This is a genomic window from Bacillus proteolyticus, from assembly GCF_001884065.1.
GTDB classification, from domain to species: Bacteria; Bacillota; Bacilli; order Bacillales; family Bacillaceae_G; genus Bacillus_A; species Bacillus_A proteolyticus.
In genome coordinates this window covers 57,672-108,443 of sequence record NZ_MACH01000053.1, presented here as the reverse complement: position 1 = coordinate 108,443, position 50,772 = coordinate 57,672, and the positions used below count along the sequence as shown (strand labels likewise).

The following is a 50,772-nucleotide window of genomic DNA, read 5'->3' as shown; positions in this document are numbered from 1 at the left end:
CATTCTTGCCAACTCCATAAAAAAAACCGCCAATTGGCGGTTTTTTTAATTTACCTTCTGCTCATTTTCCATTTCCCATAGCTTTTCAAAAAACGGCTGTCCTTTTACAAGGCGCTCGCATAATTGTTCGTGCTTCTCAGACCATCCAGTTTTCGCTTCATCATAAAGTTTAGCCCAAATATCTTCAAATTCCATATGTTGAACCATTCCATATGCTGATGGATCCCACTCTGTGAACCAATAGCGAATTTCAGCTGGATTTTTCGTTGTATGTAATTGATCTAACGCCATAAATAATAATTGTTTTAGCTGTCTTTCTTTACGAGTCAAGCCATTCATAATGAAAGGCGATGGTGATAAAATATGATGCTCTTTTTCAATTTCTTCTACCTGGAACTCATACTTTTCTGCTTGCACATTTTCTACCATCTCATATACCATCTGCTCTTGACGAGGTATAAGCCTACTTTTTCTAATTGGCACATTATAGCCGATTGAATCAATCGCGATAATTCCTTTTCCATCTGTAACTACAAAACAATATTCTTGTTGCAAACGTTCGTGATTTTTACGAATATAAGCCTTATGATGTACGTCTTCCAATAACTTTTGCGGAAGCTCTAACAATTCGTTCTCGATGTAATGATATAATGTGGAATCTACTTTTAATAATGGCACTTGATCTAATAGCTCAATCGTATCATCTTTCCGCCACTCGTAAAAATGACAAACGTTATACCCATTCTCTTCACCTTCAAACCAATTTACCCATACATCATGTAGATATAACATTCTCTACCCCTCACTTCACTACTGTTTGTACCAATCATTATGTTCATTTTTGCTTAACTTTATTCCACTTGAGGAAATATATTCTAATTATTATTTTTTCTTCTATAATATATAAAAAAACAAGAGATAGCTCTCCTGTTTTTTTACGAAACATGAAATGTATTTGCTTTATTCAATATTTCTTTCGCATCTATAGATAATAAAGAAAGTGTATCTTCTCCTTCAAAAGCTACGCAATCTTTTACAATATGGAATCCAAGTGCATAGCCAAGCATTTTTGGATACGGGTGCAGTCCATTTAATAAAACATCATGCTCCCTCGTACCTCTCTTTACATCTATTCGTTCTTGTATTGAATTTCTCCAATAATAAATAGCATCTTCTTTTGAAATGTAAGTAGTCCACGGTGCGCATCTTTTTTCTGTATACCTTTCATATACAGCTTGCTCAGCTAATCCTTCCATAATCATCGTATCAAGTAATGTATACTCTGTTTCTTTCGTCTCAATTTGATGCAATCTACATATATGGTGATATTCATGCGTTAATAAAGCTTTTAGTTCCTCTACTGAATTACGTCCACATACGAATAAGAAAATAACGTGACGCATAGATAAACCAGCCTTCCCGTTATACTCTTCTTGTACCGTTCGATTATATGAATCTGATAATAAAATAAAGATAGGAACATCTGGACCTTTTAGCCAACTTTTTAATTTTTCATACTCCATGCTAAGTTCTTTCCAAATTTCTTTTTTCTCTAATTCTTTAATTTCCTGCTCACCCCGCATTACCGGGCGATACATACCTCTAGAGATTAAAAAGCGATACAACCTCTCTTTTGGCAATGGAATATACTTTGTAAATTTCTCACAAAGTTTTTCTGGGCGTCCATAATACAGGTGTAACCATTTTGCCGTATCAACAACCCCCATCTTCATCCCTCCTTTTTTTATGTATATGCGAAAAAAGGAAAGAGCGTAAAAATAAATAAGGTGTTTTTTCGTAGTTTGTTACGAAAAAACACCTTATTTTATCTATTATTTATACGATTTAAATACTAATACTGCGTTATGACCACCGAATCCTAATGAATTACTCAATACCGCGTTTACTTCTTGATGTCTCGCTTTATTTGGTACGTAATCTAAATCACAATCTGGATCTGGCGTTTCATAGTTAATTGTCGGAGGAATCACTCCGTCTGTAATTGTTTTAATAGAGAAGATCGCCTCAACAGCACCCGCTGCTCCTAATAAGTGACCTGTCATTGATTTCGTTGAGCTAATCGCTACTTTATATGCATGCTCGCCGAAAGTTTCTTTAATTGCCATCGTTTCATACTTTTCATTCGCATCTGTACTTGTACCATGCGCATTAATGTAATCAATATCTTCTGGCTCTAGACCTGCATCAGCTAAAGCTTGACGCATTGCACGCACTCCGCCTTCACCGCCAGGAGCAGGCATTGTAATATGGAACGCATCACCCGTTGCACCATAACCAGCAATTTCCGCATAAATATGGGCACCACGTGCTAACGCGTGCTCTAATTCTTCAAGAATAAGAATTCCTGATCCTTCACCCATTACAAAACCGCTACGGTTTTTATCGAACGGACGGCAAGCCGTCGCTGGATCTTCATTAAATGTTAATGCTTTCGCTGAACTAAATCCAGCAAATGCCATACTTGTTAACGGTGCTTCTGCTCCGCCCGTTATCATCGCGTCAGCATCACCACGCTGAATTGCTTTAAATGCATCTCCAATTGAGTTTGCACCAGATGCACAAGCCGTTACAGAACAAGTGTTAATTCCTTTTGCTCCTGTAGCGATTGATACTTGACCTGCTGCCATATCTGGAATCATCATTGGTACGAAGAATGGACTCACACGGCGTGGACCTTTTTCAGTAAAAATCTTAAATTGTTCTTCGTATGTTTCCATACCGCCAATACCAGAACCAATCCATACACCAATTCGAGGTCCGTTTTCTTCTGTAATTTCAAGGTTCGCATCTGCAACTGCCATTTTCGCTGCTGCTACTGCATATTGTGTAAAGCGATCCATACGGCGCGCTTCTTTTTTATCAATATATTTCTCGACTTCAAAGTCGTTAATTTCTGCTGCTACTTTTGCTGGAAACATTTCTGGATCAATTCTTGTAAGTCGTCCGATTCCAGATACACCCTTTTTAATGTTTTCCCACGCTGTTTCAACATCTGTTCCGATCGGTGTAACAGCTCCTAATCCTGTAATTACGACCCTCTTTTTTTCCATACAAAATACACTCCTTTTTTTCTCTCAGTCCTTATTTACCCCAACGAAGAGCGACTGCTCCCCATGTTAATCCGCCGCCAAAACCAACAAGTATAATTAAATCACCGTCTTGAATACGTCCATTTTGCAATTCCTCTACCATCGCAATTGGAATTGAAGATGCTGATGTATTACCGAACTTTTCAATTGTCATACTCATTTTTTCTTTCGGTAAATTTAATCTCTCTCTTGCGGATTCCATAATACGAATATTCGCTTGATGTGGTACTAAGAAGTCCACATCCTCTTTCGTAAGTCCTGCTTTTTCTAACACACGAAGACAAGAATCACCAAGTTGACGAACGGCAAATTTAAAGACTTCTCTGCCATTCATCATAACATACTCGTCTTGATAAAGATGCTTACCACCACTTCCGTCCGCTCCTAATTCGAATGAAAGTACACCTTTTCCTTCCGAAACAGCTCCCATTACGATAGCACCTGCTCCGTCCCCAAATAGTACTGCTGTATTTCGGTCGTTCCAATCTACAATTTTGGATAGTTTGTCACTACCAACTACTAATACATTTTTATAAGTCCCCGTTTGAATAAATTGCTGCGCTGTAATCATTCCGTACATAAAGCCAGCACACGCTGCACTTAAATCCATTGCAGCTGCATGTTTTGCGCCAATTGCTTCCTGGATTACACAAGCTACTGCTGGGAATGCGCGATCCGGCGTTACTGTTGCGACTAAAATAAGATCGATATCCTCTCCGCTAATTCCTGCATCTTCAAGTGCTTTTTTAGAAGACTCTACCGCCATATATGAAGTATCTATTGTATCATCGGCAATGCGTCTTTCTGCAATTCCCGTTCTCGTACGAATCCATTCATCAGATGTATCTACGATTTTCTCTAAATCGTGATTTGTGACTACTTTTTCTGGCACATATCTTCCGATCCCTAAAATGCCCACGTTCACATCGCAGCCCTCCGTTTTATATCAATTATTATGACTTGGTACTAATTTTAAAACATAAATGTACTTTTGTCTAGAATATATTTCAGCTAAAAAATAAAGACGGCGTATTACCAACTTTATTTTTCATTAAAAGAAACAGAAAAATCCATACCATTTTGAAATACAAATTACTCCATCATCTTATCCTTACTTCACTCAAAACAAAAAGGCCCTTACCGCTTCTACTCACGGCTTGAGCCTCCTCCCCTCCAAAAGACGGGTTAATTCTTTATCAGCTTCCCTTCAAAACTAAGACCTTCTCCTCATCACCGCTCTGGCCTTACCTCGCTCGAAACAAAAAAGGCCCTTACCGCTTCTACATACGGCTTGAGCCTCTTTCCCTCTCAAAAAAGAAGGTTTTTTTATTCTTTATCAGCTTTCCCAAGCTCATATGCTTCGCCCATTACTTTCATCAATAGCTCTAACACCGGCTGTGCTTTCTCCATATCAAGTGCAATTCCATTATCATCTAAAATTGCCTTAGCTTCTGGTAAATGCTTCATTGCGATTTGTAAAAATTGCATGCTTTTTTCGTTCATATATGCTCTTCCTCTCCAATAAAACTTTAAATTTATAGTCCATACAATAGTGTAACACGTACACTACCCTTCGTATAACTCTTTATATTTTTTCATATGTGCCAATTGTTTATTTAAACCAAATTCTAACGGCGTATTTCTTTTAAGAGAAACAACCTCTACCGCTTCATTTCTTATATGCTCATCTTTTTTATTTACCTTACCATCTGCATGTAAAAGGCTCATACCTTTTTCCCATAATGCTTCTTTTCCACTAAGTAAATTATATATACCGAGGTGCTTTACATTCATTCCATTTTCCCATAAGTATTCACATACATCTTCAACGTAAAGTAAATCACTTCCTTTTTCTTCACTTATACAACGGCACTCTTTTTCATCAAGTTCTGATAAAATGAGCTGATGATACATCATAAACGACGGTTGCCATGGCCCATATAATGTAGGAACTCGATATGCACTATATTGTAATTCTCCTTTTTTCACCCCTTCTTCCACTTTCGAAAACAGACGTTTGTTTTCGGATTCTTCAGTGCTTCCTATTTCAATAGAAGAAATTAGATTTAACTTTACTTTATTTTTTTCACACATTCTTACGATTCGTTTTAAATATTGTAATATGACTCTTTCATTCCGAAAGCCACTTTGCTGATTCGGCTCATACAAACAAAAATAAACTGTATCGAAACTCTCTTCCTCTACCGATCGCCATCCGTCTTCATCCCTTATAGAATAGTACGTAAATAACGCATTTCGCCCAATCAACAATAATTTCTCTTCATTAATTTTTGTCATACTATCAAATTCATCAAAATCAAGACCATATACTTCTACTTCTTCTGCAATCATTTTATTCACAAGGTGATAACCTACAAACGTAAGTGCACCTATAATCAGCACGCGTTCCATACCACCAACCCTTTCCCCTTGAAACAAATAGCTCCTCATTTATGTATATGGGAGCTTCACAATTCTTCTTCATATTTTTTAAAGAAATCAGTCGTTTGCCTAACCATTTTATATTTCACATCTTGGAGATGGAATAAGACAGAAGTATCGCATTGATTTAATTGCCTCATTTTCTCGTATTTACGTAACAATTGTTTTCTTCCTCTTTTTTCTTGTGTTGATACGAAAATTTTAACAGGTACACAAGACGGAAGAAGCGCAAATGATTTCTTATTTATTTTTGATTCTAATTCTTCTTCTTTGGAATCATACGCCAAACTTAATTCCTTCACTAATCTTTTGTAAAAAAACTTATGCTCTTTCTCAAACTCCACATATTCTGGTAAATCTAAACACGGATTTAACATAACGACAGAACGTATACATTCAGGGTATTTGTTCATCATTTCAAGTGCTACAAGCGCACCCATACCATCTGCCATAATGTGCATTTTCGTATTTAATGTCTCTTTTCTTAGTACGACATCATACAAACGTTTTGCAAGACGAACAGCTCGATCGTTTCCCCAATGTCTTCCGTATAAGTTAGACGAAAAGACTGTATAGCCTTTTTCAATAAGGCCCTGTAAAAAATAAGCTCTTCCTGCATGCTGTGTCCATAAACTTGTACCATTCTCAATAAAATAGTTATAATCTCCTAGGAGCATAACAGAAAATCCATTTGGCTTTTCCGGTAAATAAATTACACATGGTTCTTTTTCTAAGTAAAAAAAACGTTCCGTAATACTCATTTTTCCCCCGCCTTATTTTCTAAACGTATAAAAGTACTCTTTTATAATGTATGAACAGAATACAAATTTGCGTTGAAAAATCTACAAATATTTTTCTATATTCTTTTTTCAATTGTGTTACAATAAGGACAGATTGAACGAATAGAGGTGTAAAATATGCGTTTCATTTGGGCATTAATTTGGTCGTTCGCACTTGTACATATGATGAGCTATGTAATCGGCTCTATGACTGGCGGTACATACGATTTTAACCAAGCGTCTATTTTCTCAGTTGTTCTTGCAGTATTAGTATTAGCGATTGCAGCTGCGATTCCAAACGAGCCAGTAGAACAACACTAAAAAGAGTCCGGATTTTATCCGAACTCTTTTTTTACTTTATATGAACAACCAATTGGTTATTTTCTACATCAACCACTACGTGACTATTATCAGTAATCGTTCCTGCAATTAATTCTCTCGCTAATTTCGTCTCAACTTGACGCTGCACATATCGTTTTAACGGACGAGCCCCGTACATTGGATCGAATCCAGCTTCTACAACGAATTCTTTTGCTGCATTTGTTAATTCTACTGTAATGTGACGGTCAGCTAAACGACCTTGTAATTCTTTTACAATTTTATCAACAATACCTTTGATTTCATTCGTTGTAAGAGGTTTGAATAAAATAATTTCATCGACACGGTTTAAAAATTCTGGTCGGAAATGTCCTCTTAATTGCCCCATTACAAGTTCTCTTGACTCTTCTTTAATAGAGCCATCTTCTTCTAATCCTTCTAATAAGTGAGCAGATCCAATATTTGAAGTCATAATAATAACCGTGTTTTTAAAGTCTACTGTACGGCCTTGTGAATCTGTAATGCGTCCATCATCTAACATTTGTAATAAAATATTAAACACTTCTGGATGTGCTTTTTCAATTTCGTCTAACAAAATAACAGAATATGGTTTACGTCTTACTGCTTCTGTTAATTGACCACCCTCTTCGTATCCAACATATCCAGGAGGCGCACCAATCAAACGTGACACGGCGTGTTTCTCCATATACTCAGACATATCGATACGAATCATTTGCTCTTCACTGTCAAATAACGTTTGTGCTAACGTTTTTGCAAGCTCAGTTTTACCAACACCTGTAGGTCCTAAGAAAATAAATGAACCAATTGGACGATTCGGATCTTTAATACCAGCGCGCGCACGAAGAACTGCGTCTGATACAAGGCTTACCGCTTCTTCTTGACCAATCACACGCTCTGATAAAATTTGCTCTAAGCGTAATAACTTCTCGCGTTCGCCTTCAACGAGTTTTGCTACAGGAATACCAGTCCAGCGTGAAACAATGTCTGCAATTTCTTCTTCACTTACTTCCTCACGTAATAAACGATTTTCTTGCTTATTATGCGCGCCCATTTCTTCCGCTTCTTTTAATTCTTTTTCAATCGCAGGAATTTTCCCGTGACGAAGTTCAGCTGCTTTATTTAAGTCGTAATTCCCTTCCGCTTCTTCTAATTCACGACGCAGACGCTCTAAATGTTCACGTAAGTCACGAACTTTATGAATGTCTTCTTTTTCTTTTTCCCATTTCGCTCTCATACTACTTGCAACTTCTTTTAAATCCGATAATTCACGTTGCAGTACTTTTAGACGTTCTTGACTACCTAAGTCCTTTTCTTTCCCAAGAGCAGCTTCTTCAATTTCTAATTGCATCATGCGGCGCGTTACTTCATCTAATTCTGTTGGCATAGAATCAATTTCTGTTCGGATTGTTGCACAAGCTTCATCAACTAGATCGATTGCTTTATCAGGTAAAAAGCGATCCGAAATATATCGATCTGATAAAACAGATGCTGCTACAATCGCGCGGTCATGAATATTTACACCATGATAAATTTCAAAACGCTCTTTTAAACCACGTAAAATTGAAATTGTATCTTCAACAGTTGGCTCTTCTGCTAATACTTGTTGAAAACGTCTTTCTAACGCTGGATCTTTCTCGATATATTTACGATATTCATCGAGCGTCGTCGCCCCGATACAATGTAGTTCACCACGAGCTAGCATCGGTTTTAACATATTCCCTGCATCCATCGCTCCTTCTGTTTTACCAGCGCCGACGATTGTATGAAGTTCATCAATGAATAATAAAATACGCCCTTCACTCTTTTTAATTTCATTTAATACAGCTTGCAAACGCTCTTCAAACTCACCGCGGAATTTTGCTCCGGCCACAAGTGCACTCATATCTAGAGCGAAGATTGTTCTATCTTTTAACCCTTCTGGTACATCTTTTTTCACAATACGCTGCGCTAATCCTTCAACGATTGCTGTTTTACCAACACCTGGTTCACCAATTAAAACTGGGTTATTTTTCGTTTTACGTGAAAGAATACGGATCACGCGGCGAATTTCACTATCTCGGCCGATAACAGGATCAATTTTCCCCGCTCTCACTTCCGCCACTAAATCACGGCCATATTTTTCTAATGCTTCATAAGTTGCTTCTGGATTTTGACTAGTCACTCTTTGATTCCCCCGAACTGTCATTAAAGACTGTAATAAGTTATCTTTCGTAATATGAAATCTCGTAAATAATTGATTTATATCGCCTTTTTCTTCAGAAAAAGCAAGTAATACATGTTCGATTGAAATGTAGTCATCCTGCAATTTCTCTGCTTCTTTCCCTGCTCTTACAAGCAGTTGTTGCAAAGCACCGGTTACATATAATTTCCCAGCCTCTGCTCCGCTTCCAGTTACAGAAGGCTTTTTCTTAATTAAACTTTCAGCGCCTTGCTTTAACGCTTCTATATCGACATTCATTTTTTGAAAAATACGTACTGCTAATCCGTCTTGCTGCTCTAATAACGTAAGCAATAGATGAACAGTATCTACTTCTTGATGATGATGAGATACCGCTAAAGACTGAGCACTCGTAATCGCTTCCTGTGTTTTCGTTGTCATTTGATTTAAGTCCATCTTTACCGCCCTCCAAATGTTTGACTTTCTTTGACCTTTGATTTGATTATACGCCAACTGACTTTTTTATACAATAATTTTGCTTATGTATTTCAAACTTATTATTGGAAAATGCAAAAAGTAACATTCATTTTCCTAATCAAAAAAGCCGCAATAACGATTGCGGCTTCTGTTACGGTTTTCTTTTATATGTCCACTGACGGTTATGATTTGTGTTCTCTGGAAACCGATCCCCGGCAGTTAATTTCACCATTTGTGGATCTTTCACCATACTTCCCGTTTCACCAATTTCTACATAAATTCCATCATTTGGCGCTTTTTGCCCTGAACGAAACCTGCGATTTTGTCCCATTTCCATTCTCCTTCCATGACGTCTTGCCTCATTAGTATATCCATTTTAAAAGAAAGCTTTTCTGTCATGTTTAGGAAACAAGTACTACCGTTTACTCATGCACATATATATAATTACACAAGATTAAGCAGGAATTATTGGCATATTTGTTGAAAAAAAGAAACCAACCTACTTTAGGCCAGTTTCAAAGGAGAGTCAAACATATACGAGAAGATTACATGTTCATTATAAGTCGCATCGGTCAAACAATGTAACCCTTTTCACAAATTGTACATAATGAAAGAAACATTGTTTGAACTTTCTAAAAAGTTGTTGACTTTCCCTAATTTCCAATGAGAAATAGTAGACACCACAGCGCTTCACGACGTAAGATGGATATATAGTGAAACTTTCATTTACAGTAGTTTCACCCAGTCTAACCTCTTATTTCTGCATATTAAAAACGGAAATACAGATAGAAACAAAAAAATTATTATAAGAGGTGAAATTATGAATAAACAACATTTAATCGCACTAGACCTAGACGGAACTTTATTAACAGACAACAAAATAATTTCTCCAAGAACTAAAAACACAATTGCAAAAGCAAAAGAACAAGGACATATTGTTGTTATTTCAACAGGGCGTCCATTCCGCGCTAGTTACGATTATTATAAAGAACTTAGCCTTAACACACCAATCGTAAACTTTAATGGCGCTTACGTGCATCACCCACTTGATTCAAGTTGGGGAACACATCACTCTCCTCTTGAACTTTCAACGGCGCAAGAAATCGTCCGAGCTTGCTTTGATTTCGGCGTAAAAAATGTATATGCCGAAGTCATGGATGATGTGTATGTCCGTGAAATTGATGAAGATAAAAAACATATTTTTGAATTCGGTTCTCCAAAGATTTTCACAGGAGATTTATTAAATATTTTAAACGACCATCCAACTTGCTTATTAATCGACGCACATGACGAGCATTCCGCTGCAATTCGTCAGCATTTAACAGATATGCACGCTGAAGTCATCGATCATAGAAAATGGGGTGCGCCTTGGCCAATTATTGAAATTGTAAAAAGCGGATTAAATAAAGCTGTCGGATTACAAAAAATTTCAGGTCATTACAATATTCCTAAAGAGCGAATTATCGCTTTTGGTGATGAAGATAACGACTTTGAAATGATCGAATTTGCTGGTCATGGCATCGCAATGGGGAATGCAATTCCTGAATTAAAATCACTCGCAAATCATACGACATTAACGAATGAAGAAGATGGGATCGCTCTATATTTAGAAGAGGTTCTTGGGTTGTAATCTAAAAATTCCCTGCTTATAGTTTCTCGCCAAACGCTCATACTATAATTAGACGCAAAAGTCAGCGCGTCAATTGTTTTCAGCTAAATAAAGGGGGTTTTTCGAATGGGTAAAAAGAACAAATCAAAACGTTTTATCCAGCAAGGAGCCGATTCTATTATGAAGCATGATGCAAGATTCCCGTACAGAGGTACATTAGCTGAGGCAGAAAAAGCAAGAAGTAACTCTTCATTTGGAGGGGTTTAAATGGGGAACTTACTATTCCAACAAGCTAGAGATGCTGTTGCAAGTGCCGTTTCTTGTTCAAGTGGCGCTGAACAACAGGAACTCGTTTATAGAGCAAAAAACTCTTTGCACTCTGCTTATGCAAACTCTTCAACTGCTGAAAAAGTTCAGCTACGTGAAATGCAGGAGCAATTGCAAAACATTACGAATTCGCATTAAAAAAGGAGGACCAGCTTTGGTCCTCTTTAATCTTTTCTAAACAATCCAAACACACCGACCGTTTGCAGTATATTTGTAAATGCACCTGGGTCTACTTGTTTAATAACCCTCTCTAATTCGTACAACTCATAACGAGTAATAACAATCATTAACATTTCTTTATTTTCATTTGTATAAGCACCTGTTGCCGGTATAGTTGTAATCCCTCTCACCAAGCGCGAGTGAATCGCCTTTCTTACATCTGCCCCATTCTTCGTAACAATTAACGCTGTAATCTTCACATGACGAGTATGAATCGCATCGATAATTCTCGTTGACACATATAAAGTCACCAACGTATATAACGCTTTCTCCCACCCATATACATAACCCGCAGCAATAATGATAATTGCATTAAAAAAGAAAAAATATGTGCCAACAGGTTTATCTTTTATCTTAGATAAAATCATAGCGATAATATCTAAACCACCTGTAGAAGCACCCCATTTTAACGCAATTCCTACTCCAATTGCAGAAATAATCCCACCAAAAATCGCATTCAATATAATATCATTCGAAACCGCTCGAACTGGGATGATTTCCAAAAACAATGTCATAAATACAACGCATAAAAAACTAAAAAACGTAAACGCCTTCCCAACCTTTTTCCACGCTAAAATAACGACAGGAATATTAAACAAACTAAACAATACTCCTGTAGATATATGAATAGATAAAAAGTCACCTAATATTTGTGATAATAATTGAGACAATCCAGCAAAACCACTCGCGTACACTTTCGCTGGTGTTAAAAATAAATTCATCCCAATCGCATTTAATAAACCCGCAATGATTACAACGACTAACTTCTTAATAAGTTCAGTATAATTCAGCTTCAAATCCATTTTCTAATCCACCTTTAGTATTCATGAATGCACCGCTATACATAGTCTTTACGAAAAAGGAAATGATAAACGTACAACGTTTAGAAATGGAGTTGATACATATGCCACATACGAGCGATAACGACAAAAAAGCACGCGATAATAATGCAAAGCGCACTCAAAAAAATGAACAAGAACAAAAAAATATTCAGCAAGGAAAACGTGCATATTCTAAGAAAACCGATCACCTTTGATTACATCGTACATCAACATTAATGTTGATGTACTTTTTTTACATTTCACAGGAAAAAAACATTAAAAATTCACTTCATGTTCACTTCTATATTCTACAATAGCGATAACATATTCGGATGAGGTGTTAGCATGAAAGGAAAAAGTATATTCATTATCACGGCACTAATAAGTATAATAATGCTATCTGCTTGCGGACAAAAAAATGACTCGGCCACAATCGCCACAACAACAAACTCAACCATTACAAAGAGCGATTTCGAAAAGCAATTAAAAGATCGCTACGGAAAAGACATGCTATATGAAATGGTAGCACAAGATGTTATCACTAAAAAATATAAAGTATCTGATGATGCGGTAGATAAAGAAGTAGAAAAAGCAAAAAATCAATATGGAGACCAATTTAAAGCAGCACTAGAAAATAATCGTTTAAAAGATGAAAAAGATTTCCAAGATCAAATTAGATTCAAACTCGCATTGAATGAGGCGATTAAACAAAGCGTTACAGAAAAAGATGTAAAAGACCGCTATAAACCAGAAATTAAAGCTAGTCACATTTTAGTAAGCGACGAAAATGAAGCAAAAGAAATAAAGAAAAAATTAGATACCGGCGCTTCATTTGAAGAGTTAGCAAAACAAGAATCTCAAGATTCATTATCAAAAGATAATGGCGGAGACCTCGGATACTTCGGATCAGGCAAAATGACACCTGAATTCGAAAAAGCTGCCTATAAGTTAAAACCCGGCCAAATTAGCAATCCCGTTAAATCACCAAACGGCTATCACATTATTAAACTAACTGATAAAAAAGATTTACAACCTTACGATGAAGTGAAAGACTCTATACGTAAAGACTTAGAGGAAGAGCGTATTGCTGATCCTTCCTTCGGTCAAAAATTATTACAAGATGAGTTAAAAAAGGCGGATATTAAAATAAACGATAGTGATTTGAAAGATACATTTTCTCATCTTTTTGGGAAAGAGAACTAAAATAAAGCACAATCTTATTAAAAAAATAAGATTGTGCTTTTTAATCTTCCATCAATTTTTCCAATTTTTTCTTCAAGCTTTTATAATGCCAATTGATATGGTCTAACTCTATCTCTACTTCAATTAACGCATCTATTAAGTCTTCTTTAGACTGCTGAGAGTGTATCATATTTTCAAGCATTTTTTGAAAGCTTTCACTACTCTCATATATATCATATAGATCTACCGCTGCTATTTCACTTTCTTTTTCAGGAGATAATACGGAAAGACGTTTTATTAATTGTTCTAGTACATTCTCTTGCACTATCATGCCTCCCTTTTCAGCCGATACTTATGCAGATTTCTCCAACATTTCAAAACTAACCACGGATACCACAACACCTCTTCTGCCTCAATTTCCCCATCATCAATTAAATGGATAATCTGCTTCGCATCTTCATACTTATCAACAAGTGATAAATCATTTAATTTCTTACCAAAATCCACTTGTAGATTGTTATGAATAAAAGAATAAAAATCATTGTTACTAAAGCCACATATATCAAATCCTAATATTTCATCGTTTTCAACATCCGCAGGTAATGCACTTTCGAGAAAATCATATATCGAAGCTTCAAAATCATTTTCGTCTCGCTCATTCATTAAGAAATCCGTCCGATACTCTTCTGAAAGATACAAACTAATAATCTCCAGATTTTCTATCCCCTTTAAATAATTTCGCTTAAAAAATCGTGCATCCTTTAAAGATTTAAAAGTATTCGGCCATGCAAACTTTTTTTCTCGTATTAATGTATCTAAAAAAGATTGTCCACTTTCATGTTCCTCTTTACCAATCTTCAATCTTGCATTTATCATCTGAGCAATAGGGTCATTTCCATTTGAATTACACCAAGGGAAAAACCAATAATCCGGAAAGGTAGGCCGAATCCCATTACATATCGTTAAAATCGTTTGTGATAGTCCCCCAATAATACAATCTTCATAGATAAGTTCCCTATCATAGGAAATTATGAGGTATCCAGCGTTATAATATTTCATTTACACACCTCTTTTCTTTTCCATTAAAAATAAATTCAAATTCTCTTTCATATAGATATAACTATCTATCCTTTCTATATTCTTTAAAATATCCCTCTTCCAACGATTCTCTTACTCCCCCTCTCAATTTTTGCTAAACGCAAAAAGAACTATCTCTTCCCTAATAATTTTAGAGAAAAGATAGTTCTTTTTTATTCACTTTATTTCTTAAAGTAAGTCCAACCTTCTTCTTGGTAAACTTTTTCTTCTTTCATCAACTTACCAAGTGCACGCTTAAATGCAGCTTTACTCATGTTGAAACGTTCTTTAATGTCTTCTGGGTGGCTCTTATCCCAAAACGGCATTGCTCCGCCTCGTTCTTCCATATATTCATAAACTACTGCAGCATCATCTTCCATTCCTTCTTCTTTACGAGGAAGCAGTGAAATGTTGATTGTACCGTCATCTTTCACATCAATAATACGACCTGTTACACGCTCACCAATTCGCACTTGCTCTTTTCTTTCAGTATGGTGTAAGAAAGCACGGAAATGTTCATCAGTTAGTATGAATGAACCAACTTGAAGCGAGCGATACACACGTCCATTTACGTTTTTATTACGCATAGATGGCGTTGCATCTACGATAATTTCTTGCATATCACTGTCTCTTGCCGGAAGAGCAATTAAACGATCACGATTCGTTAATTTTAATGTGCAATATAATTCGTCGCCTTCTTGAGGCCATACTGGCATATAAATCGGAAACTCATCAAGTGGAATTAGTATATCTTTTGATACACCAATATCAACAAACACACCTAAACTAGGAATAACTTCTACAACCTTTACCCAATTCCAATCATGTGTTGTAATAATTGGCTCCTTCATTGTTGCTGAAATACGATTTTGGTGATCAAGGTATAAGAATACATCAATTGTATCGCCTTCTGCAATTTCTCCAGCTAATTCGTTTTTATGCAGGAAGATTTCTTCCTCTTCGTTTCCAACCATATATCCGATTTCCGTTTCGCGTAAAACAGTTACCTGTTCAATCGATCCTAATTGCAAATACATATTTTTTAATTCCCTTCTATATATATAAAGTTATCTTTTTTATCATTCCAAACAAAAGTTAATTATAACACGATTTTTCCTTTATTTGTCCAACTGCCCAAAATTCACTATAATTAAATAAAGACTTTATCTATAGGACTATATTACCCTACGGATGATCCGTCAAAACACTTAATTTGCAACACTCTATCTAATCGATGTATTTTCCGCTATACTTTAATATGTATATTACATAGCCTATTTAGGTGCATGAAAAGATAGAAATTTATTTGGAGGTGCTAACTATGGCAAAAGAGAGTTCTTTTGACATCGTTTCGAAAGTAGAATTACCTGAAGTAACAAACGCAATTAACATCGCATTAAAGGAAATCCAAAACCGATATGACTTTAAAGGTAGTAAAAGTGATATTAAATTAGAAAAAGAAGTACTTGTTTTAACTTCTGATGACGAGTTCAAATTAGACCAAGTAAAAGACGTTCTAATTGCTAAACTTGTAAAACGTAACGTTCCAATCAAAAACTTGGACTACGGAAAAGTTGAAGCTGCATCTGGTAACACTGTTCGCCAACGTGCAACTCTGCAACAAGGTATCGATAAAGATAACGCGAAAAAAATCAACAACATCATTAAAGAAATGAAATTAAAAGTGAAAACACAAGTTCAAGATGACCAAGTACGCGTAACAGCGAAAAGCCGTGATGACTTACAAGCAGTAATCGCAGCCGTTCGCAGCGTTGACTTACCAATCGACGTACAGTTCATTAACTACCGCTAAAAAGAAACCTCCTCTATTCAGAGGAGGTTTTATACTTATTACGAGCAACAATATATTGCTTTATCAAATGATTTTTCTGGAATATACACTTTATCATTTTCAATTTTGTATTTAATATTATTTCTCTTAAGAACCGCTGTATCAACAGAATGAACACTATCGCCCCACTGAACAAATTCCCCATCGTCACCGTTGGCCCCAAAATACAAACTTACGAATACGATAAGAAGACAAGAACATAGAGCGAACAACTTCTTTCTCCCCAAATATCTCACCTCATCTTAAACTGCAAACGGACTACTAAAAAGAAGAGTTACTCATTTCCGTTTCTTTTTAACCGCAATTAAAAAAGCAATAAATAATACATTCACACCAACTATTAAGGAGATAAATAACCAATTCACACCTGTTTCTTCGCTAACTTTATATACATTGGATTCTTCTCGCTTTAAAACGAGATAAAAATTCCCGTTTTCTTCTCTTATAATTTCGTCTTCTAACAATCCTCTTAGCTCTTGTTTTTCACCAATTGTACTTACAGGCAAGGAAACTTTTTGTGTTTCTTTCGTATTATTAATCGCTACTAGTGTTACTTCGTCTTTATACTTTCGTTTTAATATACTCATTCCATCTTTATCATATAGAAGTTCAAACGTACCACGTCGTAAAGATGGTCTCGTTTGTCTAAGTTCACCTAACTTCGTTATGTGCTGCATAAACTTTTCATCCGATTTAAAATCCATTAATCGTCTATTATCTGGAGCACCCCCTCCATCTAATGCGATTTCAGTTCCGTAATAAAAATTCGGTATACCTGGTGATGTTAATAAATATGTAAGAGCTAGTTTCAAACGAGATGGTGGATAATTCATATTCTCTTTTGCAATCCGGGCAAATCTTTTTGTATCTTGATTATCTAAAAATGTAACGGATTCCCCGTCTTTTTTACTCACATCATATAAAGCTTTCACCGATACATCAGCTTTGGAAAACGATTCTACTATTTTTTCGTTGTATTCACTATCTTCTTTTGTCATAATATGAAAATCTTTCTTTATCGCTTGCATATCTTTTTGCACGTCATCCCAGAAAGAACGCGACTTTTTTTCACTATGTATTACATAACTTCCATCTAAATCAACTTCTTTGATCCACCATTTCATCGAGTCGATGACTTGTTGTTCGTTTTCTCCAATCGGAAATTGAAATACAACTTTCATTCCTTTTTGGTGAGCCTCATTTACAAGTTCTTTCACATCATTTTCTGTTCCGAAATGTTCATTTACTTTTTGAAAGTTTTGAACACCTAATCCATCATACTTTTCACTTTCAAAAAGCGGCGAAAGCATAATAGTAGTAAAACCCATTTCTTTTATGTAATCCAGTCTTTTTATAATCCCTCGTATATCTCCACCCTGATACCCCTCTAAATTTCCAACGTCTAACTGTTTGTCATTTTTCGGTTCTCCATTATTGAAGCGATCAATCATAATGGAATATATGACTTCATCTCGCCACTCTCTTTTTTCGTCTGCAAAAGTATGTATTGGTACAAACAAAACGACGGCTAAACAAAAACAAATGAATAGTTCCTTAGTCCATATTTTTTTCACACGCATCCCCCAAACTTCTAATTGTAAGAATATTATACCAATTATTAGAACAAATCGCATACGTTGATTTTATCCCTCCAAAATACCTAATGTTAGATTTTCTAACATCAACCAAAAGTTTTCTGAATTTTTAGTTGATTTTTCTTTTTATTTCGAATATGATATGAAACATAACAAGTCGATGTTATCTTTTCTAACATCATAGGAGGAGAGAGAATGAATACGGGAGATACAGTTTTTATTTTTGTAACGACAGTAATGGTCATGTTGATGACACCAGGATTAGCACTTTTTTACGGGGGCATGGTTCGCAGTAAAAACGTACTCAGTACGACAATGCACAGTTATAGCGCAATGGCTATCGTTTCGATTCAATGGATTGTTATCGGTTATTCTTTATCATTCGGACCAGATTGGCACGGGCTTATTGGCAATCTCGATTGGTTCGGTCTAAATGGAGTTACCTACGCACCAAATCCAGACTACTCATCTACTATTCCTCACAATTTATTTATGATGTTCCAACTTATGTTCGCTATTTTAACTCCCGCTTTAATTTCAGGTGCATTCGCCGAAAGAATGCGATTTTCCGCCTTTCTTATTTTTATCCTTCTTTGGACAACAATCGTTTACAATCCTGTCGCTCATTGGGTGTGGGGCGTTGGCGGGTGGCTAAGAGAACTTGGTGCGTTAGACTCCGCTGGTGGTAATGTCGTTCATATCACATCTGGTGTTGCCGGTCTTGTATTAGCTATTTTCCTAGGAAAACGAAAAAACATAAGCGGTACCTCTCCTCATCATTTACCATTTACAATGCTAGGCGCAGGCTTACTCTGGTTCGGCTGGTTCGGTTTTAACGTCGGTAGTGCATTATCTTTAAATGACGTAGCTTTAACTGCATTTATTAATACAAATATAGCCGCTGCTGCTTCAGCTCTAACTTGGATGCTTTCTGAATGGTTCTTCCAATCAAAACCGACTGCGATGGGAGCTGCTTGCGGGGTTGTTTCTGGTTTAGTCGCAATTACGCCAGCTTGCGGATTTGTTACACCTTTCTCCGCTCTTCTTATCGGAGCAATTGGCGGCATATTATGCTTCAGCGCCGTCTTCTTCTTAAAAACAAAATTCGGATACGACGATACACTCGATGCATTTGGATGCCACGGCATCGGAGGAACTTGGGGCGGTATTGCAACCGGACTTTTCGCAACAACTTCTATAAATAGCGATGGCGCTAACGGATTATTTTACGGAAACGCAGCTCTCCTTTTCAAACAACTTGTAGCAATCGGAGCAACATATGCATTCACGATCATAATGACGTACGCCATTATTAAGGCTATTAACTTCTTCCTTCCTGTTCGCGTCGATGAGCACGAAGAACAAATGGGGCTTGATATTTCGATGCACGGGGAGAAAGCTTACGAGTATACTGAGCGGGTAAATTAAAAAAGAGATGCAATCTATTCATAGTAGATTGCATCTCTTTTTATCGTACTTGTTGATAGTATACCCCGGTCAGTATCAATGTAAATATATCAGCGATTCTTCGGGTATATCGACGTTTCGACACATTGTATCGATTTACTAACAAATTCCGACATAATTTAAACGTACAATACCCCGTGTAAAGCTTATTTTACACATAAAAAGACGACCGAAACCCGGTCGTCTTTTCCTATTTATTTCGGAGTATTCCCTACATATTGCGTAATATCAACATTTAAAGCTTGCGCTAAGCGCATTCCATACTCTTGATCTGCACGGAAGAAATTACAAACAGCTAATAATTTCGTGCGCTCATTTACGTCCTTTAAGTCATTTGTTAAGTTCGCAATTAAGTTGTCTTGTTCTTCTTTAGAGAATGAACGGTAACGCTCACCTGCTTGTTTGAAATCATTTGGTTTCTCAATTTTTTCACGAGATACATAGCCTTCTACTTTCATAGTTGAATCGCGGTAAGCTTTGTCTTCAACTGGATTTTCAGTATGACGGCTCGGTTCGTAGTTGATTGTAGATGGGTTTTGATTCACTTGCATCGCACCATCACGTTGTTGGTTATGAACAGCTGCATATGGGCAGTTTACAGGAATTTGTAAGTAGTTTGCACCAAGGCGATAACGCTGTGTATCTGGGTAAGAGAATAAACGACCTTGTAATAATTTATCTTCAGATGGTTCAATACCATTTACAGTTGCACTTGGAGAGAATGCCACTTGCTCTACTTCTGCGAAGAAGTTTTTCGGATTTCGATTTAACGTCATCGTCCCTACTTCAATTAATGGGAAGCGATCTTCTGGCCATACTTTCGTTGGGTCTAATGGATCGAAATCTAAAGAATCCGTTTCTTCTAGTTGCATCACTTGTACGTGTAAATCCCATTTTGGGTGGTTTCCTTTTTCGATCGCATCGAACAAGTCACGAGTTGCATGGTTGAAGTCTTTCCCTTGTACTTCTTGCACTTCTTTTGCACTTAAGTTACGTACACCTCGCTGTGGTTTCCAGTGATATTTAATGTAAACGATTTTACCTTCTGCATTAATCCATTTAAATGAATGGACGCCGAAACCTTCCATTTCACGGTAGTTTGCTGGTGTACCATAATCAGAAAACACCCATGTCATCATATGTGTTGATTCTGGAGTTAACGTCATGAAATCCCAGTAACGATCTGGAGTTTGAATATTTGTATCAGGTGCTGGTTTTAAAGAATGCACCATGTCTGGGAATTTAATTGCATCACGAATGAAGAAAACCGGCAAATGATTACCTACGATATCGTAGTTTCCTTCTTCTGTATAAAATTTAACAGCGAACCCTCGTGGATCACGCGCTGTTTCCGGAGAACCTTGACCATGAATAACCGTTGAGAAACGAACGAATACAGGTGTTTCAGTTCCTTCATTTTGTAAAAACGCTGCTTTCGTATATTGCTTCATGCTGTTTTTAGTTACGAATACACCATGAGCACCTGCACCACGTGCATGCACAACGCGCTCTGGAATACGTTCACGATCAAAGTGAGCCAGTTTTTCTACTAAATGATAGTCTTCTAACAATACCGGTCCACGGCGACCAGCTGTACGAGAATTTTGGTTATCTCCAACCGGAGCACCTTGGTTTGTTGTTAAGCGATTATTTGGATTCGTCATGGGGGATCATCCTCTTTCTTTCATAGTAATTATTATTTATTTAAAATTATTATAAATTAATTATTATTTAAAACTAAATCCTTGTCAACTATTTCCTTCATTTTTTTGGAAACAATTTCAGCTAAGCAATCAATAAATACAGATTGTGAATTAGGCATATTTGGTCTAAAATATGCGGCATTTAATTCATCAGTTACAACTTTACATTCATAATCGTTGTCATATAAAACTTCTAAATGCTCTGCCACAAAGCCAACTGGACAATATACGAAAGACTCATAACCATGTTCTTCATATAAATCTCTCGTTAAATCTTGCACATCTGGCCCAATCCATGGATCTGGTGTATTTCCAGCGCTTTGCCAACCCGTTTTATAATGCTTTATACCGGCTTCTGCCGCAATTAAATCCGCTGTCTGCTGTAATTGCTCTACGTAAGAATCACCTGCTGCAATAATTTTTTCTGGCAAACTATGCGCCGAAAAAATTACGACTGCTTTCTCTTTATCTGCAATAGTAGTAAACGTTTCTTGTATTTGATTTGCCCAATACGAAATAAACTTCGGTTCATCGTACCATTGCTCAATCGGTTCAATAACAGGCCCACCTATTTCTTTTGATAGGCGAATTGCACGGTCATTATACGCTTAATGCTAAATGTAGAATAGTGCGGTGCTAATACGATGCTAATCGCCTGCTCAATTCCATCTTTCTTCATCTCTTCTACTGCATCTTCAATAAACGGAGTAATATGTTTTAAACCTAAGTAACAAACAAATTCATACTCTGTATACATTTTATTCAATGAATCTGTTAATTTATGCGCTTGCTCTTTCGTAATTTTTGCAAGCGGCGAAATTCCACCAATCGCTTTATAGCGCCCTACTAAATCTTGAAGCGCTTCTTCAGACGGCTTACGCCCATGACGGATATGAGTATAATACGCCTCTACATCATCTAATGACTCCGGTGTTCCATACGCCATTACAAGCAAACCTATTTTCTTCTTCGTCATCTATATAACACCTCAATTTTGTCCCACGTTAACGGGCAGTAAGACTCCCACCTCAAAATTCGGCGAGTGCAAAAAATTTAGCCGGAAGATCAACTGCCCGTAAACGCCCGATTGGTGAGGGCTGATAATCAGTGGGGGATACCCCCACTGATTAAAGTTTCACCTTATAAATGAGAATCTTTTTCAAGAACATTTGTTTCCAATTATAACAAGTAATAATAAGTACGTCAAAATAATTATTCTAAATAAGTATTATTTCTAATATGATTTTGAATTTTATATGACAATTCATTTAATATTATTTGTCATATTTTTGTATCCTTCTTAATTACTGTGGAACTTCACAACACCTTAAAAAAATCTCAATATTCTGGTTATAATCCCTCAAAATTTGTACTTTACTATTTATCTTAGAAAAGAAAACAGAATTCCGTCGAATTCTAATTAAAGAAGCATATAAGGAGGATTTAAAATGACACAACCTTTTATAAAAAAAGCAGTATTGATTTCTACACTTTCCATGAGTACGATCCTATCCACGACACTTCCATTTAACGTTTTAGCTGCACCCACCCCAGCAATACAAATGCAACAAGAAAAACTCACTGACGAGGTTATGAAACTTTCGTTCGAGGAAAATCTAAATGATAGTTCCGCGTCCAATCACATCATTTCGTATAAAAATGGTAATCCTTTATTTACAGATGGACGCATAAATAAGGCTCTCAAGTTTAAAGCAATATCACAAAAAACCGCTTCTTATATCGACTTAGGAGACACTTCGCAATTAAAATTTGGAGAAAGTACAGATTTCACAGTAGCCTTTTGGGTAAAATCTTCCGGGGTAAATGCTGATCCGGCTATCATTTCAAATAAAGATTGGAATAGCGGCGGAAACTTAGGCTGGTTTATTGGGTTAAAGGACAAGGCCCTCCTTTGGAATTTCAAAACTTCTGGTAGCTCTCGCATAGATGCCTCTATTCCAAATATCGCTGATAACGTTTGGCATCACATTACGATTTCTCATGACCGCGATGGATATGCAACTATTTATAAAGACGGAAAGCTAGAACAACAAATTGATATTAGTAAAACGAAAGGTACAATCGATACAAATTACACAACAAAAATTGGAGTTGATGGCAAAGGAACCTTATTTGGAAACAACTTTGACGCAACACTAGATGAAGTATCTATTCTAAGAAAAGCAGTAACAGCTGCAGATGTTCAAAAGATGTATCAATCCGCTCCACCAATTGCTGTTACTGACATCTCCATTGATCAACCAACCCTTCATTTAAATATTGATGGTTACACCTATTTACAATCCAATATCCAGCCTTCCGATGCAACAAATAAAAAAGTTACTTGGACAAGTAGTGATAAAAGCATCGCAGACATTGAAGCGACAGACGAAAGAGTCAAAGTAATTGGAAAAGGCATTGGGAAAACGACAATTCAAGCCATTTCTGAAGATGGAAAAAAAGCCGCTACTGCAGAACTAACTGTTGGAAATCCTTTAGATATAACGCGTGATGGTTTACTTAAACAAGACGATTTAAACTTTATAAAACAATACACCGGATCAGATATAAATAGTCCAAACTGGGATGAAATTAAGCATGCGGATTTAAATGAAGATGGAAAAATTGACGAACAGGACATGCTTCCTCTTCAAGAGCGGTTAAAACAATCTACAAACTACCCATACAAACATGTCTTTATTATCGGGTTAGATGGAGCCGGTATCGCTGTTAAAGATGCTACTGCTCCTAATATTAAAAATTTTATCGCTAACGGTGCCAGCACTTATAACGCGCAAGCTCTTTCACCAACGATTAGCGCTCAAAACTGGGGTGGCATCATACATGGTGTAACACCTGATAAAACCAAACTTGATAATACAGTCGCAGGGTCAGTAGCATTCCCTGAAAACTCACCTTATCCATCCTTTATGAAAGTACTAAAACAAGAACGACCATACGCAAAAATAGCCTCATTCGCTGGATGGAGTCCTATTAATAAAGGGATTATCGAACAATCTGTAGGCGCTCACTTAGAGTCTGTCCCGGATGACCAATTAGCACCAAAAATCTCAAATTACATTAAAACCGAGGGAAAAGATACTGCGATCACATTCATTCATTTTGACGATATTGATGGTGCTGGGCATTCTAAAGGCTACGGTAGCCCCGCATATATGCAACAAATTGAAAAAACAGATAAAAATGTAGGGGTTGTATTAGATGCAATTCGTGACGCTGGTTTATTAGAAGATAGCCTCATTATTATGACAACGGACCACGGAGGAAAAGGATATGGACATGGCGGAGAATCTCCTGAAGAAAAGACAATTTTTTGGGCGGCAAACGGCCCTGGAATTCTAGCAAAATCCTCTATTACAACTTCTATGACGAATATGGATACAGCGGCAGTTGTAGCACAAGCACTGCGCTCGAATAAACCTATGACTTGGGACGCAAAAACACCCGAGAAATTACTTGAAACGTTCCCTACTAACCTTACACTTAATCAATCCGAACACTCTTTAAAAGAAAGAGAAACCTTTGAACTTGTTGCGAAGATTACCCCAAACGTTACAAATAAAAAGTTAATTTGGAAAAGCGATAATCCAAATGTAGCAACAATACAAGCAACGGATGAAAAAGCAAGTATCCATGCTGTACAAACTGGTACTACAACTATCACTGCAACAACTGCTACTGGCGAATATGTAGCAACATGTAAAGTAACTGTCGAACCAAATCACGTGCCCGTTACAGGTATCAAAGTAGACGAGCGATCTTTTGAGCTAAACCAAGGAGATGAAAAACTTGTATCTGCCTCCGTTCTTCCTGAAAATGCAACAAATCAAAAGATAGTTTGGAAAAGTAGTGACACAAACATCATTGCCCTGGAAACCCAAAATGATACAACTCATGTGAAAGCTTTAAAACCCGGACGTGTTGTCTTAACCGCAACAACAGATGATGGAAAATACAATAGATATGTTTATATTCAAGTGAAATAGAAAAAAGGCGGCTTACACAACATGCAAGCCGCCTCTTACTATTCCTTAATATTCACCCCATACTCTTTAAACCACACATGAATTTGCGCTAAATGAGCTAAAAGCTGAGGCCCAGTCATTAATTGACCGAACCAAGGCGATTGAAATGCACTGCCACCAGATTCAATCAATCCGCTCAGCTGCTCTTTATCGAATAGTTCGTGTAAAATTGATCCTTTATCCGTTAATAAATCTTGTAGCCATACCGTTACTGCTTTCGTATAGTATGGATTATGCGTTTTAGGATACGGACTTTTCTTTCTATACAATATATCATTTGGAAGTAATCCTTCTAACGCCTTACGCAATAGACCTTTTTCGCGGTTTTTATACATTTTCATTTCCCAAGGAATATTCCACGCATATTCGACAAGTCGGTGGTCCGCAAATGGAACGCGTACTTCTAAGCTTGCCCCCATACTCATACGGTCTTTTCTGTCTAATAATGTTGTCATAAACCAAACCATGTTCAAATAAAATAATTGTCGCCTCTTCGCTTCTAATGGGCTTTCTCCCTCTAAAATCGGAACTTCTTGAATGGATTCTTCATAGCGCCTTTGCACATATTGTTGTAAATTTAATTTATTTCTCCATTCTTTCTTTAGAAGTTGTTCACGCGCTTCTGTAGAACGCATCCACGGAAATGCACTTGATTGTAAATCATCTTCTCTATAAAACCACGGATAACCACCGAATATTTCATCTGCACATTCTCCAGATAAACCGACGACAAAATCTTGTTTTATTTCACGGCAAAACCATAATAATGACGAATCAATATCTGCCATACCAGGCAAATCACGAACGAGCACTGCTTCTGTTAAATACTGTGCTAGTTGTTCATTTGAAATGACACAACGATGGTGGATTGTTTGAAATGTCTCAGTCATTAAGTTAATAAATGGAGCATCTGAATTGGGCTGAAATGCATTCGCTTTAAAGTATTTTTCGTTATCTTCGTAGTCAATAGAATACGTGTGCAATTGACCTTTCCCTGATCTTTCATATTCTCTTGCGGCAATTGCTGTTATTGCACTTGAATCTACACCGCCCGATAAAAATGTGCATAACGGTACATCAGAAACTAATTGTCTTGTAATCGCATCTTGTAATAAAAAACGTGTTTTCTCTACTGTTTCTTCAAATGAATCTTCATGTTTTTTGCTTTCTACATTCCAATATCTCCATATACATAAACCGTTCTTTGAAAATGTCATCGCATGACCTGGACGCAATTCTTTAATACCAGCATAAATACCGTGACCAGGCGTTCTAGATGGTCCAAGACCGAATATTTCTGATAATCCTTCTAACGTTACTTCCGCCTTCACCTCTGGATGCGCCAGTATCGCTTTTAACTCTGAACCAAATAATAATCGTCCACTATCATATTTATAAAAAAGCGGTTTTACACCTAATCGATCTCTTGCAATAAACACTTGTTCTTTCTGTTCATCCCATACTACAAACGCATATATACCGTTTAAATGATCGACACATTCTTCTTTCCATTCGATATAAGAAGCTAATAATACTTCCGTATCAGAATGACCCTTGAATGTGTACCCTCTTCTTAACAACTCCTTCCGAATGTCTTCTGTATTATACAGTTCGCCGTTATAGCAAATGGCATAATTCGTTTCATCTTTTAAACAAGTCATCGGCTGTTTACCACCTTCAGGATCTACAACGATTAACCGTTTATGTCCAAATGCGACATTTCCTTTTATCCAAACTTTATTATCATCTGGACCACGTTTCGCTAGCGTTTCCGCCATTTTCGTCACAACGTCCCTTTCCCCTTCTAATGAGCGCTTATAATCCACCCATCCTGTAATCCCGCACATAAGAATCATCCTTCCTAATCTAATATCTGTTTCTGAACGTGCAGTAATCCCCACCCTATGAGTGCGGATACATAAAAACAACAAACTTGACGATAACTAACTATTCATATATGGAATAGCAGTTTCACAGTGTAAAGCGTGTTTTATTGTATGCCCACCTCTCTTTAGGTGTGTCTAGTTATAAAGAACGTACGAACTGTCCATAACAAGAATAACTATTTCTATAAAAGGAGAAATGAACTATGGTACAACGCAAACATATTTTGTATAACCAGCCGCGCGCTCATACAGTCGGTAATGTAGAATATATAAACAATGAGTGGGTATTCTTTGATGATGAAAATGATGAAGCATTTTTATTAGAAGATATTATCCAAGATGGCTTTGAACTTTTGTATAACAACAATTGGCTACCAGCACGTTTCTATGAACAAGATGTATTACAAATCGCCAACGAACAGCACCATTTGCAAAATGGGGAAATGATACGAATTCGAAAAAAATTACTTCTTAGCTATACGGAATGGCTTGAGGAGTTACCTGACTCTGTCTTTACATTATTAACTGAGGCATTACAATCGCTTCATTACTCTTTATATGATTGCATGTATTGTCATAATTATTTATCTTTCTTACCGAAAGAGGAAGCATGCGAAGGTGTAAATATTCTTTTATTTGATAATGAAGAGATGATTTGTACACTACAACACCATTTTGTTCGTCACTCTGCTTCAAATAAAAATATGTTCCGTTTTACGAAAGTAAATGGAGAAGAGTTGCATATCGATGCGACATAAAGTAAAAAAACCACCTTATCTCCCAAATATTTGAGATCATAAGGTGGTTTTATTTTTAATTAAAATACTTGCCAACCAATCGGTAATTTCAATCCAAGGTAAAATACCGCTACTAGCGCGATAACAAATAATCCCCAAAATGCCCCTGTTGCTTTGTTCTTGCTCATTTTCACAAGAACCATTTCCATTCCAGCGATTACTAATATACCAGCTAGCATTTTTAGACCGTACCACATGTGATAGCTCTTATCGACTATAGTTTGATCTAGGTATAACCAAACGCCTGTCACAATAATGATGATATACATTAGGCGAAGCCCCATATGTACACCTTTACCTTTTCTTCCTGCTGAATAAAGTGAATACGCAACGAAGAATAAAATTAATCCTAACGCCCATGCTGTAATATGCATATGTACCATCGTATCCCTGCCTCCTCTTTTTCACACTTTTTCACTCTATATGATAACATGTTCATTTATTTTCAGGAAATGTTTCGCTTTTTTACATTTAAATGCTATAATATTTAGAGTATTTACAAACTTCTTGTAATAACAAAAGGGGGAACAATCATGATTCAAACTAAGGATATTATCGAACTTACAGACACATACGGAGCAAATAACTATCACCCACTTCCAATCGTTATTTCTAAAGCAGAAGGCGTTTGGGTAGAAGATCCTGAAGGAAACCGCTATATGGACTTATTAAGTGCATATTCTGCAGTAAACCAAGGTCATCGTCATCCAAAAATCATTAACGCTTTAATTGACCAAGCTAATCGAGTTACGTTAACTTCTCGTGCTTTCCATAGCGATCAATTAGGTCCTTGGTACGAAAAAGTTGCGAAACTAACAAATAAAAATATGGTACTTCCTATGAATACAGGTGCAGAAGCTGTTGAAACTGCAATTAAAACAGCTCGTCGCTGGGCTTACGATGTGAAAAAGGTAGAGGCAAACCGTGCAGAAATCATCGTTTGTGAAGATAACTTCCACGGACGTACAATGGGTGCTGTTTCTATGTCATCAAACGAAGAGTACAAGCGTGGCTTCGGTCCGATGCTTCCTGGCATTATTGTAATTCCTTACGGTGATTTAGAAGCGTTAAAAGCTGCGATTACACCAAATACAGCTGCATTCATTTTAGAGCCAATCCAAGGTGAAGCAGGAATTAACATTCCACCAGCTGGTTTCTTAAAAGAAGCTTTTGAAGTATGTAAAAAAGAAAACGTTTTATTCGTAGCAGATGAAATCCAAACAGGCTTAGGCCGTACTGGTAAAGTATTTGCTTGCGACTGGGACAATGTAACTCCTGACATGTACATACTTGGTAAAGCACTTGGCGGCGGCGTATTCCCAATCTCTTGTGTTGCAGCAAATAGCGACATTTTAGGCGTATTCGAGCCAGGTTCTCACGGTTCTACATTCGGTGGTAACCCACTTGCATGTGCTGTTTCTATCGCAGCTCTTGAAGTATTAGAAGAAGAAAAATTAACAGAGCGTTCTCTTCAATTGGGAGAAAAATTAGTTGGGCAATTAAAAGAAATTGATAACCCAATGATTACTGATATTCGTGGTAAAGGTTTATTCATCGGTATCGAATTAAACGAGCCAGCTCGTCCTTACTGTGAACAACTAAAAGCAGCTGGTCTATTATGTAAAGAAACACACGAAAATGTAATTCGTATTGCACCACCTCTAGTAATCTCTGAAGAAGATTTAGAGTGGGCGTTCCAAAAAATTAAAGCTGTATTATCTTAATAATAGTGGGGTTGTCCTAAAATATAGGACAACCCCTTTCTTTTTTTAGTAATGTATCGTAAAATAAAATTGAATATTCTGTTTTCTTCAAAAGGAGGCAACTGTATGCTGTTGAAATACGGTAAACACATTAACTATTTAGCTACAATTTTTATTTCTATGACATTCATCGGCTTCATATTATTTACAACGTTACTAAGTCATTATTCAACTCCTAATACATTCACACTACTTAAAACATCATTTTGGACTGCTGTTTTTCTTACAATTATAGGTTTTGGCCGTGAGAGAAGCGCACTTGCAGCTATGCTAATTGGAATTTGTACTTTAGCATTAATCGGATTGTATATTTTCGCTATTATAGATTACTCTGTTAATCCGCAACCATAGGAAAGAGCTACCTTTTCACAAGATAGCTCTTTTTTCATTTCACAATATTTCTAAGCGTACCAATTCCCTCTACTTTAATAACAACTTCATCACCAGCGTGCAAAAACTTCGGTGGTGTAAAACCTTTACCAACACCAGCTGGTGTCCCTGTTGCAATGATATCTCCTGGTTCTAATGTCATACCTTTACTTATAGTTGAAATAATTTCTTCTACTGAAAAAATCATTTCTCTCGTATTTGAAGTTTGCCTTACTTCTCCATTTACCACCGTTTCAATGTGTAATTCATTCGGCGTTCTAACCATTGATTTATGAATTAAATACGGTCCCATCGGACAAAATGTATCGAAACTTTTCCCTAGGAAAAATTGTTTATGTTTCCTTTGAATATCCCGAGCAGTTACATCGTTTATAACTGTATATCCAAAAACATGATCAAGAGCTTTTTCTATTTTTATTTGTTTCCCTCGCTTACCAATAACGATTGCTAGTTCACCTTCATAGTCCAGTTCATTCGTTGCATGAGGGTGACCGTTAATTTGCTCATCAATTCCGATCACTGTTGTTGGCGCTTTTGTAAAGATCATTATATTTTCAGGGATAGACTCTACTCCGCCCATTTCTACCGCATGCTCACGATAGTTCTTTCCAACACAAAGAATATTTTTTCTCGGCCTTGGAATCGGTGCTAATATTTTCACTTCTGCTAACGGATAATACGCCGCTCCCGCATTTTCCTTCGCCCAATTTACAATATCGTACACCTTCTCAAGGCATTCACTTCCTCTTTCAATACACTCTAACATAGTAATCGGGATCGTAACCTTTTCCCCTTTTTGTCTTTGCGCTTCTCTTAAATGTAAGACTCTATCTTCCTCTTCATCCACAATACCTACAAATACCTTTTCTTCTTTCTTCGCCGTTACAAAACGCAATATTTCCACTCTCCATCCTAAAACTCATACCCTTTAATTGTATTCGCATCTTTAAGAAAAAAACCTTCTTATGCACGCTAATTTTTACAATATTCAACCATCCTTATATTTGTTCCACATCCGTCATTTGACATAAAATGTAGAAATTATACTTTTTTTAGCGAAGATGTTTCTTTTTTATGTGATTTTTGTATAATATGTACTAAATATATACATAAAATTTATTGAGAGATGGAGCCGATTTCAATGTTTGAGCAAGCTATCGAAAAAAAACGCGAAAAAATGATCTATTTTGCTGAACGCTACGGAATGACTTCTCAAAAAACAGTGGATTGTAGCCAAGAACTGGACAGGCTCTTAAATGTTATTTGGCATATACACACAGATTGCACACACACTCAAATGTTCGAAACACATACGCAATAACGTATGTGTTTCTTTTATTTCAAAAAAATACACATTTTATTGAAAACGCCCATACAATAGTAGAAAAGAAAATTTTAAAAATGAAAGGTGTTTTGTATGCCAGCTATGGTCGGACATATTCGTATCGTTAATATTGGATCAAGTGGTATTTTTCATATTGGAGATGTATTTGCGATTAGGCCTATTAGTTATTCACGCGCTTTTGCTGGGGCCGGCTCCTTTAATGTTGGGGATAACGTCTCTGTCTACAATTATCAAAGTTCAACGACTGTCAATGATTCAGATGTAATCGATCAAGCAATAATTGGTTCGAACTAAAGGGGGCGATTGCTTTGAATTTTTATGTGAACCAAAGTATCATCATTAACAGCATTAAAATCGATAGCATTACGACCTCTTCCGTTTTTCAAATTGGAACTGCAGGTAGTATTAAGGCTCTTTCTAAATTTTCAAATACTGGCGGATTTACAGAACCTCTTCGCCCTTTAAGTGCGAAAGGACAAATTATTTCCATTAAGCCTTCAACTAGTTCTTCTTAGACCACCATTATCATAAATATATAGCAGTAATATACCCTCCCTATTGAAAAGGAGGTTTCACAAAATGAATCAAGATATATACACTTACCTAAACCAACTTCAGCAAGCTCTTCAAATACAGCAGCAAACTATTCTAAATCTTGAAGATCAAGTTCGCCTACTACAAGAAGAGCTTAATGAGTTAAAAAGTCGTCCCTCCTCTTCTATAGGAAAAGTGGAATATAAATTCGATCAATTAAAAGTAGAAAATTTAAACGGTACTTTAAATATTGGCTTGAATCCATTTTCAACAAAAGGACAACAAATTGAAGATTTTCAAGTGGATACAGAAACATTAAAAGTAAATCCTGAAACAGAAACAAATCCAGACTTTTATCAAGGTATCCTCCAAGAAATGCATCGCTATTTAGATGAAGAAGCATATAGTCGAATTCTCCATTTTGAACAAGAAGAGAGAACGCCGCTTGATGAGATGTATCGACAAATGATGGTGGATGACATAAAAAAACAGATGGAACATAGACTTCCGTATTATTTATCACAAGTTCAATCATATGAGGGTATTTCCACAGATCCCGATTATTTACGAGACGTCATTATTCAAGCGATGAAACAAGATATTGACAAAGCCTTCCTTTCCTTTATTCAACACATACCAGGCAATTTCCGAAAGGAGTAAGTATGTATGAATTTAAATGTTGTGAACCGCGAGTTAAAAGTAGGGCAGATTAAAATGAACGGGGTTTCTTCTTCCGCATTATTTTTAATTGGAGATGCTAACCTTCTCATCCTTTCTTCTATTCTTGATACGCCATTCGAATCCGTTACAGAGGGGCCATTTGTACCATTAGTAACAGCTGTCCCTACGACTCCAGGTTGAGGAGACTCAAAATTATGTTACATCATGTTTCAGTTGTCCAAAATGTTTCTATTATTTCTTTGGGGATTGCTGCAGTATTTCAAGTTGGTGATGCAAATCAAATGGAATTAAAAAGCAGGGCGCTTTTGGTTCATCGGGAAATTTCTTGTTATTTAAAAGGAGAAGGTCGCTTAGATGCTTTTGAAATTTTCACAGATGAACACATTACTATTCCAAAGCGAACCACAGATGTAAGAATGAATATTGTAAATGAGTGCCCTTTTATTGAAGTAAATGATGTTCACTTGCGGACACTTTTAAATTCTGGTTGCTTTCAAATTGGAAATGTTGATTATGCTTTTAATAACTCTCGTATTATGCAAATCCGCCAATACATTACTGATGAACCTTCCAATAAATAATTCATATAGTAATTAAAAAGCTTAGTAAAGTAGGTGGATGGTATGCCTTCGGTTGTAGGAAATCTTGTCGTTCAAAACAGTAACGGCTCTTTCAACTTAGGAGATTTTTATAACGTGTCTCCGAAAGAAAATACGAAAGCTTATAACGGATCTGGGGCTTCCAATGTCGGATTTGTCGTTAATACTTTTAGCGGCGTTAGTGCAACAAATACATTCGATTCGGACGTTGCAGACCAAGATCAAATCGGAACAGCGTAAAAAAGAAACAGCCTTAGCTCTATATTGTGTAGAGCTAGGGCTGTTTCTTCTATTAAAGATAATTTTAATTCAAGCTTATATTCTTTTAATATAGCATTCTTCCTTCTTTATATGCATTTTGATATGTCTCATCATTTATCTGTGTAACATCAGTATGGAACAGTTCCTCCCTAACAGCATCGAATAACTCCTTACATATGTTAGGAAATTCACTTTCCCATCTTTCTCTTTCATCCAACTCCATCAGTGATCCAACAATAACAAGATAAATATTCGGAAATTGCCTCTCAATCTTAGGAGCGTACTTTAGAAATCCCTTTAAATACATATCAAAATGATGACAATCATACTCCTGAGTGCCTGTATAAAATGGAAACCCACTTTCATCTTCCCACTCTAGGAGAATTCCCCAAAATGCTAACAATGAACCTGATCGATATCTCAATTTACTATCATTAAAGTGTTTATAATAAGGGTATAACAATCTATCGCACCAATCTAAATCGATTATACCACCCATATCTTTTATTTCATTACGTAATAAATCTAATTTCTCTTTAATGGGATCCATGCACATTCCCCTTCAATTGTTTATTTCCACACAGATATATACCTCTTATGATATTTACTCTCTTTATAAAATGAAAATAAATTTATTATATTTTAAAAGCTCAAACAAGCACAACCCCGTTCTAAATTTAGGACGGGGTTAAATTTATAGCAATAAAGTCATTTGAAAATCTAAGTTTTATTCAAAAAATAGCGTCCTTTTCTATAATAAAGGAATAGATGTATTTATACAAAAGTTGAATATTTTACAGAATTTCAGAATCCTAATTTTTAGCACCTTACATATTTACGTTTGAACCCCAGTCTTCCTCTATCAAGTTCTTTATGAATACTTTCGTAAGCATTTAGAAAACTGCTTTTCTTGTTGCCCCGTTTTAGTTCTACTATGCCTACTTCCTTTGCGGTTTCAACTGCCTTTTCATGTAGCGGCACATATGAAATCCCCACGGTATTTAGAAAATTATTCATAGCGGATTTCGTTCGTTCTGGCGAATCGTGAATTGTATTTTTCACAACTTCTAGCATATTGGCAATCTTACTTTCGGAAAATTCATGGTCTTTTCGATTCCCTAAAAGCCAGCAGTAGCAACTCCAACCCGCTGACATTCTTAGTTCGTCACCACTTGCGATCCATTTATCAGCCACGTCTTGTGCAAACTCTGACTCTGATAAAGTTACTGCCACCACATAATCGGATAGCATATAAAAGTACGCCCCATCCATCCAACGATCAAAATCCGATTCGTTCATAGTTTTCGGATCTGCAATAATGCCTGCAAAGTACATCGCATCATAGTTACCTGTAGCATAAAGCTCTTCAGCTAAACTCTGATTAATTTTTATTTTCTTCGCGATTGGTTTCATAACACCTGTAGCTACGCCAAAAAGTGGCTCCTTTGCACCATTGGATATGTATATTTTTTTAGTCCGTTCCTTGCCGAGAGTTTCAAGCTCTTGCATTACTGTTTCGACATCCATAGTATTGCACTTCCTTTCTTAATATTATAATCAATTCACTTATATTCTTTATCAAGTTCTCTACACTTCATAAATTCATCTGTTAAAGCGTTTTGTCCATCGATTTAAGATTTTCAAAATGAGATTTCGTTATATGCGTTTATCTAGCTAATTAATACCGATTATATAAAGTGAAACTTTAATCAGTGGGGGTTTTACTGCCCACAAATAGCGGGATAAGCTAATCATTAGTTAAGATGCTACTCCTCACTAATGATTAGTTTTTCTTTATTTAAATGATAATCCCTTATCTTCTAAAGCCGCTCTTAATTTAGGTAAAGATGCCGGTCCCATACCGTGCAATTTCAAAATTTCTTTTTCACTATACTTTGAAAGTTCTTCTACAGTCGTTATTCCGTGGTGCTCTAACGCCCTTCTTGCTGGTGCTGAAAGAAGAGAAAGAAAGCCTTCTTTTGGCTTTCTCTCTTTCTCACAGGTTGGGCAAGTTGGACAATCGCTACTTTTATAATACTCGTGTCCTTGATCACAAGTTCTTAACGTCGCCATACTCCATAACCCCTTTCTAAGCTCTATTCCTCAACCTTTACAACATGATTCCCATCAAAGAAGTATAAACACTTCTCTTTCACAGGATGTTTTAAGCTTTTCTCGAATGCTTTTGCATATAGCGAAAGCTGTACTTTGTATCGATCTTCTAAAATTGGTTTCGCTTGATCGAATCCACCTGGGAACTTTCCTTCAATCGTATCTGTTTTAAAGTCGATTAAAGTAATTCCGTCTTCCTCTTCGATCATGCAGTCGATAACCCCTTGGACAAGTATTGATTCGCCTTTCTTCCCTTGCCAATCTTGATATGCTTCTTCTGCTGCAAGCATCATCGTAAATGGTACTTCACGCTCTACACTTTTCGCGGCTAATACTCTTTTACCAAGATTACTTTCAAAGAATGAAATCACTTTTTCAATTGCTATTTCTTCAGCTTGCTCGAATGTTAATAATTCCTTATTTACCATTCCAGCAATTTGTTCTTGAAGAGCTTCAATCGTAATCGGTTTCTTCAAATCTACATGTTGCATAACAGCATGGACTGCTGTTCCGCGCTCTGCGTATGTTAATCCTTTTTTCTCCATAAAACGAGGGCGTGTTTTAATTGGTGCACGTAGTTTTTTAATAAAGGCATTATCGCTGCCATCTTCTGATTGATAGTTTCTCTTTATTTCTGTAACAGATTGCTTCGCACGGTGAGATGTTGCATCCTCATATCCGTACTTCCACGTTAATCTGTCGTACACTTCATCTTTTCTTTCACTCTCTAACGGAACGGCTTTTTTCTCACGAAGCGCTTCTAACAATTCTTGTTTCTCTTCTTGAACTGGTTCTGGCGCAAGTAACGTGTTGCCGTCAACAACTTCTACTTTCCAGCTAGTGTCATATCCATAAATGTCACCTGGAATATTTCCTTGTCCTAATTCAAGTAGCATTTCACTATCACGATGTCTATATAATGAAGGTGCAATCCAGTCTAAATAACATGATGCTCCGGCACGTATATGGTCTGGTAATAACCATTCACTATGCTCCCTTGCATCAAGCCATTTTTCCATTTCCTTATTTGCATCCTTAACTGTTCCGATTAAAATTAACTTCTCTTTCGCACGCGTTAACGCTACGTATAATACGCGCATTTCTTCCGCAATTAATTCCATTTTCATTTTACGCTTAATCGCTAGTTGCGATAATGTCGTATATTTAATCCGTTTACGAGGATCAATAAATTGTGAACCGAAACCAAAATCTTTATGAAGTAAGAAGCGTTTCATTAAATCTTGTGTATTAAAACGGCGACCAAGTCCAGCTACAAATACGACTGGGAACTCTAGCCCTTTACTTTTATGAATCGTCATAATGCGAACTACGTCTTCTTGTTCTCCAAGAGCTCTCGCCGTTCCCATATCATCACCGCGTTCTAAAATACGCTCAATAAAGCGTAAGAAGCGGAATAATCCTCTAAACGATGTTGCTTCATATTGCCTTGCGCGGTCATATAGTACGCGTAAGTTTGCTTGTCTTTGCTTTCCTGCTGGCAAACCGCCAACGAAATCGTAATAACCTGTCTCACCGTACACTTTCCAAATTAAATCAGAAAGAGACTGTTGACGCGCGAATTCACGCCACCCTTGCAGTAAGTTATAAAACCACTCTAATTTATCATGTAGTTCTTGTTCTTCTTCAAGCGGTGCTCCTTTTAAGAATGAGCTCATTACTTCATAAAATGACCCTTTTTTCCCGTGAGAACGAAGCGTCGCAAGTTCTTCGTCATTTAGTCCAACAATGGGTGAACGAAGTATAGCTGCAAGTGGAATATCTTGCATCGGATTATCAATAACGCGGAATACGTTCATCATAATATTTACTTCTGTCGCTTCAAAATAACCAGTCGCAAGGTCAGCATATACTGGAATTCCTTGTAGTTTTAACTCTTCCATAATTTGCGGCGCCCACGGCATGGAGCGAAGTAAAATAACGAAATCACGGTATTGTACTTGGCGCATACTATCAGTTTTACGATCATACACTTCATAACCTGAATCGACCATTGCTTTAATACGCTGCGCCATAAGACGAGCTTCAAGCTGTGCTTTTTCGACTTCGGCACCTTCTTCTCCGTCTATTACTTCTTCTTCCGTTTGCTGAATACATAATAGCTCAGCCGCTACATCTTCACCTTCTGGATAGCTAGCACCTAGCTTTAATTCAGCGTCAGCATCATAATCGATTTCTCCGACTTCTTCGCCCATAATTTGTTTGAAGATAAAGTTCGTACCAGCTAGCACTTCATGACGGCTACGGAAGTTTTTCGCTAAGTCAATCTTCATTCCGCCGCCCGATCCTTCTTGTGTGAATCGTTTGTATTTCCCTAAAAACAGTCCTGGTTCTGCTAGTCGGAAACGATAGATTGACTGTTTTACGTCACCAACCATGAACAAGTTTCCTTCACTCTCAGAATCTTTCGTTACGAATTTAATAATTGATTCCTGTACGAAGTTCGTATCTTGATATTCATCAACTAGTACTTCAGCAAATTTATTACGATATTGAAGTGCTACTGCTGACGGCTTCATTTCACCGTCTTCACTTTGCTCACTTAAAATTTGTAAACAGAAATGCTCTAAATCTGTGAAATCGACCATTCCTTTATCTCGCTTCATCGCTTGGAAACGCTCTGTAAATACTTTTACGAGCTGAACGAGTTTTTCTAATACAGGATGCATATCTTGAAAATCTCGTAAGAAACTTTCTGGTCTGCGGCTAAATAGCTCTTCTTGTAATTTCTTCACTTCATCTTTCGCTTTATTACGAAGAGAGTCTACTTGTTTTACAACATCTTCGTTGTAATCACTTTTCTTAATACGCTTTAACGTTTGCCACGATACATTTTGCATTGCTTCATAAACGCTTGTCCACGATCCACGAGCTGCTGAGGATAACATTCCAAGTAAAGCTAAATCCGCTTGCAGGGTTTCAACGCGAGGCGCTGGACCATCAGGAAGCATTGCGAGTTCAGTTGCTTTACGAATATGCTCTTCCGCTGTTTCAAGCTGGAATTTCACATCTTCTAATAAGTAAGAAGCGTACACTAAATCTTCAATCGTCTTCCCTTCAACGTCGTATGCTTCTACTAATTTATCAAGCCATTTTTCCGGGTTTGGATGCGCTCTTGATTCTGTATGAAGCGCTAAAATCATTCGTTGTAAGTCATCGTCACTACGATCGCTCGTATAACGATCAACGAGTTCAAAGAAAATACTATTATCTTCGATTCCATACTCTTCTTCTAATATGTCGTCTAACACTTCTTCTTTTAACAATTCATTTTCTGTTTGATTCGCAATACGGAAACGAGGATCGACATCAAGCATGTAGTAGTAGCCTCTAATCACTTGTAAACAAAATGAATGAATGGTAGAAATGGAGGCTTTATTTAATAAGCTGAGCTGCTTTCTTATATGCTGCGATCCTGGTCCATCAATTAATACTTTTTCTAACGCTTCCCCAATTCTGTTTTTCATCTCTTGCGCTGCTGCATTCGTAAATGTTACAACGAGCAGGCGGTCGACATCGACTGGATTTTCCTCACTTATAATCTTTTTAATAATCCGTTCAACTAATACTGCTGTTTTCCCTGATCCAGCTGCTGCTGCGACTAAAATATCACGTCCGTTCGCTACAACCGCTTTCCACTGGTCATCTGTCCATTGACTACCTTCTGGTTTTTCAGGCCAATTTTCTATCATTCTCCGCCAACCTCCTCTCTAATTTTCTCCATTGCTTCGCTATCTTTCATATCTTTTAACGTACGGAATTGATTATCTTCAAGTGATTCATCAAACTGACAAACTGATTTAAAGTTACAGAACGTACAAGCCGCTTTATTCCCCTTTTTGTAAGGAGCAATATCGATAACACCTTCTGTGATGTCTTTTCCGATATTTTCAAACGAGTGGTGTACATATTTTTGAAGTACGTTAAATTCTTGTTCACTTGCAATGCTAGAACGCGCACTAAAACTACCATCTTTTTTCAGACCAGCAGAAATAATATCAGAGCTTCCTGTTGAAAGTTTATTATCCATTAAACGAACAACGTCAGCATCTCCTAGTACGAGCCCTTTCATTTTAAATTTCTTTAAAATTTCTTTCTCAATTTCTTCTTCAGATGCATCGCCTTTCATCTCAACAATCGGGTTATGAATATGGAAATACAATACACCCGCCGGTGATGCAGTGCCGCCCTTTTTCATCCACGTATGTGCATTTGAAGTAACAACATCTAAATACGTTAACATTTGAAGCGCGAGTCCGTAATACACTTCTGTTAAATCTAACGCTTTCGAACTTGATTTATAGTCAATAATACGAAGGAACGTACCACTCTCGTCTTCCGCCTTATCAACACGGTCAATACGGCCCACTACTTCCATCTTTACACCATTTGGCAACGCAAATTCCATTGGCGGAAGCGATCCTGTACCGCCCATACCGAACGGTACTTCTAAATCAACTGGTACAAAGCCACTCGACTTCGCATGTTCACGAAGAATAAGTGACGTACGGAAAATGATTTGTTGCAGTTTTTGCTTTAAATAGAAATGACGGTTTGAACTTAATAAAATTTGTCTTTGTAATAACGGTGCAATTTCTTCTATTACTAAAGTAGAAAGATGCTCACACTCTTTTATTGATAAATCTGCCCAAGTACGGTTTTCACGTAATAACCTGTCTGCAATTCTCTTTAGCGCTGCATGGAATAGTTCACCGATATCTGGCGCATCAAGTTTGAAAATATCACGCTCTCTTAGTGATAAACCGTGCTGTGCGAAATGAGCGTACGCACAACGGTTAAATAGTTCCATACGAGAGACACTTCCCTTAATTGTATCTCCATATAAATCTCTACTTACAGTTGTACTTAGTTTCTGCGCACGATTTCGGTAAAATAAACTTGATAACACGCGGCTACTTTTTTGCTTCCATTCATCTGAAGTTACGTAGAAGTTATATACATCCCACCAAAAGTCTAATTGTCCTTCAAATCCGTATCGTTTCCATGTTTGCAGCTGCTGCATGACATAAGACAATGTCACTTCTGGCGTTGCTACGTATGAAATTTGTTCCGAACGTGATAAGTCATTTACGTCATTTGTAATAAATGATTCTTTCACATCAGGGAACATTCTTTTTATTTTCTTAATAAAGCTAGACGCAAGTAACGTCTTTCCTTCTTCATCTGCAAGCGGGCATGAAATATATAATTTCTCAGTCGCTCTCGTTACCATTTGGTACATAACGAACTGTTCTTCTAATAAAGTTTGTCTCGTCGTTGGCGCAAGTTCAATACCCGCAGCGCCAAGAACTTCTCTTTCCTCATCAGAAAGCATCCCTTCATCCATCGGTGCTGCCGGAATGACGCCTTCATTTACGCCGATAATGAACGTCGCTTTCACATTTGATAACCGGGAGTGATCAATATTAGCAACTAATACTTGATCTAATGACGGCGGAATGTTCGCGAATTGAAGTGCCTCAAGACCTGTGGACATAACGTCTGTAAACATGGATAGTGACATTTTCTCCTCACCAAGCATCTCTACGAACGTATCAAGAAGACTCATTACTTCTTCCCATACTTGTTCATGGTCTGTCGCAAATAAGAAATCTCCACTTTCTTCTGCTCGTATACGTAACTCTTCTAACTTCTTCGGAACGTCAAGTTCTTCTAAAAATAAGTAAACTGCCTCGCACATTTGCATAACCGTTCCCGCACGCTTCAGTCTTTTTTGCATACGAATAACAGGCGTTCTTACAACATCACGCAGCCTGTTTATTTTCTCTTCCATTTCACGTTCACTATCTGTGATCATTCCGTTTGTCTCGTCAAGAGAACGATAACGGCGATACATCCACGGATCCTCTGAAGTCCATCGCTTCCCTTGTACACCGTACGCTAAACAGTAGTTTTCAAACTCATCCATTTCTTCTCGCATCGTTTCTTTTCTTACACCTAACGGATATAAAAGCTCTGTTTTCACGCAGCGGAACACGGCATCATAACGCCAATTTCCGCTAATAATCTCTAAAGCTGAACGAATGCATTCTACTAACGGATGATGTGACATCGGGCGTTTTTCATCGATGAAATGCGGGATATTATAATCCGTAAATAACGTTCGCATTACATCGTAATAACTTTCTCCGTTACGAAGGAGGACTGCGATATCTCGGTAACGATAGTCTTCATCTGCAACAAGCTTACGAATTTCACGAGCTACACCTTCTACTTCAGCTCGTAAATTAGCTGCTGTACTGATTGTTACACTCGCTTCACCGTTAAATTTTTCATTCGGACGCGCTTCTAAATGAGCTTCTAAATGAGCTAATGCCGGAGAATGAAAACGCGGCTGTTCCATAAGTGGAATTGTTTTTTCAATTTCTATTTTCTCTTCACGCGCTACTTGTATTATTTTTTCATATGTTAACGTCGTTTCAAAAAATAAATCTAGTTCGTTTACTGGCTGTGCTAACGTTTTTTCATCTATCGTTAACGTGATCGTAACTCTCGCTCCACAAACCATAAGCTGCCTTAAAATTTCAAGCTCTTGCGGAGAAAATGAATGAAATCCATCTATATAAATTTCCGCACCATTTACATATTCAGACTGCGGAAGCTTTTCCACTAGCAATTGTAGGTAGTCTTCTGAATCTAAATATTTTCCGATTAAGGCACGTTCAAAATCATCATATAATAGCTGTAAGTCATACACTTTATTCGCTAGCAATTTTTGCTCTGCACTGCTACTATGCGCGTCTAGTTGTTGCCACATTTCATATACGTTAGATGGCGTCACATTGTAACGTTTAAACTCTGCAATCATACTACCAAGATGTTCAAAGAAACCGTTTTGCTCCGCTGCTTTTTGGAACACCGATAACCCATCTTTACGAGACTCTACAATTTTACGGAGTAACATATGTACACCAGCTTCATCAATATGAAGACGACTCGCTCCGCCAACTTCTTGCAGTACCTTCCACGCTAATCGTGAAAAACTAAAAACTTGTGCCCGAATAGAACCTCTTACATCCTCACTTCCAATTAACGCCTGCTGCGTCTGGAATGTCATCTGTTCTGGCACAAGATATAATATTGTTTTCCCTCTCGGGCGCTGTTTTAACTCTTCTTGCACTTCGCGTAAACAAAGTGTACTTTTTCCACTTCCCGCTCTACCAATCACAAATCGAAGTGACATGTAACCCCACCTTTCACTTACATAACGAACGTTAGTTTGCTACTATAATTGTATTATAGTACACGAAAAAAGACAAACATGTATAATGACGATACCCCCTCTCAAAATATAAAAATACAACCACTAAAGTATTTAATTACATAGAAAAAGCTGCTCATATAAGCAGCTTTTTCCATGTAATATTTCTTACTCCACTTTAGACAATATATTTTGTTGAAAAGCTCTTTCTTTCTCATCTTTATATCCACTTGATACAACTTCTTGAATATCGTCATAGTTAAATAAATAAGTAAAATCAGGACTAATATAGCCCTCTGGGTAAAAACATCCCATATAGTCAAATTTTTTCACTTTATCTGTTTCTACTTGTTGTTTACGTCCATAAATCATGAGTTTCTTGGTTCCTTCTTTTAAGATTACGATAGAGCCTATAGGTAGAAGATGTGAATTCATTTCCTTCTCCTTTCCTTTCTTGTAAGATTAGATTTTTGTTGAACCTGTTTCATTTTTGAATGCCCTGTAATGATAAGATGTTTTTTAAAATCAAAATAAAAGTACACATGGACACTCGCAAACAAGAAAATAATCGAGAAAAATGACAGTAAGATAATTAGCAAAATCGCTAGAGAATCTTGACTTAAAATTCCTATACTGATTTGACCAACAATGTAGCCTACACCTGAAAAAACACCGACTTTTGAAAATTTCACCTTCTGATCATTTATACCCATTAAACGAGCTGTAAAATATTTAATCCACAATTGTCCGGATTTATAAACAACCAAACAATATACTATAAATGATAAAATAAAAAATAAAGGTGATTCCAATCCTATTAACTCGTAAGCTATTTTTTGAACACCTATAAAACTACAAAATGAAATGCTAGTTCCAACAAATCCAGAATATAGTAAATGTTGCAATTGAGGCTGCTTAGGTTTGTTAATAAAAATCCAAATTCCCCACAAGTTACATACTATAAAAAATGGAAGCGCCAAGTAAAAATACACATTATATATTGGTGGAAATACAAAAATTATAATCAATAACAAAAAATTCATAATAAACCATACAAAGGCTCCGACAATATTTCTTATATCAAATGGTAGTAATATTCGTATGCCATCATCTATATTTTTAAAATTATATTTATCCATTATGCACCTCATAGAAAATTAAAAGATTTCATCTAAAGCAGAGCCTATTCCAGATTTAATCCGGTCTTTTATAGAGTCTTTTTCACCATCATTATTCCAATCCCCTTTATCGAACTTAATTCCATCCGTTATTATGCTAGATACTACAGAAGCAGTAAAACCTACACCAGCCCCAATCACAGTTCCAATGGGTCCTCCAATTGCTGTACCGACTGCAGCACCCGCCCAAGTACTAGCAGCAGTAGAACCTACTCCAACCGCTACATCACCAACAATGTCTCCTACAATTTTGCTGCCGCTCGCATTACTTTCCAAATTTTCTTTCGTATCTTTAAAGACATCTAAACCGGTACTTATATATCCTAATGCGTTATTTTTTAACGATAATGATTCTTTTAATAATGCACCTGGTTTTAAAACATAACGTTTTACTTCATCAATTGTTTTAGCTTCCTCTAATGGCAGCTTTGTTCTTCTAATAATGTTATTACCATCTTTTCCTTTAATAAGTGTACGGTTCTCAAATCGCACCATAGGTTTTCCTTGATTATTTGTATATGGTGTCGCGCGAAAACCTTGGTTATGCCTTTGAGCAATTTGGTATGCCTCTTGACCATCTTTAAAGGTTCCAAATGCTGTTAACCCGGCTCCCATGGGGTTTTCTTTCCATTCATCAATGCCTCCCCCAAAAGGACTTAATAAATCAACACTATCTATTTTCCAATCTCCTAATGAAACTTCTTGTTGATCAGTTTTCTCAAAACGATCAGCAATATTTCTTAATGATTTACTATGAGTTTTTAAATCATTCGTTACACGCTCTAACATTTAACCTGCATATAAAGCCTGATTCAATACAGCATCTCTTCCAGATACTTGAAAGGGTAAATCCATTAATTGCTGATTCAAACGTTTATGTGTTTCAAATAATTCATGAGCTGCACGCTCTATATTAGAAGCTAACTCCCTTAAAAGGGCAGGAGTAACTTTAATTTCTTTACTCATTTTGATTCACCACCTATTGATTTAAGGTACAGAACCATTTTTTTGATTTCTTCAATAATTGCAAAGATATCTAGACAAATAACATTCGTTTGCTTCTCTCCACTGTCTAGTATTTTTTGGATAAGCCAATATTGATTTTGACTATACATATACTGAATACTATCGGTATACCATGTATCCTTTATATAATAATGAGTTTTAACTGTAGTTAACTCTTCACGGTCACATATAATATTCACTAATTTTTTAACATCATCATCATCCGTATAATATCCTAATAATTCCGATAAATACTTTTCTGATTGATTTAAAAAATCTTTTTCATATACGGCGCAAGGAAGTTTAAATGTATAATTCGAACGTGAACAAGTATTTTTAGACTGCAACGCTTGATATATAAATTGCCATGCTACCTCAGGTATTCCACACTCTCTAAATATACATTGTTTTTCACCGTTAACATCTGTTATTCTGTTATGTATAACTTTTTTATCAGTAAAATAAAAGACGTTCTTTTCTGTAATGTCGTTTTTATTTATCTGTACTTCAATAACAAAACCTGTAGTTAGACAAATACTAAAATATTCTCATTATCAATAGATTAAAAAAATATAAAATAAACAAGACAAACATAATTGTTTGCCTTTTTCGTACTTCAAATAATTATATCAACCTTTTGAAAAATTCGTTTGCACCTCTCGAATCGGCCAATATCGCAGGTCAACTTTACCGACAACTGTATCAGCTTTTACAAAACCGAAATGCCTACTATCCCAGCTACCGAGGCGGTTGTCACCAACTACAAAAATAGACCCGGGTGGTACAAACTTTTCTTTCGTTAATTCTTCTAATTTAAAATCACCTGTTAGTTGTCGTCCATTTATCTCTTTCTTATACGCCTCTAAATAAGGTTCATCCACAAATTGTCCGTTTATATATAGTTTATCCTGCTTATATTCAATATGATCCCCAGGTAAACCGATAATTCGCTTTACGTAGTCCTCTTTTTTATTCGCATGAAAAACGACGACATCAAACCTGTTCAAGTCCCCTACTTGATAACTCACCTTATTTACAACGAGCATATTGCCATCTTGCAATGTCGGCATCATTGACTTCCCCTCTACAACGTACGTTGAAAAGAAAAACGTTCGAAAAAATACAGCTAATAGTACACCAATTAAAATTGTTCTTATCCACTCTAGCCCTTCTTTTTTCAAAGTTTTCTTCATTCGCTTCTCCCCTCGCCCTTTAATAATAAAGCTTATCTTTACAAAGAAGACTTTTCCTAATGTAGTTCTAACTTTACTTCAATTTTCTTACCGACATACCATAAAATAAAAATACCAACGCCAACAATAACCGATTTTACTGGTTTATGAATAAACGACATTAAATCATGACCGATATACGTTAAAATAAAGATCATAACAAGCTTTCCGAATGCTAACGCTAGTCCAAATTGTTTTACGCTAATGCGAGACAAACCAGCTACAACGTTTATAAGCGCAGATGGTGTGAAAGGAAAACAGAATATGACGAAGATTGGCGCAAACCCTTTTCTTTCAATCCATCCCATCGCCTTTCGCACTCTCTCATGTTTATTTACAAAAGAAAAGAAACGCGTCCTTCCAAAGCTACGAATGATGAAAAATACAAGCATTGCACCAATTACTGATCCAAGCCACGAATAAAGAAAACCGAACCAAAAACCAAATGCAACAGCATTCGCCAGTACAAACACAATGAGAGGCAATGCTGGAATAAGCGCCTCTATCATCGGTAAACCAATACCAAGAAGCGGCCCGAACGCTTTATAACTTTCAACAATGTGATCCATATTTTCTGGTGAAAAATATTCTTTGATTGTCTGAAAATCCATTCTACACTTTACCCCTTTACTCTAATTACTACCTCTACTGTATCATCGCTTATATGAAAGAGGAAATGGTAGATATGACATATGGAGATGTAATTATTAAGTTTCCATATCTTCCTCTAGAATTCCTTCATTATTATGCTATGATAATCTTTCAATATTCGACAAGACATGAGAATAATTTGGACACCACGCACAGATTATAAAAAAGAAGAAACTACAGAAAGTGTCAATCTATAGTTTCAAAAAAATACCCTTACTACGCGTAAGGTTATTTCTACCTGTATGGAAATAAGTAATGGCAAATAATTGGTGTACCTTCAAACAATTACCCCTTTCTAATGACTAGTTCTTATAAGAAACTTTTTTAGTAAGCGTATACTATCAATCACGACAAGTATTAATAAATATAAGAAAGATAGTATTAATACTGTACTCGGAATAGGTAACCTTCGAAATTTGTATAAAAACTTATCAATCGTATATATATCTTGCTCATCAGTTATCGTACTAGGAGTGAATATAAGGTAATCTTTCCAATTATCTATCCAAGTTAAACTAACTGCGGAAAATTGTATTATTCCTAACCACAAGTAAATAAAAATTGGTATAAGAATCATATATTGCAAACTATGTAATATCTTTCTTTTCCTCTTACATTCAATAATTTGAAAGACAATAAGTGTCAGTACGTACACGATCGATAGCAGAAATACTATGGTGACAACTGGCTGAATTGAAAAAGCAAATAGTAATTTATCAATTTCACTAATTTGACTATATTCTGTTGCATTTTGAGGCGTAAAAATAAAATGTTGTTTATCAGCACCTATCATTAACTGACTACCAACGAAACCAGTAAACATAAAGGTAAGAAATAATATAGGCAAAACAAGAATATATTGCGCCCAAAATAACATAGTCCTTTTCAACATACCATCTCCTTTTTTTATACAATAAGGTAAGAAATATCATGTATGCCGCAAATGTTAAATGATGCATATTAACATCGCGATAAATATATGTAGTAAAATTACCCTTATATTGTAATTTTACACTTTCTCAAGCCATTAAAGAACAAAAAATCCGCAAATTTTTCTCGTTTTATTTATGAATCTTACAGCGTAACGGTATATATAATGAAATCAAAAAAGGATGAGTCCCCCCATCCTTTTCCTCTCACACTTCGCCTTCCCTCACAAAATACACTTTCTCATAGGCTGGCGTTAATTTAGATTCTTCACTTTTATCAATCTCTTTAAAAGAAGGATTTCCTTGTTTTTTCTTCCGGTCTTCATACTCTGTCCGTAATTTTGCTGTACGATTTTGCTGATTTTCAAAGCTGCTTTTGGATATTTCTAACTTGACAGCGAAACCATTTATAAATCTAATAATAAGATTCCCATCTTTTAATTCTTTATTATTTTCAATATGAAAATGAGACAACCACGCACACTCTTTTCGAGAATAAGAATACGTAGGGAAAAAATAAAGTTGATCTGTCGGGCTAATTGCGATAGGAGCTTTATGTGTAATACTAGTTAACTCCTTCGTTCCTTCTTTTCTTCCAAAAAAACTAGAACCATGTTTCCGGCAACTTCTCTCTATAATATCGAGAGGTTTTTGAAATACGAAAAAAGAATCTTCCATTTCAACAATTCGCGTAACCACTTTCTTTTCTCCTAGGACAACAGGAAGTAAGGCCATCGTATTTTTACTTACAACATAATTTTCAACATAACGTTCTACTTTACTTTCCATATTCTACTATCTCCTTTTTCTATTTATAGTAGCAGCTGCATGTACAATTTTAGCACCTATGAAAAGGAAACGCTTTACAGATTTCCCTTTTTTACAATACTTTATCATTTATCAAACATTTATTAAATTTAAAATTAATCATATAGCAATAGAATGATTTGAACCTGTACAAAAATTATTTATACCATCTATAAATATTTATAATCGCTTCCTCTTTTCACATCATTACAACAATCAACTTTGCTATAATTAAAATATAAATCCAATATATGGAGGTCCATTATGGAAGAAAAAGAGAGCCAACCAACGATTCATATGAAAAATAACAACATTGTTATTGTGAAAAACTCAGCTAGTATTATATTCGCTTTATTTTTCATTCTACTGCTCTTTGCAAAGCCTTTTCGTAAATCAAAATGCCCAGAATGCAAGAAACGAGCAAAGAAAAAAGTTGGAAAAGAAGAGTAAAAGGCCTTCCTTTTTTGGAAAGCCTTTTACTCTTCTTCATATTCATATTTTCTTCCGAGATTTTCTGTATCTCTTTCAATTTGTAATGTGATTGTATATCGTTCTTCATCTAAAACATGAGAATAAGATTTTTTCAAATCAATTAACATCACTTTATCCCGCATTAACACCCGATTGGTGAGGGCTAATAATCAGTGGAGGATGAACCCCCACTGATTAAAGTTCCATTTTATCATTTTCATAAGTTTCCGCATACGCCTTTATCTCTTCAATCGTACTTTTTAGGCAGTCTTTATAACTAATATAATATTATATATCTCAACAACAAAAAAAGGATGGCATAAGCCATCCTTTTTTCCATAATGAACTATAAAATTATAGTTTGATTACGTTTTTAGCTTGAGGTCCACGGTTGCCTTCTTCGATTTCGAAGCTAACTTTTTGGCCTTCTTCTAAAGATTTGAAACCTTCAGTTTCGATTGCAGAGAAATGTACGAATACATCGTTTTCGCCTGGAACTTCGATGAAACCGAAGCCTTTTTCGTTGTTAAACCATTTTACTTGTCCTGTAACTGTCATAATTATTTCCTCCTAAGAAAATACATTTTATTATTTAGTCTTCATGTATAAAAAAAGAATCCACACATTATCAAATTCGAAACATAAACTAGTTCTCACATACTTTTCCCCGTTTGTTTTCGGCACTTGATAATATATGGATTGCTTAATTTAATTATTCAACTGGTATTATCATAGCATACTTAAAATAGAATGTACAATCCTTTTTAATAATAAAATTTCTAAATTTTATTATTTCTTATAAAATATAAACACACCTATTCTAATAAGGAGGCGTATATGGCAGAAATAATACCTGAAAAAACATTAGAGAGAATTAAAACAGATCTTAAAAATAACAACCTTGGAAAAGCAAGAGATAGATTACACGGATTAATCGCTACTTATCCGAATGAATTAGAACTTAGAAAAAAACTCGGTGATATTTACTTTACATTACAATACCCAGAAATGGCTGGACGGTATTGGTATCTTGAAAAAGAGAAAACAGATGTTATGCACGCGGCATGTCTACAATTTGAAAAATCGATGGGAAACGACCCTTATCATATTGTACGTGCTTTAAAATTCAAAGGAGATCGTAACATTATTACAGGACTACACACCGAATGTCCCGTACAGCCATTGCAGAAAAAAGTGATAGAGGAACTAATTGATGATTATGAAGAAACATGGAAAGACAAACTATTTACATGGGGCTGTCTAGCATTATTCGCATTCCTTCTTTTTACTGCTATTATTGGTATATTTACTATATTAAATTGGATATTTTAAGTAAAAGTAGGTACCTATAACAGGCACCTACTTCTATCTTTATTTCGTAAACTGTTCTTCTTCTGTGGATCCTTTTAGAGCAGTCGTTGATGAAGTACCGCCCGTAATCACTTGTGCTACTTCATCAAAGTATCCTGTTCCTACTTCGCGTTGATGGCGCGTTGCAGAGTAACCAAATTTTTCTGCTGCGAACTCTGCTTGTTGTAATTCAGAGTACGCAGCCATGCCGCGCTCTTTGTAACCACGCGCTAATTCAAACATGCCGTAATTTAATGAATGGAATCCAGCAAGCGTTACGAACTGGAATTTATAACCGTACGATGCAATTTCTTTTTGGAAGCTTGCAATCGTTTTTT

Annotated in this window: 56 protein-coding genes and 2 pseudogenes (1 of these 58 cut by a window edge); 21 read left to right on the top strand and 37 right to left on the bottom strand. The window is 36.3% G+C overall.

Annotated features, from left to right (window positions below; translation table 11 throughout):
• Window positions 1-45 precede the first annotated feature (45 nt).
• The 7 genes from BAQ49_RS06330 to BAQ49_RS06300 form a co-directional block, all read right to left on the bottom strand.
• On the bottom strand, window positions 46-792 hold the full coding sequence (locus tag BAQ49_RS06330) for a YjbA family protein (RefSeq protein WP_000966130.1): 747 nt from the start codon (window positions 790-792) through the stop codon (window positions 46-48).
• Window positions 793-935: 143 nt separating this feature from the next.
• Window positions 936-1,727: a DUF2268 domain-containing putative Zn-dependent protease gene (locus BAQ49_RS06325; RefSeq protein ID WP_071744631.1), complete on the bottom strand. Its 792-nt coding sequence runs from the start codon at window positions 1,725-1,727 to the stop codon at window positions 936-938.
• Between the two features lie 105 nt (window positions 1,728-1,832).
• A complete protein-coding gene (fabF, locus tag BAQ49_RS06320; protein ID WP_071744630.1) occupies window positions 1,833-3,071 on the bottom strand; it encodes a beta-ketoacyl-ACP synthase II in 1,239 nt (412 codons plus the stop codon).
• A 31-nt stretch (window positions 3,072-3,102) separates the two neighbouring features.
• Window positions 3,103-4,035 carry a beta-ketoacyl-ACP synthase III gene (gene fabH / locus BAQ49_RS06315; protein WP_071744629.1) on the bottom strand — a complete coding sequence of 311 codons (933 nt, stop codon included), beginning with the start codon at window positions 4,033-4,035 and terminating at the stop codon, window positions 3,103-3,105.
• Between the two features lie 401 nt (window positions 4,036-4,436).
• Window positions 4,437-4,613, bottom strand: coding sequence for a ComZ family protein (locus BAQ49_RS06310; protein WP_001003333.1), 177 nt, complete (start codon window positions 4,611-4,613; stop codon window positions 4,437-4,439).
• Window positions 4,614-4,676: 63 nt separating this feature from the next.
• A complete protein-coding gene (locus BAQ49_RS06305; protein ID WP_071744628.1) occupies window positions 4,677-5,549 on the bottom strand; it encodes an NAD-dependent epimerase/dehydratase family protein in 873 nt (290 codons plus the stop codon).
• Window positions 5,550-5,578: 29 nt separating this feature from the next.
• Window positions 5,579-6,313, bottom strand: a complete 735-nt coding sequence (locus tag BAQ49_RS06300; RefSeq protein WP_002149846.1) for a lipase family protein — start codon at window positions 6,311-6,313, stop codon at window positions 5,579-5,581.
• Window positions 6,314-6,469: 156 nt separating this feature from the next.
• On the opposite strand from BAQ49_RS06300, the gene BAQ49_RS06295 reads away from it, so the two are divergent.
• Window positions 6,470-6,652 carry a YjzD family protein gene (locus tag BAQ49_RS06295; RefSeq protein WP_001211111.1) on the top strand — a complete coding sequence of 61 codons (183 nt, stop codon included), beginning with the start codon at window positions 6,470-6,472 and terminating at the stop codon, window positions 6,650-6,652.
• A 31-nt stretch (window positions 6,653-6,683) separates the two neighbouring features.
• On the opposite strand, the gene clpB is transcribed toward BAQ49_RS06295, so the two are convergent.
• Both clpB and BAQ49_RS06285 read right to left on the bottom strand, forming a co-directional pair.
• Window positions 6,684-9,284 (bottom strand): ATP-dependent chaperone ClpB, encoded by a 2,601-nt coding sequence (gene clpB, locus BAQ49_RS06290; protein WP_071744627.1) that lies wholly within the window; start codon window positions 9,282-9,284, stop codon window positions 6,684-6,686.
• 172 nt (window positions 9,285-9,456) lie between these two features.
• Complete coding sequence (locus BAQ49_RS06285) at window positions 9,457-9,636, bottom strand: YjzC family protein (RefSeq protein WP_071744626.1); 180 nt, start codon at window positions 9,634-9,636, stop codon at window positions 9,457-9,459.
• Window positions 9,637-10,125: 489 nt separating this feature from the next.
• Between BAQ49_RS06285 and BAQ49_RS06280 the strand changes: the two genes are divergently transcribed.
• The 3 genes from BAQ49_RS06280 (at window position 10,126) to BAQ49_RS06270 (ending at window position 11,379) form a co-directional block, all read left to right on the top strand.
• The gene (locus BAQ49_RS06280) at window positions 10,126-10,935 is read left to right on the top strand and encodes a Cof-type HAD-IIB family hydrolase (RefSeq protein WP_001041222.1); all 810 of its coding nucleotides are present in this window, start codon (window positions 10,126-10,128) and stop codon (window positions 10,933-10,935) included.
• Window positions 10,936-11,040: 105 nt separating this feature from the next.
• A complete protein-coding gene (locus BAQ49_RS06275) occupies window positions 11,041-11,181 on the top strand; it encodes a hypothetical protein (RefSeq protein ID WP_000516818.1) in 141 nt (46 codons plus the stop codon).
• Window positions 11,182-11,379 (top strand): DUF3813 domain-containing protein, encoded by a 198-nt coding sequence (locus BAQ49_RS06270; protein WP_000527405.1) that lies wholly within the window; start codon window positions 11,182-11,184, stop codon window positions 11,377-11,379.
• A gap of 26 nt (window positions 11,380-11,405) precedes the next feature.
• On the opposite strand, the gene BAQ49_RS06265 is transcribed toward BAQ49_RS06270, so the two are convergent.
• The gene (locus tag BAQ49_RS06265; protein WP_071744625.1) at window positions 11,406-12,263 is read right to left on the bottom strand and encodes a YitT family protein; all 858 of its coding nucleotides are present in this window, start codon (window positions 12,261-12,263) and stop codon (window positions 11,406-11,408) included.
• Window positions 12,264-12,364: 101 nt separating this feature from the next.
• Here BAQ49_RS06265 and BAQ49_RS06260 point away from each other — a divergent pair, with 101 nt between their 5' ends.
• Window positions 12,365-12,496, top strand: a complete 132-nt coding sequence (locus tag BAQ49_RS06260) for a DUF3941 domain-containing protein (protein WP_001120851.1) — start codon at window positions 12,365-12,367, stop codon at window positions 12,494-12,496.
• Window positions 12,497-12,626: 130 nt separating this feature from the next.
• Window positions 12,627-13,484 (top strand): peptidylprolyl isomerase PrsA, encoded by an 858-nt coding sequence (gene prsA / locus BAQ49_RS06255; RefSeq protein WP_071744624.1) that lies wholly within the window; start codon window positions 12,627-12,629, stop codon window positions 13,482-13,484.
• Window positions 13,485-13,524: 40 nt separating this feature from the next.
• On the opposite strand, the gene BAQ49_RS06250 is transcribed toward prsA, so the two are convergent.
• The 3 genes from BAQ49_RS06250 to BAQ49_RS06240 form a co-directional block, all read right to left on the bottom strand.
• Window positions 13,525-13,788, bottom strand: a complete 264-nt coding sequence (locus tag BAQ49_RS06250) for a hypothetical protein (RefSeq protein WP_071744623.1) — start codon at window positions 13,786-13,788, stop codon at window positions 13,525-13,527.
• Between the two features lie 2 nt (window positions 13,789-13,790).
• Window positions 13,791-14,522: a hypothetical protein gene (locus BAQ49_RS06245; RefSeq protein ID WP_071744622.1), complete on the bottom strand. Its 732-nt coding sequence runs from the start codon at window positions 14,520-14,522 to the stop codon at window positions 13,791-13,793.
• Between the two features lie 200 nt (window positions 14,523-14,722).
• Window positions 14,723-15,577: a CvfB family protein gene (locus tag BAQ49_RS06240; protein WP_071744621.1), complete on the bottom strand. Its 855-nt coding sequence runs from the start codon at window positions 15,575-15,577 to the stop codon at window positions 14,723-14,725.
• A gap of 284 nt (window positions 15,578-15,861) precedes the next feature.
• On the opposite strand from BAQ49_RS06240, the gene BAQ49_RS06235 reads away from it, so the two are divergent.
• Entirely contained in the window at window positions 15,862-16,353 is a 492-nt protein-coding gene (locus BAQ49_RS06235) for a YajQ family cyclic di-GMP-binding protein (RefSeq protein ID WP_001051113.1), read from the top strand.
• A gap of 38 nt (window positions 16,354-16,391) precedes the next feature.
• Here BAQ49_RS06235 and BAQ49_RS06230 read toward each other — a convergent pair whose 3' ends face one another.
• The gene (locus tag BAQ49_RS06230) at window positions 16,392-16,619 is read right to left on the bottom strand and encodes a hypothetical protein (RefSeq protein WP_071744620.1); all 228 of its coding nucleotides are present in this window, start codon (window positions 16,617-16,619) and stop codon (window positions 16,392-16,394) included.
• 51 nt (window positions 16,620-16,670) lie between these two features.
• A complete protein-coding gene (locus BAQ49_RS06225; protein WP_071744619.1) occupies window positions 16,671-18,026 on the bottom strand; it encodes an alpha-amylase family glycosyl hydrolase in 1,356 nt (451 codons plus the stop codon).
• A 156-nt stretch (window positions 18,027-18,182) separates the two neighbouring features.
• On the opposite strand from BAQ49_RS06225, the gene BAQ49_RS06220 reads away from it, so the two are divergent.
• Window positions 18,183-19,415 (top strand): ammonium transporter, encoded by a 1,233-nt coding sequence (locus BAQ49_RS06220; protein ID WP_071744618.1) that lies wholly within the window; start codon window positions 18,183-18,185, stop codon window positions 19,413-19,415.
• A gap of 233 nt (window positions 19,416-19,648) precedes the next feature.
• Here BAQ49_RS06220 and katB read toward each other — a convergent pair whose 3' ends face one another.
• The gene (gene katB / locus BAQ49_RS06215; protein WP_071744617.1) at window positions 19,649-21,118 is read right to left on the bottom strand and encodes a catalase KatB; all 1,470 of its coding nucleotides are present in this window, start codon (window positions 21,116-21,118) and stop codon (window positions 19,649-19,651) included.
• Window positions 21,119-21,174: 56 nt separating this feature from the next.
• A pseudogene (gene hemH, locus BAQ49_RS06210) lies at window positions 21,175-22,133 on the bottom strand (ferrochelatase).
• Between the two features lie 472 nt (window positions 22,134-22,605).
• Between hemH and BAQ49_RS06205 the strand changes: the two are divergent.
• Complete coding sequence (locus BAQ49_RS06205) at window positions 22,606-25,164, top strand: Ig-like domain-containing protein (RefSeq protein WP_071744616.1); 2,559 nt, start codon at window positions 22,606-22,608, stop codon at window positions 25,162-25,164.
• Window positions 25,165-25,202: 38 nt separating this feature from the next.
• On the opposite strand, the gene asnB is transcribed toward BAQ49_RS06205, so the two are convergent.
• On the bottom strand, window positions 25,203-27,050 hold the full coding sequence (gene asnB, locus BAQ49_RS06200) for an asparagine synthase (glutamine-hydrolyzing) (protein WP_071744615.1): 1,848 nt from the start codon (window positions 27,048-27,050) through the stop codon (window positions 25,203-25,205).
• A 242-nt stretch (window positions 27,051-27,292) separates the two neighbouring features.
• Here asnB and BAQ49_RS06195 point away from each other — a divergent pair, with 242 nt between their 5' ends.
• Window positions 27,293-27,847: a DUF2777 domain-containing protein gene (locus BAQ49_RS06195; protein WP_071744614.1), complete on the top strand. Its 555-nt coding sequence runs from the start codon at window positions 27,293-27,295 to the stop codon at window positions 27,845-27,847.
• Window positions 27,848-27,906: 59 nt separating this feature from the next.
• Here the strand turns inward: BAQ49_RS06195 and BAQ49_RS06190 are convergent, their stop codons facing one another.
• Window positions 27,907-28,269 carry a YisL family protein gene (locus tag BAQ49_RS06190; RefSeq protein ID WP_071744613.1) on the bottom strand — a complete coding sequence of 121 codons (363 nt, stop codon included), beginning with the start codon at window positions 28,267-28,269 and terminating at the stop codon, window positions 27,907-27,909.
• Between the two features lie 150 nt (window positions 28,270-28,419).
• Here BAQ49_RS06190 and rocD point away from each other — a divergent pair, with 150 nt between their 5' ends.
• Window positions 28,420-29,610 carry an ornithine aminotransferase gene (gene rocD, locus BAQ49_RS06185; protein WP_000616664.1) on the top strand — a complete coding sequence of 397 codons (1,191 nt, stop codon included), beginning with the start codon at window positions 28,420-28,422 and terminating at the stop codon, window positions 29,608-29,610.
• A 105-nt stretch (window positions 29,611-29,715) separates the two neighbouring features.
• The gene (locus BAQ49_RS06180; RefSeq protein WP_071744612.1) at window positions 29,716-30,000 is read left to right on the top strand and encodes a hypothetical protein; all 285 of its coding nucleotides are present in this window, start codon (window positions 29,716-29,718) and stop codon (window positions 29,998-30,000) included.
• 34 nt (window positions 30,001-30,034) lie between these two features.
• Here BAQ49_RS06180 and BAQ49_RS06175 read toward each other — a convergent pair whose 3' ends face one another.
• The gene (locus BAQ49_RS06175; RefSeq protein ID WP_175546521.1) at window positions 30,035-30,934 is read right to left on the bottom strand and encodes a fumarylacetoacetate hydrolase family protein; all 900 of its coding nucleotides are present in this window, start codon (window positions 30,932-30,934) and stop codon (window positions 30,035-30,037) included.
• Window positions 30,935-31,180: 246 nt separating this feature from the next.
• Here BAQ49_RS06175 and BAQ49_RS06170 point away from each other — a divergent pair, with 246 nt between their 5' ends.
• The 7 genes from BAQ49_RS06170 (at window position 31,181) to gerPF (ending at window position 33,438) form a co-directional block, all read left to right on the top strand.
• On the top strand, window positions 31,181-31,360 hold the full coding sequence (locus tag BAQ49_RS06170; RefSeq protein ID WP_071744611.1) for an aspartyl-phosphate phosphatase Spo0E family protein: 180 nt from the start codon (window positions 31,181-31,183) through the stop codon (window positions 31,358-31,360).
• A gap of 96 nt (window positions 31,361-31,456) precedes the next feature.
• Window positions 31,457-31,678, top strand: coding sequence for a spore germination protein GerPA (gene gerPA, locus BAQ49_RS06165; RefSeq protein ID WP_001111190.1), 222 nt, complete (start codon window positions 31,457-31,459; stop codon window positions 31,676-31,678).
• A gap of 14 nt (window positions 31,679-31,692) precedes the next feature.
• Window positions 31,693-31,899, top strand: coding sequence for a spore germination protein GerPB (gene gerPB / locus BAQ49_RS06160; protein WP_002116962.1), 207 nt, complete (start codon window positions 31,693-31,695; stop codon window positions 31,897-31,899).
• Between the two features lie 64 nt (window positions 31,900-31,963).
• On the top strand, window positions 31,964-32,578 hold the full coding sequence (gerPC, locus tag BAQ49_RS06155) for a spore germination protein GerPC (protein ID WP_071744610.1): 615 nt from the start codon (window positions 31,964-31,966) through the stop codon (window positions 32,576-32,578).
• Between the two features lie 6 nt (window positions 32,579-32,584).
• Window positions 32,585-32,779, top strand: a complete 195-nt coding sequence (gene gerPD / locus BAQ49_RS06150; protein ID WP_016104152.1) for a spore germination protein GerPD — start codon at window positions 32,585-32,587, stop codon at window positions 32,777-32,779.
• 14 nt (window positions 32,780-32,793) lie between these two features.
• Window positions 32,794-33,180, top strand: coding sequence for a spore germination protein GerPE (locus BAQ49_RS06145; RefSeq protein WP_071744609.1), 387 nt, complete (start codon window positions 32,794-32,796; stop codon window positions 33,178-33,180).
• A 42-nt stretch (window positions 33,181-33,222) separates the two neighbouring features.
• On the top strand, window positions 33,223-33,438 hold the full coding sequence (gene gerPF / locus BAQ49_RS06140) for a spore germination protein GerPF (protein ID WP_001141570.1): 216 nt from the start codon (window positions 33,223-33,225) through the stop codon (window positions 33,436-33,438).
• Between the two features lie 85 nt (window positions 33,439-33,523).
• Here gerPF and BAQ49_RS06135 read toward each other — a convergent pair whose 3' ends face one another.
• The 14 genes and pseudogenes from BAQ49_RS06135 to BAQ49_RS06070 all read right to left on the bottom strand — a co-directional run bounded on the left by BAQ49_RS06135 (window position 33,524) and on the right by BAQ49_RS06070 (window position 48,595).
• Window positions 33,524-34,009, bottom strand: a complete 486-nt coding sequence (locus tag BAQ49_RS06135) for a hypothetical protein (protein WP_002116956.1) — start codon at window positions 34,007-34,009, stop codon at window positions 33,524-33,526.
• 269 nt (window positions 34,010-34,278) lie between these two features.
• On the bottom strand, window positions 34,279-34,986 hold the full coding sequence (locus BAQ49_RS06130; RefSeq protein ID WP_071744608.1) for a DNA alkylation repair protein: 708 nt from the start codon (window positions 34,984-34,986) through the stop codon (window positions 34,279-34,281).
• A gap of 267 nt (window positions 34,987-35,253) precedes the next feature.
• The gene (locus BAQ49_RS06125; RefSeq protein WP_071744607.1) at window positions 35,254-35,532 is read right to left on the bottom strand and encodes an RNA polymerase alpha subunit C-terminal domain-containing protein; all 279 of its coding nucleotides are present in this window, start codon (window positions 35,530-35,532) and stop codon (window positions 35,254-35,256) included.
• Window positions 35,533-35,555: 23 nt separating this feature from the next.
• Window positions 35,556-39,281, bottom strand: coding sequence for a helicase-exonuclease AddAB subunit AddA (gene addA, locus BAQ49_RS06120; protein WP_071744606.1), 3,726 nt, complete (start codon window positions 39,279-39,281; stop codon window positions 35,556-35,558).
• Entirely contained in the window at window positions 39,278-42,793 is a 3,516-nt protein-coding gene (addB, locus tag BAQ49_RS06115; protein WP_071744605.1) for a helicase-exonuclease AddAB subunit AddB, read from the bottom strand. The genes addA and addB overlap by 4 nt, the downstream gene beginning before the upstream one ends.
• Before the next feature lie 186 nt (window positions 42,794-42,979).
• On the bottom strand, window positions 42,980-43,246 hold the full coding sequence (locus BAQ49_RS06110) for a DUF4176 domain-containing protein (RefSeq protein WP_071744604.1): 267 nt from the start codon (window positions 43,244-43,246) through the stop codon (window positions 42,980-42,982).
• On the bottom strand, window positions 43,243-43,950 hold the full coding sequence (locus BAQ49_RS06105; RefSeq protein ID WP_071744603.1) for a hypothetical protein: 708 nt from the start codon (window positions 43,948-43,950) through the stop codon (window positions 43,243-43,245). The genes BAQ49_RS06110 and BAQ49_RS06105 overlap by 4 nt, the downstream gene beginning before the upstream one ends.
• Before the next feature lie 18 nt (window positions 43,951-43,968).
• On the bottom strand, window positions 43,969-44,778 hold the full coding sequence (locus BAQ49_RS31150) for a WXG100 family type VII secretion target (RefSeq protein WP_244159080.1): 810 nt from the start codon (window positions 44,776-44,778) through the stop codon (window positions 43,969-43,971).
• The gene (locus BAQ49_RS33450; RefSeq protein ID WP_244159079.1) at window positions 44,779-44,955 is read right to left on the bottom strand and encodes a WXG100 family type VII secretion target; all 177 of its coding nucleotides are present in this window, start codon (window positions 44,953-44,955) and stop codon (window positions 44,779-44,781) included.
• Window positions 44,952-45,542: pseudogene (locus tag BAQ49_RS06095) on the bottom strand (hypothetical protein); the annotation flags it as partial. The gene BAQ49_RS33450 and the pseudogene BAQ49_RS06095, both read right to left, overlap by 4 nt.
• A gap of 81 nt (window positions 45,543-45,623) precedes the next feature.
• Window positions 45,624-46,187 (bottom strand): signal peptidase I, encoded by a 564-nt coding sequence (gene lepB, locus BAQ49_RS06090; RefSeq protein WP_071744602.1) that lies wholly within the window; start codon window positions 46,185-46,187, stop codon window positions 45,624-45,626.
• Between the two features lie 56 nt (window positions 46,188-46,243).
• A complete protein-coding gene (locus BAQ49_RS06085; protein ID WP_071744601.1) occupies window positions 46,244-46,837 on the bottom strand; it encodes a TVP38/TMEM64 family protein in 594 nt (197 codons plus the stop codon).
• A 335-nt stretch (window positions 46,838-47,172) separates the two neighbouring features.
• The gene (locus BAQ49_RS06075; protein WP_071744599.1) at window positions 47,173-47,769 is read right to left on the bottom strand and encodes a DUF4306 domain-containing protein; all 597 of its coding nucleotides are present in this window, start codon (window positions 47,767-47,769) and stop codon (window positions 47,173-47,175) included.
• 244 nt (window positions 47,770-48,013) lie between these two features.
• Window positions 48,014-48,595, bottom strand: a complete 582-nt coding sequence (locus BAQ49_RS06070) for a competence protein ComK (RefSeq protein ID WP_071744598.1) — start codon at window positions 48,593-48,595, stop codon at window positions 48,014-48,016.
• 282 nt (window positions 48,596-48,877) lie between these two features.
• Between BAQ49_RS06070 and BAQ49_RS06065 the strand changes: the two genes are divergently transcribed.
• Window positions 48,878-49,063 carry a hypothetical protein gene (locus BAQ49_RS06065; RefSeq protein WP_071744597.1) on the top strand — a complete coding sequence of 62 codons (186 nt, stop codon included), beginning with the start codon at window positions 48,878-48,880 and terminating at the stop codon, window positions 49,061-49,063.
• Window positions 49,064-49,089: 26 nt separating this feature from the next.
• Here BAQ49_RS06065 and BAQ49_RS34210 read toward each other — a convergent pair whose 3' ends face one another.
• Both BAQ49_RS34210 and cspA read right to left on the bottom strand, forming a co-directional pair.
• Window positions 49,090-49,212 carry a hypothetical protein gene (locus tag BAQ49_RS34210; RefSeq protein ID WP_412676973.1) on the bottom strand — a complete coding sequence of 41 codons (123 nt, stop codon included), beginning with the start codon at window positions 49,210-49,212 and terminating at the stop codon, window positions 49,090-49,092.
• A 226-nt stretch (window positions 49,213-49,438) separates the two neighbouring features.
• On the bottom strand, window positions 49,439-49,642 hold the full coding sequence (cspA, locus tag BAQ49_RS06055; RefSeq protein WP_000218989.1) for an RNA chaperone/antiterminator CspA: 204 nt from the start codon (window positions 49,640-49,642) through the stop codon (window positions 49,439-49,441).
• Between the two features lie 279 nt (window positions 49,643-49,921).
• On the opposite strand from cspA, the gene BAQ49_RS06050 reads away from it, so the two are divergent.
• Window positions 49,922-50,416 (top strand): DUF6584 family protein, encoded by a 495-nt coding sequence (locus BAQ49_RS06050; RefSeq protein ID WP_071744596.1) that lies wholly within the window; start codon window positions 49,922-49,924, stop codon window positions 50,414-50,416.
• Between the two features lie 39 nt (window positions 50,417-50,455).
• Here BAQ49_RS06050 and aceA read toward each other — a convergent pair whose 3' ends face one another.
• Window positions 50,456-50,772 carry the final stretch of an isocitrate lyase gene (gene aceA / locus BAQ49_RS06045; RefSeq protein ID WP_071744595.1) on the bottom strand. It continues 961 nt past the right edge of the window, so only the last 317 of its 1,278 coding nucleotides appear in the window; its start codon lies off the right edge, out of view — the gene reads right to left on this strand; it ends in the stop codon at window positions 50,456-50,458.

Coding starts and splice junctions, on each gene's coding strand:
- BAQ49_RS06330 (WP_000966130.1), bottom strand. CDS start 792: ATGTTATATCTACATGATGTATGGGTAAATTGGTTTGAAGGTGAAGAG.
- BAQ49_RS06325 (WP_071744631.1), bottom strand. CDS start 1,727: ATGGGGGTTGTTGATACGGCAAAATGGTTACACCTGTATTATGGACGC.
- fabF (WP_071744630.1), bottom strand. CDS start 3,071: ATGGAAAAAAAGAGGGTCGTAATTACAGGATTAGGAGCTGTTACACCG.
- BAQ49_RS06310 (WP_001003333.1), bottom strand. CDS start 4,613: ATGAACGAAAAAAGCATGCAATTTTTACAAATCGCAATGAAGCATTTA.
- BAQ49_RS06300 (WP_002149846.1), bottom strand. CDS start 6,313: ATGAGTATTACGGAACGTTTTTTTTACTTAGAAAAAGAACCATGTGTA.
- BAQ49_RS06295 (WP_001211111.1), top strand. CDS start 6,470: ATGCGTTTCATTTGGGCATTAATTTGGTCGTTCGCACTTGTACATATG.
- clpB (WP_071744627.1), bottom strand. CDS start 9,284: ATGGACTTAAATCAAATGACAACGAAAACACAGGAAGCGATTACGAGT.
- BAQ49_RS06285 (WP_071744626.1), bottom strand. CDS start 9,636: ATGGGACAAAATCGCAGGTTTCGTTCAGGGCAAAAAGCGCCAAATGAT.
- BAQ49_RS06280 (WP_001041222.1), top strand. CDS start 10,126: ATGAATAAACAACATTTAATCGCACTAGACCTAGACGGAACTTTATTA.
- BAQ49_RS06275 (WP_000516818.1), top strand. CDS start 11,041: ATGGGTAAAAAGAACAAATCAAAACGTTTTATCCAGCAAGGAGCCGAT.
- BAQ49_RS06270 (WP_000527405.1), top strand. CDS start 11,182: ATGGGGAACTTACTATTCCAACAAGCTAGAGATGCTGTTGCAAGTGCC.
- BAQ49_RS06265 (WP_071744625.1), bottom strand. CDS start 12,263: ATGGATTTGAAGCTGAATTATACTGAACTTATTAAGAAGTTAGTCGTT.
- BAQ49_RS06260 (WP_001120851.1), top strand. CDS start 12,365: ATGCCACATACGAGCGATAACGACAAAAAAGCACGCGATAATAATGCA.
- prsA (WP_071744624.1), top strand. CDS start 12,627: ATGAAAGGAAAAAGTATATTCATTATCACGGCACTAATAAGTATAATA.
- BAQ49_RS06245 (WP_071744622.1), bottom strand. CDS start 14,522: ATGAAATATTATAACGCTGGATACCTCATAATTTCCTATGATAGGGAA.
- BAQ49_RS06240 (WP_071744621.1), bottom strand. CDS start 15,577: ATGTATTTGCAATTAGGATCGATTGAACAGGTAACTGTTTTACGCGAA.
- BAQ49_RS06235 (WP_001051113.1), top strand. CDS start 15,862: ATGGCAAAAGAGAGTTCTTTTGACATCGTTTCGAAAGTAGAATTACCT.
- BAQ49_RS06225 (WP_071744619.1), bottom strand. CDS start 18,026: ATGCGATTTGTTCTAATAATTGGTATAATATTCTTACAATTAGAAGTT.
- BAQ49_RS06220 (WP_071744618.1), top strand. CDS start 18,183: ATGAATACGGGAGATACAGTTTTTATTTTTGTAACGACAGTAATGGTC.
- katB (WP_071744617.1), bottom strand. CDS start 21,118: ATGACGAATCCAAATAATCGCTTAACAACAAACCAAGGTGCTCCGGTT.
- BAQ49_RS06205 (WP_071744616.1), top strand. CDS start 22,606: ATGACACAACCTTTTATAAAAAAAGCAGTATTGATTTCTACACTTTCC.
- asnB (WP_071744615.1), bottom strand. CDS start 27,050: ATGTGCGGGATTACAGGATGGGTGGATTATAAGCGCTCATTAGAAGGG.
- BAQ49_RS06195 (WP_071744614.1), top strand. CDS start 27,293: ATGGTACAACGCAAACATATTTTGTATAACCAGCCGCGCGCTCATACA.
- BAQ49_RS06190 (WP_071744613.1), bottom strand. CDS start 28,269: ATGGTACATATGCATATTACAGCATGGGCGTTAGGATTAATTTTATTC.
- rocD (WP_000616664.1), top strand. CDS start 28,420: ATGATTCAAACTAAGGATATTATCGAACTTACAGACACATACGGAGCA.
- BAQ49_RS06180 (WP_071744612.1), top strand. CDS start 29,716: ATGCTGTTGAAATACGGTAAACACATTAACTATTTAGCTACAATTTTT.
- BAQ49_RS06170 (WP_071744611.1), top strand. CDS start 31,181: ATGTTTGAGCAAGCTATCGAAAAAAAACGCGAAAAAATGATCTATTTT.
- gerPA (WP_001111190.1), top strand. CDS start 31,457: ATGCCAGCTATGGTCGGACATATTCGTATCGTTAATATTGGATCAAGT.
- gerPC (WP_071744610.1), top strand. CDS start 31,964: ATGAATCAAGATATATACACTTACCTAAACCAACTTCAGCAAGCTCTT.
- gerPD (WP_016104152.1), top strand. CDS start 32,585: ATGAATTTAAATGTTGTGAACCGCGAGTTAAAAGTAGGGCAGATTAAA.
- BAQ49_RS06145 (WP_071744609.1), top strand. CDS start 32,794: ATGTTACATCATGTTTCAGTTGTCCAAAATGTTTCTATTATTTCTTTG.
- gerPF (WP_001141570.1), top strand. CDS start 33,223: ATGCCTTCGGTTGTAGGAAATCTTGTCGTTCAAAACAGTAACGGCTCT.
- BAQ49_RS06135 (WP_002116956.1), bottom strand. CDS start 34,009: ATGGATCCCATTAAAGAGAAATTAGATTTATTACGTAATGAAATAAAA.
- BAQ49_RS06130 (WP_071744608.1), bottom strand. CDS start 34,986: ATGGATGTCGAAACAGTAATGCAAGAGCTTGAAACTCTCGGCAAGGAA.
- BAQ49_RS06125 (WP_071744607.1), bottom strand. CDS start 35,532: ATGGCGACGTTAAGAACTTGTGATCAAGGACACGAGTATTATAAAAGT.
- addA (WP_071744606.1), bottom strand. CDS start 39,281: ATGATAGAAAATTGGCCTGAAAAACCAGAAGGTAGTCAATGGACAGAT.
- addB (WP_071744605.1), bottom strand. CDS start 42,793: ATGTCACTTCGATTTGTGATTGGTAGAGCGGGAAGTGGAAAAAGTACA.
- BAQ49_RS06110 (WP_071744604.1), bottom strand. CDS start 43,246: ATGAATTCACATCTTCTACCTATAGGCTCTATCGTAATCTTAAAAGAA.
- BAQ49_RS06105 (WP_071744603.1), bottom strand. CDS start 43,950: ATGGATAAATATAATTTTAAAAATATAGATGATGGCATACGAATATTA.
- BAQ49_RS31150 (WP_244159080.1), bottom strand. CDS start 44,778: ATGTTAGAGCGTGTAACGAATGATTTAAAAACTCATAGTAAATCATTA.
- BAQ49_RS33450 (WP_244159079.1), bottom strand. CDS start 44,955: ATGAGTAAAGAAATTAAAGTTACTCCTGCCCTTTTAAGGGAGTTAGCT.
- lepB (WP_071744602.1), bottom strand. CDS start 46,187: ATGAAGAAAACTTTGAAAAAAGAAGGGCTAGAGTGGATAAGAACAATT.
- BAQ49_RS06085 (WP_071744601.1), bottom strand. CDS start 46,837: ATGGATTTTCAGACAATCAAAGAATATTTTTCACCAGAAAATATGGAT.
- BAQ49_RS06075 (WP_071744599.1), bottom strand. CDS start 47,769: ATGTTGAAAAGGACTATGTTATTTTGGGCGCAATATATTCTTGTTTTG.
- BAQ49_RS06070 (WP_071744598.1), bottom strand. CDS start 48,595: ATGGAAAGTAAAGTAGAACGTTATGTTGAAAATTATGTTGTAAGTAAA.
- BAQ49_RS06065 (WP_071744597.1), top strand. CDS start 48,878: ATGGAAGAAAAAGAGAGCCAACCAACGATTCATATGAAAAATAACAAC.
- BAQ49_RS34210 (WP_412676973.1), bottom strand. CDS start 49,212: ATGTTAATTGATTTGAAAAAATCTTATTCTCATGTTTTAGATGAAGAA.
- cspA (WP_000218989.1), bottom strand. CDS start 49,642: ATGACAGTTACAGGACAAGTAAAATGGTTTAACAACGAAAAAGGCTTC.
- BAQ49_RS06050 (WP_071744596.1), top strand. CDS start 49,922: ATGGCAGAAATAATACCTGAAAAAACATTAGAGAGAATTAAAACAGAT.